The 57,267-nt window shown below is 52.3% G+C and carries 55 protein-coding genes and 4 pseudogenes (1 of these 59 running past the window's edge); 32 read left to right on the top strand and 27 right to left on the bottom strand.

What is annotated here, in order from left to right:
• The 7 genes and pseudogenes from AO064_RS11335 to AO064_RS11305 all read left to right on the top strand — a co-directional run.
• Positions 1-560, top strand: partial view of a site-specific integrase gene (locus AO064_RS11335; protein WP_064053331.1) — the final stretch only. It extends 1,411 nt beyond the left edge of the window; the window shows 560 of its 1,971 coding nt (coding positions 1,412-1,971); its start codon lies off the left edge, out of view; it ends in the stop codon at positions 558-560.
• A complete protein-coding gene (locus AO064_RS11330; protein WP_064053330.1) occupies positions 557-1,132 on the top strand; it encodes a hypothetical protein in 576 nt (191 codons plus the stop codon). The genes AO064_RS11335 and AO064_RS11330 overlap by 4 nt, the downstream gene beginning before the upstream one ends.
• A gap of 435 nt (positions 1,133-1,567) precedes the next feature.
• On the top strand, positions 1,568-2,200 hold the full coding sequence (locus AO064_RS11325; protein ID WP_064053329.1) for a hypothetical protein: 633 nt from the start codon (positions 1,568-1,570) through the stop codon (positions 2,198-2,200).
• A 339-nt stretch (positions 2,201-2,539) separates the two neighbouring features.
• On the top strand, positions 2,540-3,505 hold the full coding sequence (locus tag AO064_RS11320) for an endonuclease (RefSeq protein WP_064053328.1): 966 nt from the start codon (positions 2,540-2,542) through the stop codon (positions 3,503-3,505).
• 13 nt (positions 3,506-3,518) lie between these two features.
• Positions 3,519-3,952 (top strand): annotated as a pseudogene (locus AO064_RS11315) (thiol-disulfide oxidoreductase DCC family protein).
• Positions 3,953-4,464: 512 nt separating this feature from the next.
• Complete coding sequence (locus tag AO064_RS11310; protein ID WP_064053327.1) at positions 4,465-5,067, top strand: hypothetical protein; 603 nt, start codon at positions 4,465-4,467, stop codon at positions 5,065-5,067.
• Positions 5,068-5,648: 581 nt separating this feature from the next.
• On the top strand, positions 5,649-6,044 hold the full coding sequence (locus AO064_RS11305) for a hypothetical protein (protein WP_064053326.1): 396 nt from the start codon (positions 5,649-5,651) through the stop codon (positions 6,042-6,044).
• A 584-nt stretch (positions 6,045-6,628) separates the two neighbouring features.
• On the opposite strand, the gene AO064_RS30205 is transcribed toward AO064_RS11305, so the two are convergent.
• Together AO064_RS30205 and AO064_RS11290 are read right to left on the bottom strand one after the other, a co-directional pair.
• The gene (locus tag AO064_RS30205; RefSeq protein WP_082893919.1) at positions 6,629-7,471 is read right to left on the bottom strand and encodes a hypothetical protein; all 843 of its coding nucleotides are present in this window, start codon (positions 7,469-7,471) and stop codon (positions 6,629-6,631) included.
• Positions 7,465-8,970: an AAA family ATPase gene (locus AO064_RS11290; protein WP_244159512.1), complete on the bottom strand. Its 1,506-nt coding sequence runs from the start codon at positions 8,968-8,970 to the stop codon at positions 7,465-7,467. The genes AO064_RS30205 and AO064_RS11290 overlap by 7 nt, the downstream gene beginning before the upstream one ends.
• A gap of 850 nt (positions 8,971-9,820) precedes the next feature.
• Here AO064_RS11290 and AO064_RS11285 point away from each other — a divergent pair.
• The 4 genes from AO064_RS11285 (at position 9,821) to AO064_RS11270 (ending at position 14,189) form a co-directional block, all read left to right on the top strand.
• On the top strand, positions 9,821-11,014 hold the full coding sequence (locus AO064_RS11285) for an ABC-three component system protein (protein ID WP_064053323.1): 1,194 nt from the start codon (positions 9,821-9,823) through the stop codon (positions 11,012-11,014).
• Positions 11,011-11,517 carry a three component ABC system middle component gene (locus AO064_RS11280; protein WP_064053322.1) on the top strand — a complete coding sequence of 169 codons (507 nt, stop codon included), beginning with the start codon at positions 11,011-11,013 and terminating at the stop codon, positions 11,515-11,517. Before AO064_RS11285 ends, AO064_RS11280 begins: the two co-directional genes overlap by 4 nt.
• Positions 11,501-13,483, top strand: a complete 1,983-nt coding sequence (locus AO064_RS11275; RefSeq protein WP_064053321.1) for a DUF3732 domain-containing protein — start codon at positions 11,501-11,503, stop codon at positions 13,481-13,483. Before AO064_RS11280 ends, AO064_RS11275 begins: the two co-directional genes overlap by 17 nt.
• Before the next feature lie 220 nt (positions 13,484-13,703).
• Entirely contained in the window at positions 13,704-14,189 is a 486-nt protein-coding gene (locus AO064_RS11270) for a hypothetical protein (protein ID WP_064053320.1), read from the top strand.
• A gap of 36 nt (positions 14,190-14,225) precedes the next feature.
• On the opposite strand, the gene AO064_RS31225 is transcribed toward AO064_RS11270, so the two are convergent.
• Together AO064_RS31225 and AO064_RS11260 are read right to left on the bottom strand one after the other, a co-directional pair.
• Positions 14,226-14,441, bottom strand: a complete 216-nt coding sequence (locus AO064_RS31225; RefSeq protein ID WP_064053368.1) for a hypothetical protein — start codon at positions 14,439-14,441, stop codon at positions 14,226-14,228.
• A gap of 13 nt (positions 14,442-14,454) precedes the next feature.
• Complete coding sequence (locus AO064_RS11260; protein ID WP_064053319.1) at positions 14,455-14,871, bottom strand: hypothetical protein; 417 nt, start codon at positions 14,869-14,871, stop codon at positions 14,455-14,457.
• A 279-nt stretch (positions 14,872-15,150) separates the two neighbouring features.
• Here AO064_RS11260 and AO064_RS11255 point away from each other — a divergent pair, with 279 nt between their 5' ends.
• Together AO064_RS11255 and AO064_RS31220 are read left to right on the top strand one after the other, a co-directional pair.
• Positions 15,151-15,375, top strand: coding sequence for a hypothetical protein (locus AO064_RS11255; RefSeq protein ID WP_064053318.1), 225 nt, complete (start codon positions 15,151-15,153; stop codon positions 15,373-15,375).
• 222 nt (positions 15,376-15,597) lie between these two features.
• A complete protein-coding gene (locus tag AO064_RS31220; RefSeq protein WP_064053317.1) occupies positions 15,598-15,816 on the top strand; it encodes a hypothetical protein in 219 nt (72 codons plus the stop codon).
• A 31-nt stretch (positions 15,817-15,847) separates the two neighbouring features.
• On the opposite strand, the gene AO064_RS11245 is transcribed toward AO064_RS31220, so the two are convergent.
• Entirely contained in the window at positions 15,848-16,765 is a 918-nt protein-coding gene (locus AO064_RS11245; protein WP_064053316.1) for a LysR family transcriptional regulator, read from the bottom strand.
• Between the two features lie 238 nt (positions 16,766-17,003).
• Here AO064_RS11245 and AO064_RS11240 point away from each other — a divergent pair, with 238 nt between their 5' ends.
• From AO064_RS11240 to AO064_RS11225, 4 genes are all read left to right on the top strand, one after another.
• Positions 17,004-17,843, top strand: a complete 840-nt coding sequence (locus AO064_RS11240) for a pirin family protein (protein ID WP_064053315.1) — start codon at positions 17,004-17,006, stop codon at positions 17,841-17,843.
• A 72-nt stretch (positions 17,844-17,915) separates the two neighbouring features.
• Positions 17,916-18,995, top strand: a complete 1,080-nt coding sequence (locus AO064_RS11235; protein WP_007913156.1) for an alkene reductase — start codon at positions 17,916-17,918, stop codon at positions 18,993-18,995.
• 244 nt (positions 18,996-19,239) lie between these two features.
• Positions 19,240-20,028, top strand: a complete 789-nt coding sequence (locus AO064_RS11230; protein ID WP_064053314.1) for an SDR family oxidoreductase — start codon at positions 19,240-19,242, stop codon at positions 20,026-20,028.
• 198 nt (positions 20,029-20,226) lie between these two features.
• Entirely contained in the window at positions 20,227-20,919 is a 693-nt protein-coding gene (locus tag AO064_RS11225; RefSeq protein ID WP_224789372.1) for a GntR family transcriptional regulator, read from the top strand.
• Between the two features lie 65 nt (positions 20,920-20,984).
• Here AO064_RS11225 and AO064_RS11220 read toward each other — a convergent pair whose 3' ends face one another.
• From AO064_RS11220 to AO064_RS11185, 8 genes are all read right to left on the bottom strand, one after another.
• Positions 20,985-22,511: a UxaA family hydrolase gene (locus AO064_RS11220; protein WP_064053313.1), complete on the bottom strand. Its 1,527-nt coding sequence runs from the start codon at positions 22,509-22,511 to the stop codon at positions 20,985-20,987.
• The gene (locus AO064_RS11215; RefSeq protein WP_064053312.1) at positions 22,508-23,878 is read right to left on the bottom strand and encodes an MFS transporter; all 1,371 of its coding nucleotides are present in this window, start codon (positions 23,876-23,878) and stop codon (positions 22,508-22,510) included. Before AO064_RS11215 ends, AO064_RS11220 begins: the two co-directional genes overlap by 4 nt.
• Before the next feature lie 111 nt (positions 23,879-23,989).
• Positions 23,990-24,916 carry a 3,5-dioxohexanoate:acetyl-CoA acetone transferase gene (kce, locus tag AO064_RS11210; RefSeq protein WP_064053311.1) on the bottom strand — a complete coding sequence of 309 codons (927 nt, stop codon included), beginning with the start codon at positions 24,914-24,916 and terminating at the stop codon, positions 23,990-23,992.
• 50 nt (positions 24,917-24,966) lie between these two features.
• Positions 24,967-25,929 carry a 3-hydroxyacyl-CoA dehydrogenase gene (locus tag AO064_RS11205; protein WP_064053310.1) on the bottom strand — a complete coding sequence of 321 codons (963 nt, stop codon included), beginning with the start codon at positions 25,927-25,929 and terminating at the stop codon, positions 24,967-24,969.
• A gap of 322 nt (positions 25,930-26,251) precedes the next feature.
• Positions 26,252-27,472, bottom strand: a complete 1,221-nt coding sequence (locus tag AO064_RS11200) for an alpha/beta fold hydrolase (protein WP_064053309.1) — start codon at positions 27,470-27,472, stop codon at positions 26,252-26,254.
• A 65-nt stretch (positions 27,473-27,537) separates the two neighbouring features.
• A complete protein-coding gene (locus tag AO064_RS11195) occupies positions 27,538-28,926 on the bottom strand; it encodes an MFS transporter (RefSeq protein ID WP_007913177.1) in 1,389 nt (462 codons plus the stop codon).
• Between the two features lie 391 nt (positions 28,927-29,317).
• On the bottom strand, positions 29,318-30,244 hold the full coding sequence (locus AO064_RS11190; RefSeq protein WP_064053308.1) for a LysR family transcriptional regulator: 927 nt from the start codon (positions 30,242-30,244) through the stop codon (positions 29,318-29,320).
• 84 nt (positions 30,245-30,328) lie between these two features.
• The gene (locus tag AO064_RS11185; RefSeq protein WP_007913179.1) at positions 30,329-30,865 is read right to left on the bottom strand and encodes a 2,4'-dihydroxyacetophenone dioxygenase family protein; all 537 of its coding nucleotides are present in this window, start codon (positions 30,863-30,865) and stop codon (positions 30,329-30,331) included.
• Positions 30,866-31,217: 352 nt separating this feature from the next.
• Between AO064_RS11185 and AO064_RS11180 the strand changes: the two genes are divergently transcribed.
• Positions 31,218-32,222 carry an LLM class oxidoreductase gene (locus tag AO064_RS11180; RefSeq protein WP_064053307.1) on the top strand — a complete coding sequence of 335 codons (1,005 nt, stop codon included), beginning with the start codon at positions 31,218-31,220 and terminating at the stop codon, positions 32,220-32,222.
• Entirely contained in the window at positions 32,219-33,166 is a 948-nt protein-coding gene (locus tag AO064_RS11175) for a nuclear transport factor 2 family protein (protein ID WP_064053306.1), read from the top strand. The genes AO064_RS11180 and AO064_RS11175 overlap by 4 nt, the downstream gene beginning before the upstream one ends.
• An 18-nt stretch (positions 33,167-33,184) precedes the next feature.
• Here the strand turns inward: AO064_RS11175 and AO064_RS11170 are convergent, their stop codons facing one another.
• From AO064_RS11170 to AO064_RS11150, 5 genes are all read right to left on the bottom strand, one after another.
• Positions 33,185-34,201: a LacI family DNA-binding transcriptional regulator gene (locus AO064_RS11170; RefSeq protein WP_007913182.1), complete on the bottom strand. Its 1,017-nt coding sequence runs from the start codon at positions 34,199-34,201 to the stop codon at positions 33,185-33,187.
• A gap of 161 nt (positions 34,202-34,362) precedes the next feature.
• On the bottom strand, positions 34,363-35,325 hold the full coding sequence (locus tag AO064_RS11165) for a cyclase family protein (RefSeq protein ID WP_027620510.1): 963 nt from the start codon (positions 35,323-35,325) through the stop codon (positions 34,363-34,365).
• 47 nt (positions 35,326-35,372) lie between these two features.
• Positions 35,373-36,476 (bottom strand): glycerol dehydrogenase, encoded by a 1,104-nt coding sequence (locus tag AO064_RS11160; RefSeq protein WP_064053305.1) that lies wholly within the window; start codon positions 36,474-36,476, stop codon positions 35,373-35,375.
• 63 nt (positions 36,477-36,539) lie between these two features.
• Positions 36,540-37,310: an SDR family oxidoreductase gene (locus AO064_RS11155; protein WP_038364669.1), complete on the bottom strand. Its 771-nt coding sequence runs from the start codon at positions 37,308-37,310 to the stop codon at positions 36,540-36,542.
• Between the two features lie 655 nt (positions 37,311-37,965).
• Complete coding sequence (locus tag AO064_RS11150; RefSeq protein WP_064053304.1) at positions 37,966-38,904, bottom strand: LysR family transcriptional regulator; 939 nt, start codon at positions 38,902-38,904, stop codon at positions 37,966-37,968.
• A 121-nt stretch (positions 38,905-39,025) separates the two neighbouring features.
• On the opposite strand from AO064_RS11150, the gene AO064_RS11145 reads away from it, so the two are divergent.
• Together AO064_RS11145 and AO064_RS11140 are read left to right on the top strand one after the other, a co-directional pair.
• The gene (locus AO064_RS11145; RefSeq protein WP_064053303.1) at positions 39,026-39,952 is read left to right on the top strand and encodes an alpha/beta hydrolase; all 927 of its coding nucleotides are present in this window, start codon (positions 39,026-39,028) and stop codon (positions 39,950-39,952) included.
• 179 nt (positions 39,953-40,131) lie between these two features.
• Positions 40,132-41,304 (top strand): MFS transporter, encoded by a 1,173-nt coding sequence (locus tag AO064_RS11140; RefSeq protein WP_064053302.1) that lies wholly within the window; start codon positions 40,132-40,134, stop codon positions 41,302-41,304.
• A gap of 173 nt (positions 41,305-41,477) precedes the next feature.
• Here the strand turns inward: AO064_RS11140 and AO064_RS11135 are convergent, their stop codons facing one another.
• The 3 genes and pseudogenes from AO064_RS11135 to AO064_RS31750 form a co-directional block, all read right to left on the bottom strand.
• Complete coding sequence (locus tag AO064_RS11135) at positions 41,478-41,843, bottom strand: histone-like nucleoid-structuring protein, MvaT/MvaU family (RefSeq protein WP_064053301.1); 366 nt, start codon at positions 41,841-41,843, stop codon at positions 41,478-41,480.
• A 171-nt stretch (positions 41,844-42,014) separates the two neighbouring features.
• Positions 42,015-42,380, bottom strand: a pseudogene (locus tag AO064_RS11130) (methyl-accepting chemotaxis protein); the annotation flags it as partial.
• Positions 42,362-42,437 (bottom strand): annotated as a pseudogene (locus tag AO064_RS31750) (methyl-accepting chemotaxis protein); the annotation flags it as partial. The pseudogenes AO064_RS31750 and AO064_RS11130, both read right to left, overlap by 19 nt.
• A gap of 4 nt (positions 42,438-42,441) precedes the next feature.
• Between AO064_RS31750 and AO064_RS30195 the strand changes: the two are divergent.
• The 5 genes and pseudogenes from AO064_RS30195 to AO064_RS11110 form a co-directional block, all read left to right on the top strand.
• Positions 42,442-42,588: pseudogene (locus AO064_RS30195) on the top strand (potassium transporter TrkH); the annotation flags it as partial.
• A 134-nt stretch (positions 42,589-42,722) separates the two neighbouring features.
• Positions 42,723-44,045 carry a chloride channel protein gene (locus tag AO064_RS11125; protein WP_064053299.1) on the top strand — a complete coding sequence of 441 codons (1,323 nt, stop codon included), beginning with the start codon at positions 42,723-42,725 and terminating at the stop codon, positions 44,043-44,045.
• 421 nt (positions 44,046-44,466) lie between these two features.
• Positions 44,467-45,303, top strand: coding sequence for an isocitrate lyase/PEP mutase family protein (locus AO064_RS11120; protein WP_064053298.1), 837 nt, complete (start codon positions 44,467-44,469; stop codon positions 45,301-45,303).
• Positions 45,304-45,387: 84 nt separating this feature from the next.
• Complete coding sequence (locus AO064_RS11115; protein ID WP_012723700.1) at positions 45,388-46,479, top strand: bifunctional transcriptional activator/DNA repair enzyme AdaA; 1,092 nt, start codon at positions 45,388-45,390, stop codon at positions 46,477-46,479.
• Between the two features lie 253 nt (positions 46,480-46,732).
• Complete coding sequence (locus tag AO064_RS11110; RefSeq protein ID WP_064053297.1) at positions 46,733-47,872, top strand: hypothetical protein; 1,140 nt, start codon at positions 46,733-46,735, stop codon at positions 47,870-47,872.
• 365 nt (positions 47,873-48,237) lie between these two features.
• Here the strand turns inward: AO064_RS11110 and AO064_RS11105 are convergent, their stop codons facing one another.
• Both AO064_RS11105 and AO064_RS11100 read right to left on the bottom strand, forming a co-directional pair.
• Positions 48,238-49,455, bottom strand: a complete 1,218-nt coding sequence (locus tag AO064_RS11105) for a DUF1444 family protein (protein WP_056859365.1) — start codon at positions 49,453-49,455, stop codon at positions 48,238-48,240.
• 262 nt (positions 49,456-49,717) lie between these two features.
• Positions 49,718-50,500, bottom strand: a complete 783-nt coding sequence (locus AO064_RS11100) for a DUF4253 domain-containing protein (protein WP_064053296.1) — start codon at positions 50,498-50,500, stop codon at positions 49,718-49,720.
• A gap of 213 nt (positions 50,501-50,713) precedes the next feature.
• On the opposite strand from AO064_RS11100, the gene AO064_RS11095 reads away from it, so the two are divergent.
• Both AO064_RS11095 and AO064_RS11090 read left to right on the top strand, forming a co-directional pair.
• Entirely contained in the window at positions 50,714-50,950 is a 237-nt protein-coding gene (locus AO064_RS11095; protein ID WP_056789372.1) for a hypothetical protein, read from the top strand.
• Positions 50,951-51,091: 141 nt separating this feature from the next.
• A complete protein-coding gene (locus tag AO064_RS11090) occupies positions 51,092-51,496 on the top strand; it encodes a hypothetical protein (RefSeq protein ID WP_241089489.1) in 405 nt (134 codons plus the stop codon).
• Between the two features lie 103 nt (positions 51,497-51,599).
• On the opposite strand, the gene AO064_RS11085 is transcribed toward AO064_RS11090, so the two are convergent.
• Positions 51,600-51,896, bottom strand: coding sequence for a hypothetical protein (locus AO064_RS11085; protein WP_064053294.1), 297 nt, complete (start codon positions 51,894-51,896; stop codon positions 51,600-51,602).
• 552 nt (positions 51,897-52,448) lie between these two features.
• Between AO064_RS11085 and AO064_RS11080 the strand changes: the two genes are divergently transcribed.
• Together AO064_RS11080 and AO064_RS11075 are read left to right on the top strand one after the other, a co-directional pair.
• Positions 52,449-52,763, top strand: coding sequence for a hypothetical protein (locus AO064_RS11080; protein ID WP_017530066.1), 315 nt, complete (start codon positions 52,449-52,451; stop codon positions 52,761-52,763).
• Positions 52,764-53,026: 263 nt separating this feature from the next.
• Positions 53,027-53,569 carry a demethoxyubiquinone hydroxylase family protein gene (locus AO064_RS11075; RefSeq protein WP_240035020.1) on the top strand — a complete coding sequence of 181 codons (543 nt, stop codon included), beginning with the start codon at positions 53,027-53,029 and terminating at the stop codon, positions 53,567-53,569.
• A 177-nt stretch (positions 53,570-53,746) separates the two neighbouring features.
• Here AO064_RS11075 and AO064_RS11070 read toward each other — a convergent pair whose 3' ends face one another.
• Complete coding sequence (locus tag AO064_RS11070) at positions 53,747-54,007, bottom strand: DUF3630 family protein (RefSeq protein WP_064053293.1); 261 nt, start codon at positions 54,005-54,007, stop codon at positions 53,747-53,749.
• A gap of 181 nt (positions 54,008-54,188) precedes the next feature.
• On the opposite strand from AO064_RS11070, the gene AO064_RS11065 reads away from it, so the two are divergent.
• Positions 54,189-54,578, top strand: a complete 390-nt coding sequence (locus tag AO064_RS11065; protein ID WP_032900658.1) for a hypothetical protein — start codon at positions 54,189-54,191, stop codon at positions 54,576-54,578.
• 131 nt (positions 54,579-54,709) lie between these two features.
• Positions 54,710-55,024, top strand: a complete 315-nt coding sequence (locus tag AO064_RS30665) for a hypothetical protein (RefSeq protein ID WP_147469624.1) — start codon at positions 54,710-54,712, stop codon at positions 55,022-55,024.
• A gap of 121 nt (positions 55,025-55,145) precedes the next feature.
• On the opposite strand, the gene AO064_RS30660 is transcribed toward AO064_RS30665, so the two are convergent.
• Together AO064_RS30660 and AO064_RS11055 are read right to left on the bottom strand one after the other, a co-directional pair.
• Positions 55,146-55,586, bottom strand: coding sequence for a hypothetical protein (locus tag AO064_RS30660; RefSeq protein WP_147469625.1), 441 nt, complete (start codon positions 55,584-55,586; stop codon positions 55,146-55,148).
• 1,165 nt (positions 55,587-56,751) lie between these two features.
• Positions 56,752-57,267: GNAT family N-acetyltransferase (locus AO064_RS11055; RefSeq protein ID WP_244159511.1), on the bottom strand; the 516-nt coding region annotated here is incomplete at its 5' end.

The following is a 57,267-nucleotide window of genomic DNA, read 5'->3' as shown; positions in this document are numbered from 1 at the left end:
TGGAAAAGATTCGTGAGCATTTTCGTCATTCTTACGGCTCATTTCATACCCGACGCTATACCCGGGATAAGCTCAGTGAATCCGTTCGGATCAGTATGGAACGCGATTATGCCAAAGAGATAATGGGGCGGATTGCTAATGGCAAGCTGGACGACCGCTTCTATGGGCCGGCAGCAAAACGCATTGATAAGGAAATGGCGGAGATTTCGGTACTCACGGGTGCGGAATTCGATGATCGTTTGAATGAATTGGCGAATGACTTTGTGCGGTTCACCGCGTTTGAGTGGGGCTACTGCGCTTTACGTGGTAACGAACAACATATTGCCAAATGCCACGACGCAAAAACCGGCACCCCTAACGTCGACCAACGCAGCGCGCCAGAAGTCTGTGCGGGCTGCCCACATAGCATGAACAACAACCTGCAGAAGCAGGAGCTTGAGCGTACGGCAATCTCGCATCAGTTCATTGCAGAAAATCACCCCCTCAAGGCAATCGGGAATATGAGCGGTGAAGTCGTTCGTAAAATCGAGCGCAGGCTGGAAGAAAAGGTACTGGTATGAAATTCAGTCTTAGCCAGTATTCCAACGTTGCAGCAGCGCCCGAAGAACCTGAATGGGTTAACTCGACAACGAAGCGAAACCTTTTCCAGCAGGTGTGCAAGGCATTTGAACATATCAAGACATTGATGGAAGCCGGCGACAATCTCGGAATCAAAGACCGAAGGATTGTGGCTCGTAACATTGCCAAGGACAGCGGCGTTCATGACAGCTTGCTGAACAAACGCCGGCAGCCTGAAATCCACGACCTGATTGTACAAAAGAACGCGGAGCTCGAAGAACTGTGGAGCAGTCTCTCAGCGGCCAGATACACCTCAGGAAGAAAGCGTACAAAGAAGGCAATACAGAGTGAGCTTCGCTCTCAAACAGCCGAGATTGAGCGCCTTACCAACCTTCGGCTTGCTGAGGCTCTCACGGGGGCCATATCCAACCAGATGGTTGATAGCCACCGAAGCCTCATAACCACCATCGAATATCTGAAAGCTGAGAATGCCGAGCTTCAGATCCGCAATGGCGAACTAAGCAAGCAGCTTCGTCAGATGATGAAGACGCTCAACAATTTCAAAAGCCAATAGTGATGATTCCGTAGCACCAAGATACCCGAAATAGCTCTATGGTTGTTTACAAGCCTATAGAGCATATAAACATATCAATACAGCTGGAGGGTCTGCATAGCAGCGTCTTGCTCAAAGTGGCCTCCATCGCATCGGAATAACTTCAGGGATGATTGGCGTTTAGGTAATAACGTATAAGCACAACCACGCCCATCAGTCGCAACTGATCGATTTCTGCTCGATAATATGAATGGCGTGACCACATGAAACGCCGACGATCTTGAGCAAGAACTCGCCCCGAAACGTTTTTTCGTCATATCAATATATATCAATCGGCCAGTCCGGATCAAACATACGACTCGTATAGGTAAGCCCTAGGCGCGTTATCCCAACCTTCAATACAGCTGATAATTCAATGCGGATAATCGACTCCGCATAGACGACAGGAGAATAGACATGCGCGTTCCTATCTATCCCGTAGATCTTAATCCCGGCAGCGGGTTTACTAGGATTGCAGAATCGTTAAAGCGCGATTGGCCAGGTGAAAAGGCTATCGAGATCTCCGAGGCGCAGAATCTGCTCGCCAAGTGCTTAGGGTATTCTGATTACCGTCAGGTCAGATCAACAACGCCAGCTGAAGGCGCGGCCTATCCGTCCCTAGCAACCGTGGTAGCCCGCTGCATGAAGACCCTTTCTTCTGAATTGATTGGTGGTGGTCGGGCTAAATTTTTCGACCTCGGTCGACTTCAGGCGCAGGTTACCGATTGGCCATTCTTGCAATTAAGCGTCTACCGTGACCATTACGGCCACTCTGATAATCATGTGGTCAGCCAGGCAGTAAATGCCGAACTAATTGAGGCGTTCTTGTCCGCTCAGAAGACTAGGCCTACCCAAGGCACCACCGAACTCTCCATTGAGAAACTTCAGTCAATGACTGGGCATAAGCCGGCGAACTTGACCTTGGTGTACGCGGAAACTTCGATGGGCGCATGTCTCGATGAATCGTTTGATAGTGACATTCATGATTCAGCTTTCCCTAATGGAGAATCGGTTGAGTGCGGGACATCAACCCATCGGACGCTCCACTGAGCATTTAAAAATCTTTGACTGAGTGCAAAATCGCCCGTTCGCATCTCTGCCCGGGCGACTTCGCATGATGCGCGCAGGGCAAACGCAGCCGTTGCTTACTGATTTGCGCATCGCTCCGTCCCCCAATAGGTACGCAAACAGGTTCAAAACAATTATTCAAAGCTACGGTGGGAATGCCTGGAATTGTATGAGTGTCGACTTCAAACCCGCCGCGTCCCTCCCCTGAATATAAAATTGACGACTTCAAGCCCATGTGTGGGCTTGCACGGACGACAGGCAGCGTAATTTGAAAGCTTGGGGGTATACAATATGCGGCCCTGATTTGTAGTTCGATCAATAATGAAAAAGCTGCTTTACGTATTAGCCCTGTCCTTCACCACCATCAATCCTGCCCTTTCTAATCCCCCCTCCACCTTCTCCGAAGCCAAAGTCATAGCCAAGCAGAAGGTTTATCTAGATCAGGCAAATAGCACTGAAGGCGACCTGTACTGCGGCTGCAAATGGACTTGGGTCGGGAAGTCTGGTGGTCGCATTGACGCTGACTCCTGTGGACTTCAAGCCCGTAAGCAAGAAACCCGCGCGGAGCGTACTGAGTGGGAACACATTGTTCCAGCATGGACTTTTGGCCATCAGCGACAATGCTGGCAGAGCGGTGGACGCGAATACTGCGTCAGCTATGACCCTGTTTTTAAGGCAATGGAAGCCGATCTGTTCAACCTCTACCCTGCGGTTGGAGAGGTCAATGGCGACCGCAGCAATTTCAATTATGGAATGGCTACCCAGGTCGCACCACAGTATGGACAGTGCAAAACCAAAGTCGATTTCGAGCAGCGGACGGCTGAACCCCGAGACGAAGTGAAGGGTTTGGTAGCAAGGACAACCTTCTACATGTTCGACCGGTACAACCTTAATATGTCTCGCCAGCAGCAACAGCTATTAATGGCATGGGACAAGCAATTCCCAGTTACCTCCTGGGAACAGGAGCGAAATAAACGTATCACCGCGATCATGGGGCATCCCAACCCTTTTGTGACTCAAGAACGCAGTTGGACTCAGGGCTATAAGACTGTGGGCGACGGAGTAGCCATCGGCCTTACGGCAAAGTCGGTGCAATCACAAAAACCGACATCGGTTTCCCGCTCCACATCAGTTGGTAGCATCATCGGCAATAGTAAAAGCCATGTTTACCATCTACCTGAAGGTTGCCCAAGCTACGACAAGGTGTCCTCGAAGAACCAAGTAACCTTCGACTCAGAATCCGCTGCTAAATCTGCGGGCTACCGAAAGGCAGGGAACTGTAAATGAAACAGCAGACTGAATGACCACGACAAACGAATACACTGCCCCGTTCCTACAATCCGGCGACACGGCAGTTCTCTTCGACGGCACATGCAAGCTCTGCAACGGGTGGGCTAGGTTCATCATCCAATATGACAAGGCTCACCGAATTCAGCTCGCTGCGGTTCAGTCGCCTGAGGGCCAAGAGCTTTTGAGGTGGGCCGGACTGCCGCAGGACAAATTCAACACCATTGTTCTCATCTCAAACAACAAGGTGTCCATACGTTCTGAGGCGATGTTCGAGATTTTAGGTCGCCTAAATGCCCCGTGGCGCTGGCTCACGGCTGCACGTGTTGTACCAGCAGCCATGCGAGATTGTATGTACGACAAAATCGCGGTAAATNCTCCACCCACCTTCCAGCGGCAGATCACGATAAGCGCTTTTTGAAAGCAAACGTCGCAGTGGTTCACTAGACCTCAGATTCAGGCGTCAGGGTCGGTGATATATGATCGAACGCATGATCTTTTCGTTTTCCGCTTTACACATATCGCGAATACCTTCTATTGCTGAAGGGGGCATTCGCGTCTCTGCAGCATCTGCACAAAAATCCTCCATCCAGCTCAAGTTTCGCCAAAACACACCGTTTTCAATTGTATGTACACGGTGAGAAACCAGCCTTGACCAAATCAAAGCCTGCATCCATTCAGATTCTGCGGGGAGCGATATCGTTTCCCGAGACGATCCTGGGCAACCGTCAGCGGAGAACCTGGGAACGACTGATTAGTTACATTGAGTCATCCGACTCACCTTCCGCATTCGATAAGGCAGCATCCCACGTCGAAGGCTATGTGCACGCGCTTGTCGATAGCGACCAGATCCACGTTTCTATCGAACGAGATCTGTTGATCATCGAAACGGTCGACGCCTGGCGATGCGCCCGTACTTACACGAATACTTCGACCAACCTGAGCTACCCAGGAAAACCATGACTTCCTTTTTTAAACGCTACGCCGACGGCGGAACATCAGACCGGCACATCCATATGCCACAGCGTCTTCTGCCCACGACCGTCAGTCATTGTCCCCTCGAGGTCTTAGTGGGCAACTGGGAAAACTATCTGGTAGACCCCTCCTCCGCTCGTGAGCATTTTCCATGGGCTGCGCGATTCGTTATGGGCATGCCCGTTACAACCTGGGCGCGCGGACTGGAGTGGAACCTCGGTCAGAAGTCTCGCTTCATCTCCGCAGTTTGGTCAGGCGGGGATCTGGGGAGCTACCTCACGAATGACTGGTACGAGCCAGTGATCGGTAGCAGGGCGTTAGCCGAAAACAGTGAAATTTTGATTGATGGCCAGCAACGCCTTCACAGCCTGGAAGAGTATTTCCTCGACCGCCTTGCAGTCCCAGATGCACAAGGTCAACCAAGGATTTGGTCGGAGCTCGACAACGGCGAAAGGAGACGCTTTCTGTCGACGATCTTTACCCATGCGAGGGTGTCTTCGAGTGACGAGGTGGCATTGCGCAGAACATACGATCTTTGCGCGCAGGGAGTTGTGTCCCGATCATTTGATCAGCGCACCATTCGGTAGTCATCGACGCTGCGGTTGTCGTGGCATGCCCTTACAGGGACGGCTGTCGTTAACCAAGCCCTGTCTACGACAGGTCTTGGCCCTGCGGGCCTCCATCCTCACGCCCTCCGACCCTCCTGGTCTGCGCGCTCCGCTTGCATGGCAACGTGAGTCACTCCCTATCAGCAGCGTTAGCCACGCAGGGGGAAGACGGCCTTTATAGTGATCAGATCCCTCCTAACAAAGGTAGCCTCCGCTTAAGGGTATGCTCGTAACATACTGATTTTTAGTCGGAAATATCAGAAAACCCGCCATTCTTCCTTGACCACTGCAGCCCCGTAGGTTTCATTCACACCACAACCTCGGAGAGATGCAGTTTGAAATCCAGGATGCTGAGCTCGCATGTAGATCTGTCTTTTGCGTGCCCTACCGGGCCGGCTGTCGTGAACCAGGCCCGGCGATGCTCGCCGTTGTCCCGGCCCTGCCGGGCTTCCATCCTTACGTCTGCGCGCTCCGCTTGCCTCAAAGAAACGCCGTAGTCGCTTGCTGCAAAATAAGAGGTCTCTCCAAGCTAGGAGACCTTGCTAAGGGAGAACTCTGAGATGCATCAGTCACCATACGAACAACACCGCGACATCCTTTTGAACGGTATGTACGGAACGGCATATCGGTTGCAAGAGTTCGTCCTCTATCAGCTTGACCCTTCTAGGTACACTTTCGACATCGATGAGCATCGCGGCGGGTTCGACAGTGTCCATCTTCAGATCTATCAGGATATGAAGCAGTGGTACTGGGACAACGGCCCATCAAGCGCTGGCTTCAAAGACGTCGCCGAGGCACTTCAAGATAGGTACACCAGGCAAGCCCAGGAGAATCTAGAGGAGTTGTATCTCCTCCGAGCGATGCAGCCAAGCGTTTTTTCTGCTGAGCCTGGCGAGATACCTGCCGACTCTCATAGGCATGCAGTTGAGCGAGCCGAGAATCTTCACAGGGAGTAGGTCGGCAAAGAATTCATCGACGAGTAGACGTTGCCTACAGTTCCCCTCCACCCAACCAGATATGGGACAAACCCGATGGCATGGCTATTTTGGCAAGACAACCGTCCCGCGTGGGTTCAGGCGGAAGAACGGGAATTCATCAAGGCTGCGAACCGCCTAAAGACGCTTCAGGTGACGCCTCGCGGTGGCATGCGCATTGACCCCGAGGAGATCAAGGATCAGATCCTGGAGTCACGAGAACGATACAAAGATCTGGTGAAGAGGTAGCGATGCGAAGTGTCAACTGGTTGGGTGCCTGACACAGCTGTTCACGCAGGGGGCGGATTGGTGAGTGCCCCCTGTGGGGAATAGCTGTCGCGAACCGGGCCTCAGCAAAGCTAGGATCTCGGCCCTGCGGGACTCCATCCCGCACGCAGCGCGCTCCGCTTAGCATGCCCACATAACTGAGTGATCACCGAACTCCGGTTCGTGTAGCTCATCCATTTAAGTCTAGGCGCGGAGCAGTTAAATATCCGCCCCGAGGACAGGCATACTCTAGCTGTCGAATTATGTACCTCAGCGGATGCAATCTAAGATTTTCACTATTATATTTGAGCGGGAAGAACCCCTATGGTTAGGTATTCAAGCATATCAGGATTATCCAGCACAGCCCTATAATATAAATGTTGCCAGCTGTTCAAGGTTGGTTCTTCGTATAATGAACGGAATAGCTCAAGCGACTGCTCTATTGTCTGGTTCCCATTCCTAATCTTCGCCGCATGCTTAAGTATTCGAATACTTTCGTCCTTGAAAAATCCCGCAAACCTCCGCTCAATGGCCAACTCTCGAATATGAGCCTGCACCACCAATCGTTGTTCGTCCGAAAGCCAATCCAGCAATTCTATAGAGAAGGTCGGGGTATCATAAGGTGGATGGATAACAACACGTATGATCTGTCGTTCCAAAAACACGTCAAAATACGGATGTAAGAAGAGCCTAGGTTCTATCGCCGTATGTGTTTTTTCCAGCTTTTCTTTCTGACAACTGTCGCACATCGGAAAGAGATTCACTGGCGTGATGCTGAAGTGAGGGTACTTTCCTTTCGGCAGGTAGTGATCTAGTGTATTGGGCTTACCAAACTCCCCGCATGCAGGACATAGGTTGAGTTCGTGATCATTTAAATCATCTAGAACGATGCCTTGGGCACTCCCAAGCGCCGGGTGGGTATAAAGATATTTTAAGCTTTTCTTTTTCTCATCAGGGATAGCTGCCCACAATGGCACATACTCCGGAGAACCGTTATTATCTAAATATATCTGAGTTCGTGCTTTCCACTCTGTTTCGATTCCTGTGAAGTACAGGGCATTTACCCCACCCTGCCTTTCTCGCACCACGTCTTCTACAAGAGTAACGCTACAATGCGGCGGTTTTGGCAAGCGCATTACCATTTACCAGCCTCCATTGCGTGAATCTGGATGATCAACTCCTCATTAATGTGCCCCTTCAATGATTCTATTAGTTCATCGGCATCCATGTTTTCTAAGCGCTCGCTAATCCACTGCTCGAATGGCTTGGAGACCGATTTATCTGCGAAAACATATGAGGAGATTCGTTGTACGTCGCCTCCGAATGTTTGAAAAGGCGGACTCTTGATTACTAGCTGATCTTCCGTCCGCTCCAAAACATGGACACAGTCAGAGGGTGTCTCACGCACAATCGATACCGAGTGGGTTGCGAGAATAGCTCTCGAATTAAACTTATCCAAAATCTGTTTGAGCATGTCAATCAGCTGTACCTCCAAGGATGGATGCAAGAATAATTCCGGCTCATCGATCAGGATCAAGCTGTTTCGTTTTATAGCTCCCAGCAGATTAATTACCAGATATGCAAAGAGACGCTGACCTGAACTTAGTGCTCGAATTTTTTCCCCCTTTACAAATACGAGCCCAAAATCTTTATCGATACTTTTAGCCAGAGCGCCACACTCCCAAACTTGCGTGGTACTGGATGATATAAGCGCGAATATCACCTCTTTTTTATTGATCGCCAATTTCTTAAATGGTGCTTCAACATCACCTTCACTGACAAGTTCATCAGTATCAACACGAGTTTTAACCTTGAAAGCTATTGCGTCAAAATCGATTGCGGCTTGAAGGACGCGTGTTGCGGTTTTGACTTTTTGCCCCCATCCCTTGATATGACGATAGCGCTGATCGTCTGCGATGCAATCAAGCATTGAGTTAATGGTATCTTTTCTTGGAATCTCTCTAGACAGGGATACGGTGGAACTTGCTTTCTGCTTTGAATCGCCCACAGATCGCGATGCAAATCTTCCCCTAAGGCCAAAATATTTATATGCATCTCGATCTTTAGCTTCCGACCCCCCCATATCTACCGGGAACAACTCGAATGGACTGTATGACACTACAATCAAGCGGCTAATACTTTCTGGCATCTGACCATAACGCTGCCGAGCCTTCCTACCGTCCGCAAGCCAAGCGTCTACCATCTGATGCAAAAATTGTGATTTACCTGAACCGTTAGCACCAATCAGTACGTTGATTTCGCGCGGCAGACCCGTTCTGTCCTTGCTAAATTTCAAGCTCAACGATGATTGGTTGTCAAAAACATCATTGAATTTGAAATCGATATCCATTGCGGTAATAGAGGATTGGTCTAGCACCTTCCAGCCGTCGCTGTACGACTCGATGCTGCCGCGCTCTCGCTGCAGTGAATCTTTGAAACCCTCTGACTTTACTAACTCTTGTGCTTCAATCGAATCTTTTATGTGTATGAGATAACTTGCGTCACGGAGCAAATCAGCAATTTCCAGTGCCGTTTTTTTAGAAAGTGCTCCTTGCAGTTGCTCGTAGAACGCGACTTCGCCGGGGATGGAGATATAACTTGCGTCCGGGATCGGAAAGTCACCATCCCAGTTATCGTTCAACAATTTGTCCAGGTGTCGCCTGGTGTTTTTTACGCCATCTACAAGTATGCGAACAGGTGCTAATTCAATACGCTCCCCAGCGATTCTACAGGAAACTATGAATGTGGTTTCGTACCCGAAGTCATTCCAATTATTAGATAGAAGTTCTAGAACATCCTCTGAACCATCGGGCATTGAATTCGTACGTTTGCTAGCCCGCCCCTTGTATATAACCTTCAAAACTACTCTCCTTAGTGATAGCGTTGGCATGCCTTATTGCGTCGATCTAGATATCGAATTCATCAGCACTGTACCTTAGGTAGTGGCTCTTGGATATCAACGCTTCGCTTGTCAGTAAGTCGTTTGGCCAGGGTTAGGTGTGTGAGCCAAGGTCACCCCCCTCATTTCACGCGCTACGTTTTAGAGAACACGATCTACTAGCAGTGCGTCTTATTATCCGGACGGATCCAATGGTTTGACCTACCTAGCGCATAGCCTACAAGTGTCGATACTGCCGTAGTCAAAGATAGGGGATTACTGGATCGTGCTTTTATCCCTATCAATTTTTTGGTTTTGGGCAGCCGAACGGAAGGGAAAATCGCTCCGCATACGATCAGGAAGCTCCGAATACAGAATAGATGCTGAGGCAGCTTTGAATCTTATTGTCTACTGCGACCGAGCTCTAACCTCTCCACGCACACCCCAATACTACTGTACAAAAACACAGCTAATCCGTTTTTTTGTCTACAACTCACAAAGCTAGCATGGCCCACTGCCATTATTCGCTGTAAATTCGAATATCAACGCGGCCTGAGCTTCGTCTATCCGGCGCGACATGGACGCCCAGTGCGATTATCCGAGAGAAGGACACATGGACAACACAGAAGCCAGTGCAAGCATTACTGGGTACGGCTACCAGTTCGAGCGTGCGCTTTATAGAATCTTTCACAGTTCACATAGGGATGCGCTCTTCGGAATAGAAACAACGGATGACGTCGAGGAAGTGATTCCTACAGCAGCTGGAACCCGTTCAATCCAAGAGCAAGACAAACTCACGCTCTCTGGGAAAAATCCGCTGCAGGACAGCAGCAAAAATCTGTGGAACACATTCAAAAACTGGCTTGAGAAGCTCGAGCAGTCCCAGGCAACTCATGAGCAGATCAACTTTATTCTAGTGACCAATGGAGTGGTCGCCAGCAATAGCCTCGTACATCTGTTGTCAGCAGCGTCATCCCCAAAAGACGTAGCGGACGCTATTAAGACCCTTCGTACTCACGCACTCACTATGGATGGTGCGACCGCTGAAATTGCAGCAAAAGTTACGGCGTTTGATGATGAATCAATCGCCTATGTTGTTGGTCGTTTCGAGCTGATTCACAAGCATGAATCTGCGTCGATAACCGATGCGATGTACGCTGCACTCCAGCTACCAGAGGGTCTGGACGAGCATAAGAAAGTAATATTGGATAGTCTCACCGGCCACCTTTTCAACATGGCGCGTGATACATGGAGACGCAGGGAGCCCTTCTGGACTACCTCCCTCCCACTCTTCAACCGCAAGCAACTCCTTTTCGAAAAATTCCTCAACGAAGCTTGGACTGCGCGAAGTCAAGACGAAACCGGATATCGCGAGCTGATAGCGCTCAACCAAGAATTGAATCTGCCTTTCATTTTCCAGCTCAAAGAATTGGGGCTAATGGAACGAACCATCGAAAAGGAGCTTGGACATTACTGGGCTGGGTATGCCGAGCGGTCGAGACTTTTACTCAAAGGTAAGATACTTCCGGAGCACTTTAATGACCTTGAAAACACACTTCATGGGAGGTGGGACAGTCTTCGCGAAGCATATTCAAACCTGAAAGGCATCCCTTTCGAAGATTTCTCCAATGACGATCACAAGCAGATCTACATCAGTACGACCACTCCAGAAAAATTCACCATCGAAATTGGCCGCCTGAAGTCAGACCATCGTTACCTTTACCTGGGCACATATCACCATCAAGCAAATGATGACGGTACAGACCACCCGATTCTCTGGCATCAGGTCAAAGGTGAAAGTAAGTGAGCGGGCCATATTTGGATACCCATGTAGTCCACAACACCGCGCTGGCCTGCTTCTTATTGACGGTATTCGTACAGCAATACGAACTGGAAGCTTCCGAGCACCCGCTGGATATGTTGAAACTCGAACTCGTTTTACCGTTTGTCTGGGATGAGGCTTCCCGGGAAGCCTTGTGTTCAAGGAATGCTAAAACCAGGCTAGACAAGGTTTTTAGAGAGGCACCAGGTCTTAAGGTTGACTTGGAGCAACGCGTCGCATCTCGGGCGCCAGTAGCTCTGCAGGGATTGAACCTCGCAGTTTCGACCAATCTGTTGGCAGTGGCTCATCGCAAAGATGAACTACCGGTCTTCAGCAACAAAATTGATCGCTGGCCGCGTGGAACAAAGTCTGCTCTGCCCAAAGAGATGGTGATGACAGTCAACCGTCTGGCCAATTGGTATGCAAGTGTTGATACCCCTACCCTCCTGAAGCTTCTATTCGGTATTCCTAATGAAATTCCAAATTGACTCAATTATTCTCTGGCCAAAAAATCAGAACAACGAGATTCAAGAGATCCAATTCAAGCCAGGAAAAATAAATATTATTCACGGACTGAGTCGAACAGGTAAGTCATCCGTTCTTCATATCATCGATTACGCAATGGGGGCAACCAAGTGCCAGATCCCCATCGGCACGATTCGAGACAAGGTCATGTGGTTTGGGGTGAAGGTAACTTTGCGAGGGGAAAGCTGGTTAATCGCCCGCAAAGGCCCAATAGACAGTACCCCTTCGAACGACTACTACTTTGAAACGTTCTCTGGCTGGATCCCAGAGATTGTGCCTACCAAAACCAACAGGTCGACTTTCAAGGATAAGTTCAACAACTTGATAGGCGTGAGCGACCTTCCGCATTCTGATGCAGAAAAACCAAGCAAGCTTGATGCCCGAACTTCTTTCAGGGACTTGGCCGCGTTCAACTTTTTGCCACAACACATCGTGGCCAATCCAAACACGCTATTTTTCAAAGCAGACACCTGGATCCACCGTCAAAAGCTGACTAGGGCAATGCCTTACGCTCTAGGCATTGTAGATGCGCAATACGTTATAAATGAACGCAGAAGAGACGACGCGCAAAAAGAGCTGGATGGTCTCGAAAAAGAACTCAAGGTTGTCGAGAAGGCAAAGCTTCACTGGCGTCATGAGGTAAACCGGATGATCGACAGATGCATCGAAATCGGTCTACTCGAAGCCGACATACCTGACGATCTAGACATGAAAGTCGCGAAGCTAGAATCGGTCATGGATGCATACCGAAACAAGCGGCTGGAACAAACGCTGATTGCGCCAAAGCGCCTACATATCAACGAACGATTTGATGCTGCTGTCGCCAAGGAAACTGCACAGCAGCGACTGGTAGACGAGCTAGGGGTGGAGATCAGTGGCTACAGCAGCTTGGCCCAGAGTAGCCAGCAGTTCGTCAAAGCGGTAAATGAAGAAAAGAGCCATGTCGTCGGCTTGGATTGGCTGAAAAAAAGTCTTCGGGATGAGGGCCAATGCGTTGCCTGCGGATCCACATCGGACACGATGAGCACGGTGATCACCAACCTTGAAACGAAGGTCAACAAAATCACGCGCGTGGCTGAGATATTGGAACAGAATCCTGCTTTTGATAGCAGGATATCCAACCTTAAACGAAATCTGGCAAAGGAGGAGAAGACGCTTCATACCTATCGCGCTGACAAAAACGCAATTTTGGCGGAGGACGAAAGGCTACGTAGCGTAATTGGTGATATCTATTATGTTGCTGGAAAAATTTCTGAGGTACTCAAGAAGATCGGCCATACATCAGCAGACGAGGCGATTGCCCAACGCATGAAGGCCGAAAGCAAAAAGATCAGCGATTTCAACAGACTGATGGCCGGCGGTAACCGCGCTGCTAGAGAACGCGAGGTAGATGCCAAGCTTACCGAACTCATTGAGCATTACGCAGATCAGTTTGGCGCCCTCGAAGGTGCGGCTAACTCAGTTCTCAGGTTGGATCAGAAAGAATTGACCATCCGATTCGACAAGGAATTCGATCAGTTTGACTACCTTTGGGAAGTCGGTAGCGGGGCTAACTGGATGGGATATCACGTGGCTGCGTTTCTCGGCATCCATGAGTTTTTGCTTCAGAAAGAAAATCTACATCTGCCCACCTTGAGCTTTCTGGTAATAGACCAGCCTAGCCAAGTGTATTTCCCGAGCAGCGATCTTGGGGGCAACGCACTGGACTTGGACATGGCCGTGTTGCGTAGGCACAGAATCGAAGACCTGCAGGCCACACGACGAATTTTCGAGGTACTCGGAGAGGCAATCTCTCGGACGAATGCCAACCTCCAAATTATCGTACTTGAGCATGCAGGGGAGGAAATCTGGGGTGACATAGAGCACACACACTCAGTAGCCGCTTGGAGTACAAAAGGCGACGGCCTTATCCCAGCAACGTGGGATTAAGCTCACGCCGTGAGTACAGCCATGTGGGAAAAGCCACCGTTATCAAGGTGGCTTTTCTGAACCTCCAGCGATTGCGTTATGCTTGTTTATATAGCCCCCCCCTTCTGTAACAATATCCAAGCGAGAAGTGCGGGCATGCTCTGGCAGTTTTGTAGGAAAAAGCCTCCATGGTGGCTCCCAGCGACATCAAGTGGGAGTACGCGAGACGAGGAAGGACTACATGCCCCAACCACTGTTCGACTTTGACCTCAAACGCGTCTCCCGAAAAAACTACATAACAGGGAAAGCCGCCATCAACTTCCCTCATCCTGGAAGCACCACCGGTGGATGGCATTTCCTTTCCTATTTTGATCGGGAATCCGGCATGGCTAAGGTGTCATTAGCAGGCATTCATTACCCTGACACCACAGCCTACTTTGGTGACCTTGGCATCATCGACGTGACCGATGAGCTAGCAAAGCGTGGATGGTCTGTTGAAGGACGGCGGCTGTACATGGCGGATCACTACAGAGCCGCTGCGGACATGGTCGTGAGATGGGCACTGAGCGAGTCCATCCACTGCAGCGTCGAGATTGATGATTGGTTTCCCTCTCGTGCGGAGAGACAGCGACTGCTTGAGATTCTAGATACAGGAAGGTCAAAACTTTCCGAGGTTGGCCGATGGCTAAAAGTGGAAACTTGGCTGCGTACGCAAACCTTCAGCTAGGGTCGTCGCTAGACTGGATGGGGCATGGTGCCGGTGCTAAGTGGTGCGTCGGCCCCAAGGGCCCCAGGTCGGTGGATTTTCGACGATATCAATAGATGTGCTGAGCTCGTCTTGCATGCGTTCGAAGACTTTATCGAGACAGGGGTGAGCATTCGATTCTCGCAGTGCATTCACTAACTCCAAAAGCTCTCGACCCTCGGCTAGCGGCATCTGGATATCGCAGTACACCGTGTCATCGTCGTCTTGTCCCATTGCCGTCATCCGTTCAGTCTGTTCCAGGTTTGTATCTGGCAGCCCTATGCTGCTCCAAGTGCCGCATCTCTACATCCCAGCCAATCAAGAATTTATCCCAGTCGCAGGCGTAAAACCCATCTATCAACCTGGTCGACCCTACGCTTGCTTGCAGGAAGCGTTCTCTCCACGGCTGAGGGATATCGAGTTCCAAGACAATATCGATGCCGGAGTTATGACGCGTCACCGAGACGACGTCACGCACCTCACTCGATTCAAGTGCCTTATCCGTGGAAGGTCTGCTTTCTCGCTCTAGGGCATCGAGGTTATCGAGGTTATCGAGGACGATAAGGAGTTCAGATGCGTTGGGATCACCAGGGTCGAGGTTGGCTAGAGCCCAAAAAGCTTTTCGCCTATTCCTTTCAAGTTCGCGCAGTTGATCGCCGGTCATTTCAGCTTCCTGCAGATAGGTTGGAGCTGGTTGATGATTAGGGCGTGACGCCGGAGGCGCAGGGCTGTCGTAAACCAAGCCATGGCAGGCCATGTCTTGGCCCTTCGGGCGGACATCCGGCACGCCTGCGCGCTCCGCTTGCCGAAGCGCTCCAGGCTTGAATTTTCAGAATCCAGGATAGCTTCACTCCGCTATTTCCGATATGTGATTCCTTTTCTGCTCATAGCCAAAGTGTATCCTCGGGGAAGGGAAAGCGTACGAGCGCCTAAGGAACCATTAATGACTGAAATTCCACGTGTACCAGGAAGAGCCTACCAAGTGAATCGTGATCCTGAACGCTTGCTCATCGAAAAGCGAGCCGAGGCTCTCTCACTATTAGGCTATCCACTGGTACTGGACGACGATCCGGCGATACATGCTGAGCAAAGACTCAAAGAGGCCAAGGAGGCAGCTCGTTCGACGCAGGTTGGTGGCATTTACGAACATACTTCAACTGAGAAATGATGCGCGAGGCACTTAAGTAGGGATCTCGTTCGAGGTAGCCTGAAAAAAATCTATAACCAGAATGTAATCAGAATGGCAGTAGTCGACATGGCCTCAGACCTTTGCTGATCTCCAGCAACTTTCCCCACTCATAGGCCATCCCATTACGCGTAGATTCAGAAAGAAATCGGCAGGCGAGAGATCAGCTACGATCTACGCACCAGATCATCAAGGAAGATACCGATGCCAAATAGCTCTGAAGCGAACATAGCCACCGCAGACGCTCTCACACTGCTACTGCATAACCAGCATGCAATCTGCGCAGCCATTGAAGAGGTAACTAAGTGGCTCCTTGATAACGGAGCGGAGAATGTAGCCGCTAACGCAATCGGGGCGATGGAGACGCTGGACAAGAATGCTCAAGGCATCACAGATGCCATCATGCGCCTGCGTCATTCTTAGGCATATCCCATGCTCTTTACGGATGCATGGATCAGGAGAGAGCCGTTGCAGGAAATTCTTGTCCCTCCAGTTTCTCCATCACCAACCCAATGAATGCAGACACAGCTAAGGGCAAATGTTGCCGGCTGGGGTAAAGCACATGCAGGCCGTATCCGGTTCTATGGTACTGCGGCAGCACAGACACAAGGCGCCCCGTCTGAAGATCAGACTTAGTCATGGCGGGCGGCAGCAAGGCAATTCCTAGCCCAGCCAACGTCGCCTTGCGCAAAGCTTGGGCGGTGTTTCCATTGAAACGGCTAGTGACCCGCACCTCTTCCGCCGCATCGTTTGGCCCATGAAGAACCCAGGTGGTGAAGCCGCTAGGATGGCCAAAGCTCACGCAATCGTGTTTGACCAGATCTCCAAGCTCAGTAGGAACGCCTCTTTTTTTAAGGTAATTCGGGCTGGCCACCAAACCTTCGTTACCAGCTCCAAGGAGCTGGCGACCGACGTATCCTGAGTCCTGCAACGCCCCACCTCGAAACGCAATGTCGATACGATCAGCGATCAAATCGGCGCGTGCATCACTCAGCACAAAGTCGACGTGTACCCGTGGATGCGCCTCGAGAAAATCGGCTACCCACTCCATAGGAAAGAAGTCGAAAAAATCAGCCATTGCCGCAATGCGCACGGTGCCACTCGGCTCTTGGTTTCCTGTCATCAGCTGCTCACCAGCGTCAATCAGTCCATCCACGGCTCCACAGCATCGCTCGTGAAAAGCCTCGCCAGACTGGGTGAGTGTGAGCTTGCGCGTGGAGCGCTGCAGCAGCCTCGTACCGAGTTGAGCCTCAAGCTTTTGAACCCGCCGGCTTAAGGTGTTTGAGGGCAATCCAAGCTGCCGTGCTGCCTCAGCGAAACTACCGCTGCGCACCACTTTTACAAACAATGCGACGTCATTCAGATCGATCATCTTGCTGCCACCCACTCCAAAAATGGATCAGTTCAATCCAATTATGCCATCTAATAAAGCAATCAGTAGACGCATATCCTTCAGTCATTGCTGCAGCTGACCTTCAGTTGCCGGAATCTCCTACGGGCTGACCGTCAAGGCTTTTCGGCATCACTGAGTTAATCCACATCCAGTCCAGGCAGCCGGAACTCCGCTCGACGATATCGTCTGTTGGCAAGGGAGAACAAAGAGAAAACATATGACCGCCACCGTAGTAGTTCGACCACGCGCCATTGTCCATCGTACTGAAGGAACCACACATGGCCCCATAACGAGGCTTATGAGTCCAGGTGATCTAGGAGAGCTGTTGAAACCGTTTATTTTCCTGGACATTTTCAGCCTGAACGCCAGTGGTAGTAAGTCGAGTTTCGGCATGCATCCGCACTCAGGAATCGCAACGGTTACCTTCATGACAAAAGGGGATGTCTCTTATGAGGACACCACTGGGGCGACCGGTTTACTGCTCGCGGGTGGTGTTGAGTGGATGCAGGCCGGCAATGGGGTGTGGCACGACGCTACGCTAGCAAGTGAGTCCGCAATACAGGGATTCCAGCTCTGGGTGGCATTGCCGCCGTCGCTTGAAAACGCTCCCGCGATGAGTACCTACCTTGATCCGTCGCAAGTTCCACAAGTGGGCCCAGCACGGGTACTACTGGGACGTTATGGGGCAGCCCCAAGCCTGATCGAAGTACCGAGTGAAATGAACTATCTCGCCGTGAGTTTAAAAGACGGTGAGCACTGGCGTTACACCCCACCGTCCGGTCACAACATTGCCTGGTTCGCGGTTAGTTCAGGGAGTCTGGATGCAGGAGGGTTGGTCAATGTCGGCGAATTAGCTGTGTTCGAAGAGTCAGAGCACCACATCAACTTCATCGCGAAAGGCGATTGCTCTTTCGTGATGGGCTCGGCGGTAAAGCATCCGTACGACCTGGTAACAGGTAACTACTCGGTTCACACGAGCAAGGCGGCTCTGGCGCAGGGCGAAACGGAAATACAGCGGATTGGCACACGGCTGCGGCAGCAAGGACGGCTCAACTAGCGCCGCTCAACCCGGCGTGAAAATCATCTCGACGATAACTATCCAACACCCCAAATCATACTGAGGCACGTCATGACAGCGAGCAATCTCAACCTTCTTTTGTCCCCCGCTCAAATCGCCAACCTACCCTTGAAAAATCATATGGTGATGGCGCCTCTGACGCGAAGCCGGGCTGGCCAAGGCGATGTTCCAACTTCCACAGTAGTCGAGTATTACCGTCAACGTGCAAGCGCCGGCCTCATCATTACTGAGGGTTCCCAGGTCTCGGCTCAAGGCAAAGGCTACATGAGAACACCGGGCATCTTCACCAGCGAGCAAATCGCCGGCTGGAAACACGTGACCGACGCCGTGCATGCAGAGGGCGGACGGATATTTCTCCAGCTCTGGCACGTTGGGCGCCTGTCACACTCCCTAGTACAGCTCGATAATCAGCTGCCGGTAGCCCCCTCAGCGATCAAGGCTGATGGCGAGATCTACACGCCTGAAGGACTGAAGCCTTACGAGTCGCCACGGGCTCTGAGTCTGGATGAAATTCCTGGTGTGATTGCGGATTTTCGCCAAGGTGCTGAAAACGCGAAGCGTGCAGGTTTTGACGGTGTGGAAATACATGGCGCGAACGGCTACTTGATCGATCAGTTCCTGCGCGATGGCACCAACACCCGAACCGATTCATACGGCGGCTCTGCAGAAAATCGCGCTCGGTTTCTTAAGGAGGTTGTGGAGTCGGTCATCGAGGTATTCGGGGCTAGCCGCGTGGGTGTTCGCCTGTCGCCAATCTTTAATTACTTCTCCATGAGCGACAGCGATCCGCGAGCGACATTCAACTATGCAGCGAAAATGCTCAGTCGCTACGGGCTAGCCTACATTCACGTAGTAGAAATCGGTGCGGGTGCATTCGACTTCAAAGAACTAAAGCGTCATTTCGCAGGCACCTACATTGCCAATGGCGGCTATGACGCGGAACGCGCAGAAACGTCGCTCAGAGAAGGAAATGCTGATCTGGTGTCCTTTGGCACAGCCTTCTTGGCCAATCCGGATCTGGTAGAGCGATTCGAACAGGGTGTCGCACTGAATGACGCTGACCCGACCACCTTCTATCAGGGTGAGGAGCGCGGTTACACGGATTACCCGACCATGGCCCAGATTCGATAATGATGAAGTGCTGCGGTAAGCGCAGTGCCGCCAGCTGACTCTCGCAGATTAATCGGGCCGCAGGTAGCAATGCTGAACCGGAGTAGGAGTCTGCGCCCTCCCCGGTAATTCACCTGCAAATCTGCGGCAAGCCTGTCTTGACAAACAAACTGTGATCACATATCACTTGATGAGGTTTTCTTGTCTACGCAAGCCGTAGCCAAGAAAGAACTCATGAACAAAAACAAGACAGGACGCATTGGCTATGAACGTGATGAAGCGGCTGACACCCTATGCCGGGTTGAGAGTTTTGATTTCCGGTGGGGCAGCAGGTATTGGCGAATCGATCGCGGCTGCATTTCTTGAAATTGGGGCAAGAGTCCATGTGTGTGATGTAAGTGAGCAGGCGATCGCACAATTTCGTGATCGCTATCCAGAGGCTTTGGCCACATTGGCTGACGTCTCCGACTCTGCTCAAATTAAGCGAGTCTTCGAGATACAACAGGAGTGGGTGGATGGGCTCGATGTACTGATCAACAATGCAGGCATCGCAGGGCCAACGGGCGGAATCGACAAGATTACCGATGCCGAATGGGGCCAGACTGTAGAAATCAACCTTAATGCGCAGTATCGCTTCGCTCATCATGCTGTCCCCCTCCTAACGAAGTCAGAACACGCACACATCATTCATATTTCATCGGTCGCGGGGCGCTTAGGCTACGCTTGGCGGACTCCATACGCCGCGACCAAGTGGGCCATCGTTGGTCTTATGAAGTCATTGGCAGCCGAGTTGGGCGAAAAAGACATTCGAGTCAATGCACTGCTGCCAGGCATCGTCGAGGGCCCGCGCCAGGATCGCGTCATCAGTGATCGCGCCAAACAATTAGGCATTTCAGAGCCGGAGATGCGCCAACAAACATTGAAGAAAATCTCATTGCGCCGGATGACTCCACCCGAAGACGTGGCAGCAATGGCCTTATTTCTATGCTCTCCTGCTGCTAACAATGTGACAGGACAAGCGATCAGCATCGATGGCAATGTCGAGTATCTTTGATTAGTCAGACCTACACGTCTCGCCACCGACCTTGGTAGCGAGACGCTTGTTGTGCGTGTGCTAGAGAACTCATTTCTCCCCAATTCCGTCACTTTCAATACCGGCACATCCGTGATCACAGATGTCTCATTTTCCTATCCCGGCTGATCGAACCTGCCTATAATTCTCGCCATGAACCTATCCACACTCGTAACCCCCATGATCCGCCAGACTCTCAGTGCGGACGTTTATGCCCAGCTGCGTGATCTGCTGATAAGCGGACGCGTTATGCCTGGGGAAAAGCTCTCGCTCAGATCTATAGCGGACGCTCTTGGTGTTAGCGTCATGCCAGTGCGAGAGGCTGTTCACAGGTTGGTCGCTGAGCAAGCGCTTGAAATGGCGGCTAATCGATATATTCGCGTTCCTGTACTGACAGTCAGCCAATTCCGGGAAATCACCAGTATCCGGTTGAATCTGGAGGGGCAAGCGGCAGCTCGTGCTGCGGAGCTTGTTGATTCGCAGGCGCTGGCTGAGATTGAAAAGATACACGAGGCATTTTGCGCAGAGTTTGCAAAAGGCGCTCCCGATGAGTCACGGCTGATTACGCTGAACAAAGAATTGCATTTCGCAATTTATAATCAGGCGGACATGCCCATCCTGCTCCAGATAGTTGAGTCCCTGTGGCTGAGAATAGGGCCTATCATCAACTATGACCTACGATCTGGCACTGAGCGTGTGGTTCAGCGAGTGCAAGCCAGTCATCACGCAGCGATGGTTGATGCTTTAAAGAAGGGTGACTCCGTTGCCGCCTGTGAATCACTGCAAGATGACATCAAAAGTGCTGCCGAGTTTATCCTGAATACAGGGGCGCTGATCGTTGCCGATGCGCACAAGCCTGTCGAAGCTGATTAACTCCACCAACATGTTTCAAAAAGAGGCGCCTGGTATCAGGGCGCCTCTTTTTTTTCGCTCGCTTATTACATTTGAGCGCCGATCATCCAAGGCACTGTTTCTTCATTGCCGACGCCCAACGCCTCGCTCTTAGATTTTTCTCCAGAAGCCACTCGTATGAGCATGTCGAAAATCTCTTTACCCTTCGATTCAAGGGTGGCATCGCCATCCATGACATCCCCGCAGTTGATGTCCATATCATCTTTCATGCGAGTGTACATTTTGGTATTCGTCGCAAGCTTGATCGAAGGAGCAGGTTTGGCGCCAAAGCACGAGCCGCGTCCGGTGGTGAACGCAACGAGGTTTGCGCCGCTGGCGATTTGGCCAGTGGCTCCCATCGGGTCGTAGCCAGGCGCATCCATGAACACCAAGCCTCGGACTGTAATGGGCTCGGCGTAACGATAAACGCCCATGAGTGCTGAGGAGCCACTTTTGGCAACTGCGCCTAAAGACTTTTCAAGAATGGTCGTCAGGCCGCCGGCCTTGTTACCAGGCGTGGGGTTGTTATCGATGCTGCCTTTTTCGCGGTCTGCGTAGCTTTCCCACCATTTGATAAGGTCGACGATACCTTGGCCAACCTCACGTGTTGCCGCGCGGCGAGTCAGGAGGTGTTCAGCGCCGTAGATTTCGGGCGTTTCGCTTAGGATGGCCGTTCCGCCCTGCGCTACGAGCATATCGACAGCCACGCCGAGGGCGGGGTTGGCCGTGATGCCTGAATACCCGTCTGAACCGCCGCACTGGAGCGCCACCGTGAGGTGCTTGGCCGAGACCGGCTCGCGTCGGCACTCGTTGGCAACCGGCAGCATCGATTCCACGGCGGCAATGGCGGCATCCGCCGCGTTACGGGTTCCGCCAACGTCTTGGATGACCACGGGAGCGATAAGCTTGCCGGTCTCAATGCCCTGGGCCATGAACAGCGCACCCATCTGATTTGCTTCACAGCCAAGGCCGATGACAACCACGCCAGCGAAGTTGGCGTGCTTGATGAACCCGCCTAGCGTGCGCCGCAGTTGGTTCACCCCCTCGCCATTGTGCTCTATACAGCAACCGAAGCTGTGGGTGATCGGCACCACACCGTCCACGTTTGGGTAAGCATCCAGCACACCGTTTCGCGAGAAGTGTTCAACCACCATTTTGGTAACAGTGGAGGAGCAGTTCACAGTGCTCACTACACCAATGTAGTTTCGAGTTGCTACTCGCCCGTCAGCGCGGACGAAACCTTGGAATGTCACAGGAGAGGCTGCAGGCGACGCGACTTTGGCATCCTCGCCGAACGCGTAGTCTCGCTCGAACGTAGCCATCTCCAGATTGTGCGTATGCACGTAATCGCCTGGCTCAATGGGTTTAGTAGCAAAGCCAATGATCTGGCCATAACGCAGAACAGGATCACCTGGGTTTACGTGTGCAAGGGCGATTTTGTGCGCTGCGGGCACATCGGCGAGCACCACGATATTACCGAACTCCGCAACCACGGTTCCTTGAGGTATCGAAGCGCGTGCGATTGCAACATTATCGTCGGGATGTAGTTTAAGTGCCAGGGATGTACTCTTCATTTTGTCCTCGCATTATCAGTAATACACGGCGCAGCCTGGGGCAATACAATGTTGTCCCGCGTTTTTGTAGTAATCGTTTCTTGTGCCTGACGTAGTTTCAGACTCAGGAATGCCGCGAGCGTTAAAAGAGCCGCTACAATAATGAGCCCATTCTTCGTGCTCCCAGTAGTTTGTTCAACGAAGCCCAGAAGTGAAGGGCCGAAGAAACCACCAGTAATACCAAAGGTATTCACTAACGCCAGACCCGCCGCCATACCTGCTCCCGCCAGTCTTGAACTGGCAAAGAGGAATATCACAGGCTGAACAACGAAAAACATTGATGCCGTAAGAGTGAATCCTATTAGAGCTATCAGTGGAGTGGTAAAGGCCGCGAGGGTCAATCCAGCCGACATCAGGAGCAGCCCACCGAACATTATTTTGCGTGAAATTTTCGGAGTAGTTGCATACTTTGGAAGAAACGCTGCCCCGAGTGCTGCTGCGATCCATGGGATTGAGTTTAACAATCCTATTTGTAACGATGACAAGCCTCCGTACGTGCCAATGATGCCCGGCAAGAAGAAAATTACCGAATACACACTAACTTGGTGGAGGAAGTACACCGCGATCGCAAGCCAAATCTGAGGGATTTTAAGAACGCCCTTAAAAGAATGACCTACATTGCCGGAGGCGATTTCTTCATCATGTTCTTTCTTCAGAACTTGCTCTACTTCAGTGACTTGTTCCTTTGATAGCCAACTTGCCGTAGATGGCCCATCCGGAAGCTTTCGCCAAATCACGATGGAGAATAGAACAGCTGGAATTCCCTCCAAGAAGAACAGCCACTGCCAGCCGTGCCAACCCCAGATTCCATCCATCTCTAACAGCAGCCCGCCAACCGGCCCGCTAATGATATTCGCGAGACAGACCCCGATTAGAAAATAGCCACTGGCTCGTGCCCTTTGCTCACGACCAAACCAGTAGGTTAAATAGAGCATTACACCTGGGAACAATCCGGCTTCAGCTGCGCCCAGTAGCGCGCGGGCAATGTAAAACGTAGTCTCATCGGTAATGAAGGCCATACCGGCAGACAACAACCCCCAGGTGATCATGATCCTGGTGATCCAGAGTCGGGCACCTACCCGGTGCATGATCAGGTTACTGGGTACCTCCATGAGTGCATAGGTAAGGAAGAAGAGCCCTGCACCAAAACCGTAGGCGGCAGCGGAAATACCCAAGTCTACTGCCATGTGTGTTTTGGCAAGTGAAATGTTAGTTCTGTCTAGAAAGCTTATAACGTAAGCAAAGATTAACATCGGCATTAGTTTGCGAAACATTAAAGCGTTCAGCGACTGTCCCTTTTGTGTTTTTGTATGGGTCGTAGCTAACATGTTTAATTTTCTCCTCATGAGGATAAGTTGCTAAGGCGCGGGTTTTGTGCCGCGACCTTTAATTATCAAAATATCCTCTAGATAGACTTTACGGGGGGTGAGTGCCCGCGCTTAGAAATTGACGTTATCGCCACCTTTGAGCTTCAGGACTTCCCTCGCGTCAGCAGGTGTCGCCACTTCAAGTGAAAGCCCTTCGAGAATTTTGCGCATGCGCGAAACTTGATCGGCATTGCTTTTTGCCAATTGACCCGGCCCGTCCCAAAGCGAGTCTTCAAGACCCACACGCACGTGTCCTCCAAGCGTGGCTGATTGAGCACCAATGCTCATCTGCTGCTTTCCTGCAGGAAGAACCGACCACTGATAGTCATCTCCGAAGAGACGATCAGCTGTGCGCCGCATATGCAGGACATCCTCAGGGTGACCGCCGATACCGCCCAAAATGCCGAAAACCGATTGGATCAAAAACGGAGGTTTGATGAGGCCACGATCAATGAAATGTGCAGCGGTGTAGAGATGCCCAATGTCATAGCATTCGATTTCAAAACGGGTACCGTTCTCACTGCATGACTCGAGGATGTGGGCTATGTCGGTAAATGTATTTTTGAAAATGCGGTCATGGCTGCCGGCGAGGTATGGTTCCTCCCAAGCGTGTTTGAACTCCTTAAACCGATTGAGCATTGGGTAAAGACCCATGTTCATCGTGCCCATGTTCAGTGAGGCCACTTCCGGTTTGAACTGATGTGCTGGACGAAGTCGATCTTCAAGCGACATTGTCGGTGCGCCACCTGTAGTCAGGTTGATCACCACATCGCTAGCCTCTTTGATAGCCGGCAGAAACTGCTTAAACAGTTCCGGATCCTGAGAGGGGCTGCCATCAATTGGGTTACGAGCATGTAGGTGAACAATTGAGGCGCCAGCCTCAGCGGCACCAATCGCCGCTTCGGCAATTTGACCTGGTGTTACCGGCAGGTAACGGGACATGGAAGGTGTATGAATTGCGCCGGTGACCGCGCAAGTGATGATGACTTTACGAGCCATGGTGACCTCCTGGTTACTTTTATTTTGATGTTCAGGATGAGGTGATGCCGTCAGGAATTTGGTGCTTGACGCTTGTGCGCAGCGAGAGCCATAAGGCGGCGGTCACGCCAAGCGGATCGCAATGCAATGCCTTCAAGTTCAAGTTTTTGGCGGCGCTCGTCATGTACTCGGGCGACTGCTGATTCCGACCAGTCAAAAGCATTTTCGGAATTGATCGTTTCGCGATTTTGCTGACCGTAGCGTTTGGCATAGTCAGATACGCCGGCAGGGGCGTTGAGATCGATGGTTTCGAAGGGGCCCATAAATGACCAGCGGAGGGCGAGTCCATCTTTGAGTACCCGATCAATATCCTCAGAGCTAGCAAAGCCTTCCTCATGCAATTTGAAGCATTCGTTGAGGACTGCTGCTTGGACTCGGTTCAACAAGAAGCCGTGGATCTCTCGGGATAAAACGACAGGGCTCTGCCCTGCTGCGGTGTAGATCTCATGCGCTCGAATCATCACTTCAGATTCTGTCCACGGCGCAGGGCAAAGCTCCACAAGAGGAACTAAGTAAGGTGGGTTGGTAGGGTGTGCAACTACGCAGCGCCCCCGACCTGGTAGATCTTTAGTGAACTCGGAGGCCGGTAACCATGAAGTTGAACTGGCAAGAATCGCGTCCTTGGGCGCCAACACATCCATTCGACTGAAAATGTCGATTTTCGCCTCCACCGTTTCCCGAACGTTTTCCTGTACGAGCACCACATCACGTAGCGCATCAGCCAAGTCGGGAACGCAAGTAATGCGTGCCAGCACGGTGAGGGGGGCGTCATTGAGAAGATCAAACTCTGCGAGCTCGTTAAGTCTCGCTTCGATGTAGGCATGGCTGTCCTGCATTGTCTGCAGATCCATGTCGTGTAAACGCACCGGATGTCCCGCCCGAGCAAAAACAATCGCCCAAGCTCTCCCAATCAGGCCTGCGCCAACGATTGCAATGGGGCCACGCTCGGTCGCAGATGGAGTTGTACTTCGCATGATGTTCTCCAAATTTTGTATTTATGTTTAGGAGTAATCGTTTGAGCGGTTGGTGAACAATGCTGACGCTCAGATGTTCGCTCTGAGACAGATGCTATCCACTGTGATCACAGATCACAAGAAAATAATTTTGATTGTCTGACGATCGGCTATGGAAGGGATTCGAGGGTCGAGATAGCTCCCGCAACGGCCTGAGCCTCAGTGGGTCGGCGCGCATTAGGTTTTTGTGCGGGAATAGAAAAGGCTTTTTTCGGGATTGAACCTTCGCGTTCAATAAACGCAGAAAAGCCCGCCTGACGAGCGGGCTCCTCAATCAGATCTTTCAGCCTGCGTGGCCGTGACCCGCTTCACGAAGGAAAGCGCGTACCGTGTCACAGAACTCCAATGGGTTCTCAGTCATTGGATAGTGGCCAGTACCTGCGAGCACGGCGATCTTACTGCCGGGAATGCGAGATGCTGTCTCCTCAACCTTCTCTTGGTACACCAACCAATCCGCGTCACCGCGCAGAAGTAAAACAGGCGCTTTGATCTTTCCAACTTGTTGCCGCTGATCAAAGTTCGCATAGCCTGTGAGGTCACCCTTCATCACCTGCGGCGTGGTTCGCGAGATCTGCCACACCACCTCCCTCGCACGATCTGGTGGAGTGCGATTGCCCGTCATCGAACGAGACCAGGCACCGATGATCTCTGGCCCATTCATGAGCAACATATCGAGGAAGAACTCGGAAACCGTCGGGGTAAAATCTGCCCCTTCAGCTGAAATGATCGCGCTGTACGCATCGGGCCGACGTGCCCCCAATTCCAGCACCAGATTGCCACCCATCGAGCATCCCATGATGGCGGGTTTCTCAAGTCCCAAGGCCTCCATAAGGTGCTCATTGAACTCCGCATGGCGAGTGAGGCTGTGGAATGGGCCTGATTCGGGTAGCTCTGATTTGCTGTGCCCGGGGGCGTCAATTGCGATGACGCGGAACTCATCTGAGAGACCGTCCAGGACGTGCCTATACATCAGAGAATCTTGTGATGCTGCGTGGAAGCAAACGAGTGGACGCCCCTCCCCTGATTCTTCGTAGTAAACGCGAATTCCATCAACAGTAATGTACCGTCCTACCGTCTCTTTCTCCGACGGCTTAGGCCCGGGAGAGTACGAGACTGGTGGGTTATTATTGGCTTTCCCTACACGCTTCATTGCGTCGAACGCGCGGGCCATCACATCTACGTACTGCCATGCAGCGACCACGTTGCCCTCAAGCTCAAGTTTTCCCAATCCAGGGGACAACGCTTCAAACCAGTCGATCTTTCCGTCAAGAACGCGCTGCCACTCATCATCAGCACCAGACACGATGATGTCAGCGCCCAACGGGCTTCCTTCCGGGTAAACCGCAACGACTTTACCGGCGAGAACCGCAAGCGTTGAGAAACCTGTGCTGTGCTTGAATTGAATGCGCCCATCAAAATAGCGAGCAGCGGCAGTCCAATCAGCATCACCGTTTAACTCGTCGGCGAATTGGCTCAACCATTTGGCATCTTTAATAAGGGTCATGACTTTCTCCTAGCTTTATCAATCCCCAAGGGGATTTTCTTGTAAGTGCAGGTACGATCGGTTCGTTACAAACCCATGTTGCAAGAGGACTTCGATACCAGCGCCTTGTCGTACTTAAGGAACCAGCCGGTAGTTTCTCGGGTGAAGAAAATGGTGATGATGGCCGCCAGTACCATGAGACCGGAGATAAAGTAGAGCGCGTAGTTGTAGCCCGCAGCCTGCTCAAAGCCACCACCTGCGCCGATGAACATCCCGATCACGAATGGCCCAAAGCCACCGGCGTAAATACCGACGTTGACGATTGAGCCCGCCAGGCCAGTCGTGCCTTGCTTCGCAGAGTCAAACGCAATGGCATACAGCAACGTGTAGGGCGCGTTCATCGCGAACCCAGCAAACAACTGAATCGCGATAAGCCAAGTCAGACTGACGGATGAGTATTTGAAGAGGTACATGCCCACCGCAAGCCACGCGAAAACAAGCACCAGGCATAGTTTTCGGCCTGCACGGTCTGAAATCCATCCCCAAACGATCTGGCCGATACCACCGGTGATCGTGAAGAGCACCGAGTAAGCAGCTGCCTCTGCGAAGTTGTAATGGGCAACAAAGGCCAGGTACTGAGGTAGCCAGAAGCTGATGCCGAAGTAGCCAACGATTGCAAACATCGAGATTAGAGCGATAGCGGAGATGTTCGGATTTTTCATTGCCGACTTGAACGCGCCTTTGGGCACCTCCACCACACCTTGTACCGCTTCCATTGATGGAGGGGTCTCACCCACGGCTTGAGCGTGTTCAACAAAAGACTCGTAACGCTTCTTCGTACTGAACCACCAGTAGACCGAAAAGATGATGATCATCGGTACAGGGAAAAGCAGGAATGCCAAGCGCCAATTTTCCGGGCCATAAGCGTGGAGTAGAGCACTGATCGCCAAGCCACCGATCAATGTGCCCCAAGGGTATCCGGTGTGATGAAGTCCTAGGGCGAAACCACGGCGTTCCTTCGACCACCACTCAGACAAGGAGGTGACTTCGATGGCTTCGCCAGCACCGCCAAATGCGTGAGACATCACTTGCAGCGCGACAAGCACTCCAAGCGAGCCAGTCAAGAAATTGAGGCCGGTCAGAAAGGTGAATAGCGTGTAAGCAATCACGATTGGCAGATGGCGGTATTTTCGCATCCATCCCTGACCGCCTTTATCAGCCCAAATCATGCAAGGCACGGCTATCAAAGATGTAGCGATCGTGATGAACGCGGCAAGCAGTCCAGTCAGCTCAGCGCTTGTCTTGAACTCGCTGGTGATGGAGGGCAATACCATAAAGAACATCTGGCGGGAGTTGGCATCCATGGCATACACGAGCCACAAAAGAGCCATCGCACCCCAGGAGGCTGCACCTGCACCTTTTGGCACACGATTGACCGCAGGTAATGCTTCGATTTTGTCTTGAGCAAATCCCATGGGGATATCTCCGGGTATTTATTTTTATTCTCCGGCTGAGGATCGGTGTTTTGCACACATACGCCTCAACATCCGAGGTGATCCAGCACTTGTCGTACTGCTCACCATGGACAGAGGTTATGGCTCAATTTCAGGGCTGAATATAGCTGGCAAAGCACACCTGCTGTGACCGCCAGGAACAGGTCAGTGGCACAAAATGAGAGAGGTGCCAGCGAAGCATTTGGCTAAGTAATTACTGGGGAACAGGTCTCAAATTTTTGAGATCTCTGTTGGGCACAGAGCAAGAGGGAAAATTTTCAGAGTGGTGGAGTATTGGCTCCCTTGTGCTGGAGCCAAAGTTGCACGCTTGCGCGGAGGTAGAGTGAAAGTAAGCGCCGAGCCGTAGTGGCTATCAAACCGCTTCGGGCAGTCCTCTCACGATTTTCCATGGATGAGCAATCCATTTTTCCTGAAAAAACTCGATGAACACCCGGATGCGAGGACTCAAATGCTTACGGTCTGAATAAAGCAGGTAAATAGGCTCCAGGATCTCCGCTTTGTACTCGTCAAGCAGGAGCACCAGCGATCCGTCCTGAATGTCTTTTCCAATGTGGAAATCCGCAAGGCGGACTATACCCGCACCTGATTTGGCCATATCTCTCAGCAGCTCACCCTGGGTAAACGATCCTCGAGGTTTCACAGGGGTCGTCACACCTAGGCCATCTTGGATAAAGGCCCATTTGTTCCAAGGGCTGGCAAAACTGAAATTAAAGCATCGATGATTCATCAGGTCTTTTGGCTGCTGCGGTGTTCCATACTTTTCCAAGTAGTCAGGTGAGGCACACAGCAACCATTCACACTCGCCGATTTTCTTCGCGATTCTGGAAGAGCTCGGAAGAATCCCGCTATGGATGGCTATGTCCAATCCCTGCTCGAACTGGTCAACGAACTGAGCGCCTAACTGAATCTCGACATCAAGACCGGGATATGTGTCGAGGAATTCCGGCAACCAAGGCACGATCTGCTGCTTCGCAAAAGAGGTCATCGTGTGGATGCGAAGCGTGCCACTGACCCTTGAAGGAAGTCCTTCTGCCAGGGAGTCAGCTTCACTCATCGCCTCAACCACAGCTTTCGCACTGCGCAGGTAAGCAGCCCCCTCCTCCGTTAGAGTGAGGACTCGGGAACCCCTCTGGAAAAGCCGAACCCGAAGCCGATCCTCTAGCCGCGCTATCAATTTGCTGATGGCCGACGGAGTCATCTCGTGCGCCCTGGCGGCGGCAGAAAAACTTCCGCACTCTGTTGACCAGATGAAGGCTAGCATTTGAGAGTATTGATCCATTTCGGTACGCTCCTTACGCGACTGAATCCACCTGTTTATCTACACAAAAAAACGCGCCGTAGCGCGTTCTTTTTTGTACCAAAATCAGCGAATGAACTGCTCGATATAATCGTCCGGCAAGCCCAAATTTTTGTAATGGCTGCGGGCAGCTTCCAGCTTGGTGAAAACGTCTTCATAGCCAACCGCGACACCCTGTGGGTCGACGTAAGTGTAGCCACCCTGAACGTGGAACCAAGTAATCATTTCTTCGACATCTTCAGGGACGAACAGAGTGTGAGTCTCCCCTGGCGGCTCGAATGCAAAGGAGCCTTCATCAGCAACCCAATCGTGTTCGAGGTAGTACCAACGCCCCTTCAACACGATCGCATGTACTGCACCTGAGTGGCGGTGACGAGACAAAACCCCGCTCTGCCGCACTCGGAGCAAGTTGATGTAGTACCCACCGCTAACGCTCAGCAGCAGTGGTTTGAAAGATACTGACTTGGTGACAGGCACCCAGAGATTATCGTCTTCGAGCCAAGTGGTCATAACGCCTGGATGCACCATGTCTGGAGACATGAAAGGCACCTGCGGCAAAGCATAAGGAATGGCAAGTTCATCAGGTTTAACGGGCGTATTCATTATAATTTCTCTCAACGTGTGACTGGCGAGCGAGCCAGGATTTCAATCGCTGAGTGAGAGTAGGTGATGCTCTCGCACAGGAGAATACTCAGAAATTCACACCATCTGTGACCACTCGTCACAGCGCGTAAGACTCATCCCGTTGAAGGCCGCGACTAATGTAAGGCACCTACTGCGGACGAGTTCAAGCGATTGACCCAGCAGATTTTTCATTGAGTGGATAGCGGCCACCAGTGGATCGCGCCCCATCAGAGGGGACACATTTTCCCCAATACCTTCACTACCATGCAGACCTGTTCATCTGAAAGCCGCTTACACAGTAGTAATCGGCTTGAAATAATGAGGTTTAGCAATGACTTCTCTCAGCCCTTCCCTTGAGCTCAGTCCCGAGCTTGCAGCTCATCCGGCCTATTCGCGAGTGTTCCAGCCCGAAGGCCTCACCTTCGGATACATCATGCCCTTGGAGGGCTACCCAAACTCACCCTTTCCAACTTTGCAGGATCATCAGCGCCTTGCTCGCATCGCGGACGAGGCTGGATTCGCAAGTCTGTGGATGAGAGATGTGCCCTTCTATGACCCGAGCTTTGGTGATACTGGTCAAATGATCGACCCGTTTGTATATCTGGGATATCTGGCTGCCGTTACCAAAAACATTGCCTTGGGCACAACGGGCATCGTTCTTCCGTTACGTGAACCACTGATCGTCGCTAAGCAGTCCGTTTCGGTCGACCAGCTAACCGGCGGTCGTTTCTTGCTAGGGCTATCCAGCGGAGATCGCCCGATTGAATATCCAGCATTCGGGATTGATTTCGAAGCGAGAGAAGAACGATACCGGGAAGGCTTCGAGCTGATTAAGACAGTCACTGAAAACAGCTTCCCAAGCGTCTCAACCAAACTTTTCGGCCAGCTGGAAGGCTTGCTAGACATGGTACCCAAGCCAGTTGGCCCTCGACTCCCCATGATTGTCGTAGGCCGGGCCCGTCAGACGCTTGAGTGGATAGCCAATAATGCCGATGCCTGGATTTGGCATCTGAGCGACTTCAATCGTTTGCCCGGTCTCATCCGCGAGTTCCGTTCTGCCAGCCAGACCGGCAATGCAAAACCATACGGCTACGCGACATTTTTCGATCTGGCGAGGGATCCGAACACACCGCTGGAACGCGGCTACAACGGAATAAGGATCGGGCGTAATGCTCTCGTGGAGCTCTGGAAACGGCAACAGGATGAAGGTGTTTCACACGTCGCACTGAATATCAAACCTCTGCAGCGACCAGCCGCTGATGTCCTGGAGGAGATGGCTGAGTATGTCCTGCCACACTTTCCCATAGGCCAACCTGCCTCGCAGGTGACCCAGTGACCGGCTCAAGTGATCGCACCGACATTAAGGGCGTTATAGCCACCTTTCTGGAAGCCTGGGAGAGCGGTAATTGGGAATCTGCTGGGGATATATTCACTGACAATTGCCAGTTGGTGACAAGCCACATGTCCGCTCATGAGGGTGAACGCAAGATTGTCAGAGCTTTCCAGCAAGACCGTGCCAAGGCTGATGGCTTTTCAGTGAAGGCAACCAATCACTATGTGGGAGGTGGAGAAACCGACGCCACTTTCAGTTTCTACGCCTATGGCCATATCAGCAAAGCCACAAAGTCGGCCACGCTCGGATTTGGTATGACTGTCACAGGCTCTCTGAAAAAGACAGCAGGCACCTGGCGCCTCGACAGCGTGCTGATTGCCTTGAATTGGGTAACCGGGGACTACTCGCTTGCAACTCACTGGCAGCTTCCACCAGGTGACGACGGATGGAGGATTGGTGATCCCGCTCCGACCATCGTGAGCGAACTGAACGCGCCATGGCTTGCGTTCCCAAGCTCAACGCCTTCTGTACCCAGCGAGGAGTGTATTGCTGAAACCTACGCTCGTTACTCATGGGCGCTGGATCAGGCTGACATGCAGCTACTTGCCCATTGCTTTGCCAACGACGCCGCTGGTGATTTCCAACCGATGGGCCTTATTGAAGGGCGCCACGCGATCATCGGCTCCTTCAAAGAGTTTCGCAGGCCCTGGCCGTGGATGCAGCATTTCGCGGACGTGCTGGAGATCAAGTCCGACGAGGAAAAGGGTGTAGCGGAAATGATTGTCGGCAGAGTCATTCCTGGAAACTCACACACGCAAGATGGCACGCCTCTCTATGGCGCGCATTACCGGATGCGGCTTCGTCGCAAGCATGAGGGCTTCTGGCAACTGACCTGGAGCGAGTACCGCCCAGGCTGGTTCAATGCCAATGAAGCACCAAGAGTTTAGTCCCTGCCTGGAAACGCTCTAGGGCCGTGGCGCCGTACTATCTCGGACGACGAGTTCGATTTGTATGCGCTCGCGGCGTGCAAGTGGGCGCCCCTCGATCAGCGCAACGATGTTGTTGGCGCTGCTGATACCAATTTTCGAAGTCGGCACCCTGACGGTCGTCAGGGCTGGCACGTAGGCAGCCGCGAACTCGATATCATCGAACCCGCTGACTGATAGTTCTTTGGGGACGTCGATCCCATTGGAGCGCGCTTCCGCCAACGCTCCGATACAGGTGAGGTCAGTGCTGCAGACAATGGCTGTAGGCTTGGGGTTAAGCTCCATAGCAATCCGCAGCCCGGCGCGCCCTCCCTCAATCGTGAATGGCTGCTCAATAATCCGTTCACTTGAAAGCTCTATCCCTGACTCGAGTAGCTGAGCGGTGATTCCTTTCAGACGGTATTTTGCCCGTTCGTTGTTAGAAACAACTCCACTGATCATGGCGATACTTTGATGACCAAGGCTAAGCAAGTGCTTGGCTATCAATCGACCACCCTCCTCATTGCTGAACCCCACGCAGTGATGGTCGTGAGCACCATCTAGCGACCACATGAGAATGAATGGGCATTGGGCGGCAGTTAGTGCTTCATAAATTTCAGGACTATGTTCAGTACCCACTAACAGTAGGCCTTCGACGCCCCGCTCAATCATGTTCCTTACGTTTACCAGTTCTTGCGCCTGGTCGTATTCATGGGAAGAAATGATTAGGTGATACCCAAGCTCCGTTAGCCTTAACTGGAGGGCCTGGACAGCTTCAGCGAACGCAGGGTTGTTAAAAGTAGGAAAAACGGCTCCGATGCTGTGCGTGCGCCTGGATGCCAAAGCACGCGCGGCCCCGTCTCGCACGTACCCGAGCTCTTGAACAGCTGCTTGTACTTTGGCCAGCGTTGCAGGTTTCACTAAGTGCGGGACAGCCAATGCTCTTGAAGCACTCCCCATCGAGACGCCCGCCAATTCAGCCACATCCTTGAGCTTCGGTTTCTCGATTTTTTTCATTGGAGATTCAGCATCCTCGATCGTAGCGCGGAGACAGGACGATCAGGAGAACGCCCTCGATTTGCGCAGAGGATGATAAGCCAACGGCCTCCCGTTCGGGAGCCGTTAATTGGAGGGAAAAACCTGAGAACAGCGTTTCTGCTGCCCCCAGGCAAAGACACTTATTTAATGACGATCGGATTCACAGGAGCTCCGGTTCCGCCAACGACCTTTAGAGGGGCTGCGGTGTAGAGAAACGTCCACTGACCGTCCTCAGCGCAGTCCTCAGCGAGAGGATCAAGCTGAGCGATCTCAGTGAGAGTGATGCCCAAGTTCCTCATGAGTGCGTTGTGCAACGGCAACGCAACCCCTGACACGGGATCGACGGTGACTTCGTTAGCAATGGTGTCAGTGACAATGTTCGGAATTTCCATCTCCTGAAACCACTTCACCAGCTCAGGGCTGTAGGTCAGGCCTGGCTCGATAAAGTCTTTGTAGAACTCTTCCGGGTCGCGTTTATAAAACGAACCAATCCATCCAGTGCGGATGATGAGAATGTCGCGCTTGTTGATAGAGACGCCTTGAGCCCGGGCCGCAGCCATTAGATCCTCATGGTTGAAAGTTTCACCTGCATCCAGCACGTCTTTACCACGGTGGCGCGCTATGTCGATCAGAATGCCTCGGCCAACGATGCCTTTTTCACCCAATGGAGCAACGCTCGCCTTGGCCAGGGAGCCGATAGTGGTATCGGCACTGTAGCCATTCCAAATCTGATCGTCGTACCAGACATGCCCAAGGGCGTCGTACTGAGTTGATCCTTGAAGATGAAAAAACATCACGTCGTCGGCGAACTCGTAAGAGCCAGGAAAATGTGGGCCTTTGCCACAGTTGTAGTGACCACGATCCATGATATTCATGCGTTTTGACTGGGAGCGACCAGGCCAGACCGGGTCACCAGCAGGATCTGCCATCCGCACCTGCAAAGTAAATGTCTTGCCTTGCTTGACCTCTTTGACCCCTTGAAGAACTTCGATACCTGTAAGGTAGTTGAGTGAGCCTACCTCATCATCCGGGCCCCACTTACCCCAGTTCTTAGGGGAGTCTTTGAGCAAGTCATGAATATGCGGAACGGTCTTGTCTGTCATTTTCTGAGCCTCTTTTATTCTTGGATTAGCTGTGCTGCATTTAGCGGTTAGTTGAAACGTTCAAATCGTTGTCCCAGCTCGTCGGCACGAGCGAGTCCTCGGATGAGTCGTTCAGCCGTAAGGGCTGGCGCCATATTTTTCGCGTACACCGCACCCAGTGTTGCCTGGACGACAATGTCCAATTCCTCAGAGGTAAACGGAGACGTCTGGCCAAGGCCGTCGAGGGTGACGGGAAGATTCACATCATTCAGAAGCTGAGCGACCTCTAGGATCTCTGAGTCTGGGCGCTCTTCGACGGACATCTGCACCAGCGTCCCGAATGCGACAAGCTCACCATGCAGCATGGAAGTAATCGCAGGAATTGCCGTAAGACCTCGCACAAGCGCATGAGCTAGCGACAAGCCGCCACTCTCGAACCCAACGCCACTGATAAGGACGGTTCCTTCAACAACCCGCTCGACATCATCATTAACCTCGTGCCGGCCTACTGCTTGGTAAGCGCTGTACCCGTAGGTCATAAGCGTCTTAAACACTGCCTCTGTTAGCAGCAATGCAGTGTTCAACGCTGGAGTACCAAATGAGTTATTGCCTCCGGCAGATTGACATTGTTGCGCCTCAAACTTTTTACTGATGGCGTCGCCGATGCCTGCGGCGAAAAACCTTGCAGGCGCACGGACAAGCACTTCGGTGTCCACGACTACTGCAGAGGGGTTCATGTTCAGGTACTCGACACCAACGACCTTGTGCGCTTCGTCGTAAAGCACAATCAAACGGCTGGTTGGGGCGTCGCTGGAAGCAATGGTCGGGCATACGACAATGGGGACGTTAAGCTGAGCAGCCATCCCTTTAGCCGTGTCAATTGTCTTACCCCCGCCCAAAGCGATGATGGTGTCTGGCCTGTAATCTGCTGATCGCTCACAGAGAGACGCAATTGCAGCTTTAGTGCATTCACCAGGAAAAACGATACTGTTCGCCTCGAAGCCATACTCTGACAATGCATTCCCTACCTCAGGCCACAGATGCCCCGAGACGAACTCGTCGCACAAGACCAAAGGGCGCGATTGCCCCATATCGGAAAGGATTCTGCCAAGCTGCTTTAGCGCGCCTGGCCCTTGCTCGTATCGGCCAGGAAAACCCATTGTTCGAACCATGCCACCACCCGCTGCTGAAAAACTGTGAGATAAATCGTTACGTTGAATACGAGCCCGGATGGATCAGCGCATCAACCAGCCACCCGCCACATCCACAATTTGGCCCGTGATGAAGTCGCTGTCGTTTGAAGTCAAAAAGCATGCTGCTTTAGCTACCTCAAGTGGCGTTCCAAGACGGCCCAACGGAGTCTCATCAACGACTGCCTGGTTCGCTTGCGCAGAAACGGTTTTTAGAAGCGGCGTTTCGATGCGTCCCGGAGCCAGTGCGTTTGCCGTAATGCCATAGGGCCCGAGTTCACCTGCCAGGTGACGGGTAAAACCGATAACTGCGGCTTTCGTGGCGCTGTAATGCGCCGCGACGATAGGGAGGTAAGCGCTGCCAGCAACGGAAGACATATTCACTATTCTTCCAAAACGGCGTTCGACCATCGCTGGTGCGAGAGCTCTGACCAAGTTGAATGAGCCTGTCAGGTTGATGCCAACGACGCGATCCCATTCCTGAGGATCCATTTCCCAAATCGGCGCTGGTGCGCCCTCGTGTTTGGGTGAAATACCTGCATTGTTAATCAAGGTGTCGATCGGGCCGAGCTGCTCACTAAGCTCAAGACAGGCTCGATTGCATTGAGCGAAATCTGATACGTCAGCTTTAGCCCAAGCCACCAAATGTCCGGCAGCACTAAGTTGCCGGGAAAGCTCGGAAACTGACTGTTCGTCGAAATCTACCAAGGCAACCCGCGCGCCCTCCTCGCAGTACAGCCGGGCAATTGAGGCACCGATGCCCCCTCCTGCCCCAGTAATGAGAACTGTGCGTCCTGAATGTCGAAGATTCGTCATGCCAAATTCCCCGCGCTGAAAAAACAGAAACAAGACGCGGTGATGCTCACACGCGTCCAATGCCGCACTGGCTGACCGAAAATTTCGGACTCATGTAGGCGGGTGGTTTTAGGAGATTTGCGTGGCGAAGCCAGTGCCCCCGTGCCGGAGCGGTCGGTGACTTTAGATAAGAGAGTGGCGAGGGCAGCCGGCGTGGTTGACCGAGCGAGGGCTAATGATGCAGTGATCATTATGATCTCCAGACTTGCCTAGGAAAACGGCAAATATGAATCGTTTCATTCACACAGCCTGCGGGCCTAAGCCAACAAAATCTGTGTTCTTTTCACGACTCTATTTTTTGTATTTATTCTCGAAAGAGATATTTATGAAGCGCTTCATTTTTATTCGGATATTTCACCGCTGTCAAGCGGTCTGCATGGTCACTTCCCCAGCAAGGAGCGCCAGTGGTTCCTACGAAACGCAGTCATGAGCATCTGCGCCAATCACATTGAGGATGTGGAAAACACCGGCGCACTAAGCCTCTGAGGCACTGGCTCCTTTGGCAAATGCACGGAATACAGGCGCAGTGCCCACGCCTGGAAGTCGATGCTCAAGTGAAATGAATACGCGATGCATATGATAGGTATCGACTAGCCGCGCGGGCTTCGCTCACGGGTCAGGCAGAGTGAATGCCTTCCGCAGAATGCTGCTCCCATGGTGGGCATGGTGACCAAGCCTCCACGAGCTTATCGATGAAGAGTCGAATTTTTGGAGAGAGGTGCCGCTTGCTAGGGTAGATCACCCGAATAGGCTCTGCGGCCTCTGCATACCCAGCGAGCAATTGAACAAGCTTGCCGCTCCTCAAATCGTCGTTCACCACGTAGGAAGGAAGAGTCGCGATGCCCAGGCCAGCTACAGCTGACTGGTGTAATGACTCAGCACTGTCCATCTGTAGCCTTCCACCATGAGTAACGGACACAGAGCTACTATTCACGCGAAAATTCCAAGGAAGCAATCTCCCACCACTCACGAAATGCAGGCACTGGTGCTCGGATAAATCCTGCGGCGTTTTAGGCTCGGCATGCTCAGCCAAATATTTGGAGGAAGCGCAGGTAATCATTTGTTGGTAGGCCACAGTGCGCGTTAACAACCGAGAATCTTCCTTCGGTGGCCCGATGCGCATGGCCAAATCAAATCCCTCATCGATCAGATCGACCAGCCTGTCAGAAAAGGTGATATCCACGCTCAGGGAGGGCCAATCCTTAAGGCAGCACTCAATGTGCTGAAGAACATGAAGTCTACCCAGCGCAACCGGCAGACTCATCCGCAGTCGCCCGCTGGGTGTCGAACGACGAAACGCAAGAGCATCCTCCACGTCGTCCAGATCCTGAAGTACACCCACACAGCGCTCATAAAGAACCTGGCCGTCATCCGTCATACTCAAGCTACGCGTAGTGCGATTCAGTAGACGCACCTGTAAACGAGTCTCGAGCCTAACTATCGACTTCCCCACTGCAGAGCGCGTAAGGCCAAGCTGCTTTGCCGCCGCAGTGAAGCTTCCAGCATTTACCGAGCTCACAAACGCGGCAATATCATTCAGGTTATGGAGTTCCATACGGCCTCGGTGGTCTCAACGTTCGGGCGGCTTAGCACCTGTTATGGGGAACCCTATTCCCCAATACTAAGCATAGTATCTCAATTAGCTAATCCACTCCCAACGATCAATTGAGGTCATTATGAACACTAAAGTCCAAGCAGCCGTCCAAACCTGGGCCAACAGCCTTAGCGATCTGGTACCCGTTCTTAAGGGAATCGATACCACCACAAAAATGAGCGACATCCGCGACTCTTACGCAAAAATGCTCGCGCAAAATCCAGCGCCAGTTGGCGTTAAATTCGAAGCAGTCGACATGGGTGGTGTACCCGGCACACTGGTTACTCCGGACGAGATCAAAACCGACGCGGTCGTGATGTACATCCACGGCGGCGCCTACATTGTAGGACGTCCAGACGGCTACCACGGTATCGGCGGCAACTACGCGAAAATGCTCGGTGCTCGTGTGTACATGCCGGACTACCGCCTCGCTCCTGAGCACAAGTTCCCAGCATCAATTGACGACACATTGCGCGCTTACGAATGGTTGCTTGAGCAGAAAATCCCGGCTAACAAAATTGCGTTCTCTGGCGAGTCGGCTGGTGGCGCAATGGTCGTCAGCGTCATGGTCGCGGCTAAATCGAAAGGGCTTCCATTGCCTGCGGTTGGCTCCTCCATCTCACCATGGGCGAACCTTGAACACACCGGTGCTTCCATGAGCAACCGTGAAGGCCTGGATCCTCTGAACTCCAAGCCTGTCTTGGACATCCTCGCCAGAGCATTCCTAGGCGACACATTGGCTAATCATCCTCTGGCCTCACCTGTGTTCGCGGACGTTACCGGTCTTCCACCAATCTTGGTGCAGATCGGCGAGAACGAGCTGATGTTGAGTGATGCAATGCGCCTTGCAACTCACCTGGCTGATAACCGAGTTCGCGTGAACCTGGAAGTTTGGCCAGCAATGTTCCACGCCTGGCACTTCTACGCCACCATGCTGCCAGAAGGTCAGCAGGCGATGGAGAGCTCCGTGCGCTTCATTGAGGTTGGCCTGGCCGACGCTAACCGCTAAAACGCAGACCAACCGCGACAGCTTTACCGGCTGTCGCGGTTTGATGATGCTGCGTCTACCAAGCTCTTCAGGTTATTCAAAACCTGAGCAACCGCCCTGCCCCCTCCAAAAAAATGCCACTTTTACGCCCCCCCCTCTCGGCAGGTTATGTCCACTGAATTCAGAGGATAGATTTTCCAATGACTCAAAACCGCAGCACGATTAACCCCAGGGTCTATGCGTTGACCTTCACTGCATTTGTAATGCTCTCATCTGAATTTATCGTCGCAGGCCTACTGCCTCAAATTGCTACATCGCTTGCCATCACCATCGGTGCAGCGAGTGGGCTCGTGACAGCTTTTGCCTTAGGCATGGGTATCAGCGCGCCCATTATTGGAGTGTTAGCGCACCGCGCCTCCAAACGATCCCTTCTCATATACGCGTGTGTGGCACTGGTTCTCGGGAACGGGATTTCCGCAGCGTTTAACGATTACTACATCATCCTCGCCGGTCGTGTACTCGGAGGTATCGGTGTCGCTGTTTTCTGGACAAACGCCGCTCTGGCCGCGAAGTCACTGTCGCAAGGCCGCAATGAAAGCCTGGCGATTGGTAGAGTTCTGGTCGGGATCTCGATCGCGTCGGTTGTTGGCGTCCCGGTCGGCAAACTCATCGCAGACGCTACCAACTGGCGCATGGCAATGTGGATGATGACAGCGCTGAGCAGTGTGGCTTTGCTAACCGTGTGGATTTGGGTGAGGCCTACTGAAGAATCGCGGCAGAAAGAAAACCTGCGCGACACAGTCCGTGTCGCCTTGAGATCCGACGTCACCATGACCTTGATCAGTTCATGCCTAATGTTTGCGGGCGTAGCCTCGGTATTCAATTTCCTGGCTACGTTCATGGAAAAGGAAACGGGCTTCGGCGAAATGAGCGTGACGCTATTCCTGTGCCTGTACGGCATCGCTGACATCGCGAGCAATCTCATTTTATCCAAACGCGTGAAGGACGATCTTGAGCCCTTGTTCAGGCGGGTCTTGATGACGATGGCAGCCGGCATGTGCGCCCTGTCAGTGTTTGGCAATCTCACATGGGCTGTACCACTCGCCATCATCATCGTTGCCAGCAGCCACGCTGGTGTCAGCCTGCTTATCGGAATAGACGTGCTAAAAAGGGCTGGGAACGCTGGTCAGTTGATCAACGCCATAAACGTATCAATGATAAATCTAGGCATCGGCATTGGTGCAGTCATCACTGGGTTGCTGGTAGATCGCGTGGGCGTTAGCAGCATAGGCTGGGTGGGCGCATGCTTCATTGCTCTGGCGCTGTGTACCCGATGGAAAATCGAACGCAGCCACCAACCGCATAATGGCTGAGCCGTAGACGGATGCTTAAAAGTGCCTGAGCTTTAAGGAAGCGCCGGCCAATGCGGGACATGTCGCGTCGGTACACAAGCTTCACAGGGTCAGCGAGCTGACTGCTGGAACTAACACTCTGGTAACGCACAAATAAAAAGGGCCCCAGGGGCCCTTTTGCACTCAAACTAAAGTTACTTGGTCAGCCAGGACTCAACTGTCGCGGCGCCGTGCTTCGATTTCCAATCTTTAAGCGTTTTGTGGTTACCACCCTTGGTTTCGACGACTTCACCAGTGTGAGGGTTTTTATAAACCTTCAACTGGCGAGGCTTGCGACTGCCCACTTTGGACTCGGCTACTGGAGCGCGACGGCCTGCTTGTGGATCTAGCAGGTTGATCACGTCCTTGAGGCTGTAGCCGTATTTTGCGAGCAAATCGCGCAGCTTCGTTTCGAATTCGATTTCTTTCTTGAGCCCAGCATCGCCCTTCAAGGCTTCGAGCGCTTGGAGCTGCTCGGCAAGATGTTTTTCGAGTTGGCGGAATTCGGCAAGTTTGGACATGGGAGTTTCCTGAGTAATTAGTATTGTCACGTTACGAGAGAATAGACACTCGCAGGAAGGAGAAGACTCAACTCTTAGACCCCTATAAAATGCTGGGTGTTAACGCGCTATCGGTAGGAGCGTAAGCAAAAGCTGGAGGGAGGCAACAAGTTGAGCTCCCCTTCTGTCGCGTTACAGCTTGAAACGCGAAACGACAGTACGCAGTTGCCCAGCCAGCAGCGAGAGTTCTTCCGCAGTCACAGCGTTGTCCTCTATCCCCTCCATCAATGCAAGGCTACCGTTACGAATCTCGGTCACATTGCGATTTATATCCTCCGAGACGGCGTGCTGCTGAACCGCCGCGCTGGCTATCTGGGTGTTCATTCCTACGATTTGCTCAACGCCGTCATTGATTGCACCCAGGCTGGTAGAGGCCTGATCAGCGGATTCGATGCACTCCTGCGCGCGCAGTTTTCCCGCTTTCATTTGCTCGACGGCGTCGCCTGTTGCCAGTTGCAGCTCTTGGATAATCCGGCGGCTCTCTTCAGTGGAGTTTTGTGTGCGCGAGGCCAGAGTTCTGACCTCGTCGGCGACCACCGCGAATCCTCGACCCTGCTTAGGCTTAGGCACAATCATCGGGCCTGCTGGTAACTTCTCGTCATTACCTGACGCTGCAAAATGGTTGCTTACCATTGGCATGCTGCTGGGACGGCTGGAGATACTCACCGTCCTGGTACTCGTAACACCGGTTTTTTGGAGGTATTAGTCCTATCAATGAATAGGTGAATACCCATGGGCGTAAAAAAAGCCTGTCGAGCGGCTCCGCCAAAGCTGTTTGGAACGAGCTGCTTATTTGGTTAGTCTTGCGGTCAATATGGCGACTTCAAGGAAGCCCTTCGGGTGATCAAACCGATAATGCTGTTACGCCGAGGCTTCGCGTCAATGCGCTGGCGCACCAGGGTCACGTTATGGATTGCGGCAACCATTGCCGGCCTACTGGTGGTGGCTTTCGCAAGGCTGGCAGACATGGCACTGGCGCAGTTTGCTCAACAGACCGCTGAGCGAGCGTGGCTACCTTTTATTTACACCCCACTGATCGGCATGCTCGTAGTCTGGCTGACAACGCGCTTTTTCGTGGGCGCCCAAGGCAGCGGAATTCCTCAGGTAATCGCAGCAACACGACTTGCACGTCAAGGTAAGCCCATTAACAGACTGGTTTCACTGCGCATTGCTTTTGCCAAGATAAGCCTTGGAACTCTAGCACTGACCGGCGGTTTTTCGGCGGGGCGTGAGGGGCCCTCAGTTCAGGTTGCGGCATCCATCATGCACTTCTTTCACCGTTTCTTGCCCAATGCGCGAATCGTACGCAGAGAGGATCTTATTCTGGCGGGAGGTGCAGCGGGTATTGCGGCAGCATTCAATACGCCCCTGGCAGGGATAGCATTCGCGGTAGAAGAGCTGGGACGCAAGCTGGAAACCCGTACCAGCGGCGTTCTTCTTAGTACCATCATCCTATCTGGGATGGTTGCCATTGCCTTGCAGGGAAACTACAACTATTTCGGTCACTTCGGCATTCAGGACATCAACCTCGACATAGTCGTCCCGGCATTAGTCATAGGGATTGGATGTGGGCTATTGGGTGGTTTGTTCAGCCGAATGTTGTTATGGCCGCAGCGGCATCCACACCTCATGATCTGGCAATGGCGGCGCCTGCACCCGGTGTGGTTTGCCGGCATCTGTGGATTGGTCGTCGCTATATTGGGGTGGCTGAGTGGTGGAATGTCGTTCGGTAGTGGCTACGGCATTACCTCTCAGGTCATCGCATCCGATTTAGTCCTGCCATGGCACGCGCCCACTACTCGCTTCCTGGCGACCGTAGTGACCTATTTCTCTGGTATTCCAGGCGGAATTTTCGCCCCTTCGCTCGCTGTAGGGGCTGCAGTCGGCGCCAATACCGCAGAGCTATTTCACTTGGCCGCTCCGCCCACCATTGCTCTCTGCATGGTTGGTTTTCTGGCTGCCGTTACTCAATCGCCAATAACCTCCGCAATCATTGTGATGGAGATGATTAATAGCCACAGCATGGTGATCAGTCTCATGGCGGTAGCCCTGATCGCCAAGGCTGTCAGTTCAAGAATGGGCCCTGAGTTGTATCAGCAGTTGGCGCGAGGCTTTCTCGAGAGTGCAGAACCTGCCACTAAGCCAAAGATTCCTACTCGATAAGCCTACCGCGTGGTCGTTCTAGCCAGTGAGCTCAGTTTATCCTTCTCATGCTGCAGCGCTAACGTGTCCTCTGCACGAGTGATAAGAAGATCCACGTGCCTGCCGCATGCATCCTTAAAGATCGCTGGGTTTATTCCAGCGAGACTGATGCACCTGCATCGCTTTGCCTTTCAGTGCAGCGTTGGCAATGGAAGAAGATCGTAAGCGTCCGGGGAAGTCATCTATCCGATCCCTGCAATGACTGGATGTGTATGGCAACGTCTTTCAGCAGGCTTTTGAGTAGGTATTCACCCATTCCTAGCCCGCAGAAACTATATTCGCTAGCTCTTAAATCACTGTCGATTTCTCGGTGGAGACGTCGGTGTAGTCAGCTTACGATAGCGCGATCTGCATCAGTCTTCTCTCTCCGGGGCACCACTGAATGACGCCACTAAGTGCGGTTTTCCGCAACCTTCACCAAGATAATTTGTTGGTACTCGCCAACGTGAGCGATGCTGGCAGCGCACGTATTGTCGAGAGCGTAGGGAGTAAGGCAGTCGCGACCAGCAGCGCCGCCGTTGCTTGGGCGCATGGATACCAAGATGGCAATCAACTTCCCCTAAAACTGCTGACTACTACAGTTGAGTCAATGGTTCGAGTGCTTACAGTCCCCCTCACGGTCGATGTCGAAGGGGGCTATTCCGACGACCTTGAGTCGGTTGCTAAAGTTATTGAATGCGTAGTTAGGGCTGGAGCCGTTGGAATCAACATTGAGGACGGAACAGGCAGCACTGATCTGATTTTGCGAAAAATCGAAGTGGCAAATAAGGTAGCAAACAAGCATGGAATAGACTTGTTCGTGAACGTACGAACTGACGTTTATCTGAGATGTTTGGTAGAGCCAGCGCGACAATTGCCAGAGACCCTATTCCGCGCATCGCTGTTCGAGCAAGCAGGTGCAGACGGCATTTTTGCGGCTGGAATGGTTGAGGAAAACGACATTGCTACACTGTGCGAGGCAACGCGGCTACCCGTCAACCTGCTTGCCTGGAACGGCCAACCCGGCATGGATGAATTAACGAGTCTAGGCGTCAAACGGCTAAGCGCTGGTTCCAGCATTGCTGAATTCTTATGCGGCGCCAACAAGGCGCTCGCCAAGAGCTTCTTGCGAACGGGAAAGCTTTTCGAGTATCCATTGGACGCATATACCTACAGCGACCTGAATAACCTTATGGCAGCAAAAAAACACCTAAGCGAAAAGTTATCTTCGCCCTATTAATCTGTGATCCGCATGAAAATCGCCGCTGTTTTCCGCACCTCGAAAGCGATTTTCACACCCATTCGAGGACGAGGCTACGCTCTAATGAGATCTTACAATCACGCTCTTCCGCCCAGAAGCGAGATGGTAAATGCGATGCTATGCAGCGACACCGCCTATGAGGGCGTTTTTTTCACTGCTGTCAAAACTACAGGTATTTTTTGCCGCCCTACATGTGGTGCACGTAAGCCAAAGCCCGAGAATGTAGAGTTCTTTTCGCAGGCCAACGAAGCGATGGCTGCAGGTTATCGGCCTTGCTTACGATGCAAGCCATTAGATCTCGCGGCTTCCGCGCCAGATTGGGTCAAGGGGCTACTGGCCTCTGTATCTGCATCACCTGACGCTCGCTGGAGTGATGCTGAACTAACTACGCGTGGTATCGATCCGTTACGCTTACGCAGGTGGTTCAAACAGAATTTTGGCATGACTTTTCATGCATGGATGCGCTCTAGAAGGCTCGGTGTCGCCCTAGGCCGGATTTCTTCGGGCGAAACCCTGGATAACACAGCATTTGACTTAGGATACGAGTCATTGAGTGGCTTTAGGGATGCTTTCAAAAAAACATTTCAAATGCCCCCCGGTAAGGCAACTGAAACGTCCCTCCTGCTTTATCGCCATCTGACTACACCGTTGGGCCCAATGATTGCCATGGCAGAGGAACGAGGTTTGGTACTCCTCGAATTTCTTGACCGTCCGGCGCTAACCGCTGAATTAAACGAACTGCGTGGGCGTCATGGGTATTCCATTGCGCCTGGCGAGCATCTCCACATCAAGCAAATCGAAGTGCAACTAAAACTTTATTTTGAGGGAAAGCTAAAGAAATTTTCAGTACCGCTCCATATGCCAGGCAGTTCTTTTGACAGGCTTGTGTGGGCAGAGCTTTTAAAAATCGACTATGGAACCATTTCAACCTACGGTGCCATCGCTGGGGCCATCGGTAAGCCAGGTGCAAGCCAAGCAGTGGGCAATGCAAATGGACACAATCGCTTATCCATTATCGTTCCCTGTCACCGTGTCATAGCGACGAATGGAGCACTCGCCGGATATGGCGGAGGACAGCCCCGAAAAGAATTTTTACTGCGTTTGGAGAAGACTGCTTTGCAGATAACTCAACAGGACGAATTCCTGTTGGATTAGCTGCTAATCGGAACATATGCAGACACAACTAAAGAGTTCCGGAAATAGACCCTCCGAACTCCAGAACTAATGGCGTAAGTCCCCACGTGTCAGCAGGTTAATTCCACATCACCTATTTCCCAACGGTGCTGGATTGAGTGATACGCGATGAGACATCCCGGGCTAACCACAAGACGTATTGGACAGAACCTTACGATCAGCTATTGTCGCACCAGTTTAAGCTTGGCTTCTAACGTATCAGCGAGCGTTCTAAATGCAATCAATACTACGCTTCAGGACTATCACGTTTGGTCTGATGCTTTTTGCAAGCCAACCCCGTGCAGACTCACTGGTAAGCGAAGAACAACTCTTACTGCCCATCCATGTTGACTCACATATTGAGAAAATCGAAGCATTAATCGTTCGTCCCGTAAAGGAGGGTAAGTACCCCATTGCACTGATTGTTAACGGCTCGGCGGCAACCTCTCCGTCCGCCGCACATGCCGATTGGCTTGCTCATATCGCTCACGACTTTGCGCACCGTGGCTGGCTTGCCGCATCTATTGTATGGCCCGGCTATGGTCGTTCGACCGGAAACTTCATGAATGAAGGGGGAACTTGCACCAATCCCAACGTGGCACGATTTCTCGATGCGCATGGCAGAGAGCTTGGCGCCGCATTGGCGGCTGTGCGTGAGCGTCCAGATGTAGATCCATCCTTGGCAGTAGGTGTTGGTATCTCTATCGGCGGAGCGTCAATGCTAGACCTCGCGGCTCAACCAAGTCACCCATTGACGGCGGTAGTTAACATCTCTGGCGGCGTTTACCACTACACAAATGTGGGCTCTGCGGACTCTAATTGCTCGTTATATCAAACTGATCTTGTGCGAAACCTCACGAAATTTGGCAAAGGCAACCCAACGCCAACGCTCTGGATTTACGCCGAGAATGATCCGTTTTTCAGCCCAGATCTCGTAGGTCGGATGATCGCGGGCTACCGCTCGGCGGGAGGTAATGCTGAACTGGCGTTGCTACCCCCATTCGGTAGGGATGGGCACTCGCTCTACAAACAAGAGGCCAATACCCTTTTAAAGCCTCATATCGAAGATTTTCTCAGGAGCAACCGGCTTCCTGCCATGGACGACAGCGCATTAATGCTGCTGCTTTCGAAGCTGGCGCCCGAAGACCGTGCGAGCGCTGAGGCTTATCTTCAGAGCGTTACCGAGAAAGCCATGGCCATGTCCAAGGAAAGTAGCAGCATTTACTGGTACTACGGCGCGCGCTCACTCAAGACAGCACGAAAGCAGGCGCTTAGCAATTGTCGCAAGGCAACTGGCAAGCCCTGCCAGCTCGTTGCGCAAAATATGGAATTGATTGATGGCTGGCAAGATGTGGTTTCCCCATCGGAGAAATGACGAGCTGCTTGGCGTATCGACCATATCGCACTGAGTAACCAACGCAAGCGGAGCGCGCAGGCTGGCACAGCCGAAGGCGTGAAGGATGGACGCCCGCAGGGCCGAGATACGGCGGGACGCGGGAGCTCGGTTCGCCACAGCCTGCCCGCGCACAGCGGCTCGCCAACTGAAGTAAGTCAGTCAGATCTTGCGGCCCGACTCAGTAGCGCTAGAGAAGCCACCAACCCCACATCGGTAAACTCCCAAATTTTCCCACCAGGATAAGCAATCAAAATGGGGAGTGTATCGTAATGATAAATTGCGACTGCTGCTTTGCCAGCTCAGCGATACCTCCATTGCCGTGCGCCAGAGTAGTAGAGCACTGATCACAAGGTAGTCAGGCGATTAAGCTGCTCAACCGAAGGAAATCCCAGTGTCCGATAACGACGTGGATAGCCCGCTTCTGTAGCCAGCAGATCGCCAAGCTCGGATTCAAGTTCACTCCAGGAGACGGTTTTGACTGTCGCTTCCCCACCCTCAACAGGTTCAACCAACGCGACGCGATCTGTCTTGGGCAACAGCGTCAGCACACCTTTTGTCCAGGCGCTCATCGATACCGTCTGGTTTGGTTGGTCAGCCATTTGGAAGAGGTTGTAGGAGGCGACGAAGATGTCGATGCCCTTTTCCAGATTGAGCTTGTCGAGCAACTCTTTCTGATTGGCATAATTACTCTGCAGCAGCAAATGCTCCAGTGTAACCAACCGACTGCTGACCCCTTCATCATCACAGTTAAACGGTATGATATCGCGACCTTCGTAGGTGTAAATATCGGTAGAGACAGCACGCCCCCTTTCAAGAGCCTGGAAAGCAAGCTCTACCATCTGACGAATTCCCTGTTCGTCCTTGTCTCCAGTGACCATCAGGACGTCTCGACTGGGCACCATGAACACTGGCCGACCTTTAACTGGCACGCGCTGAAGGACATCTGGCAACAACACCCTGCTGGTGTCGTACCCATCCGCCCACTCCCCAGCGTATAGGCCTGGAATAATCTCCCCGAAGGCTTCGTTTGTCGTATCACGCAGGTTCTCGATGGAGATCTTTACCGCCTCTTCCATCGTCACACCCCAATGTGCTTCGGGGCCATTGGTAAGGGTGGCAGTGGACTCGGGCGAATCGACAGCAAGCAGAATAACGCAGTCTCGGCCCAAAGGCTGTGAAACATAATCGTACTGCTTGTCGCCATTTTTACGGGCGTGTTCCAGTCGAATTTCTTCAAGCATGGCAAGGTTGCGAATCACCGGACGCAGCTGTGCTTTGACATTATCAAACACAGTCTCGGTTTTTCTACCCGCCTCTAACAGCGTCGATACGTATCCGGTCAGAACGGCGGATTTCTGTGCTTTGTCTGCATTTTGATAGTCGCGAAAGGCATTATGGAGATTGAAGTACGATCCATCCCCATGGCGGATGCGGAACTCGTTCTTCTCAAAATTCAGATTCTCGCTGAAGCCAGCTTTACGAGTCGAATCCATAAATTTTTTGGCAAATGCTTCATCAGTTAGCGGTCGATTGAAGAATTTGTCGAGCAGGGAAAAAAGCATGTACAGAATCCTTTTTGTCAGCAGGCAATTGTAAACAGCGGGAATTGGGCAGGCTTAAACTTGTTCAGAGCTTGGGACGGCTGCTCTCCATATCGACAGCTATCAGACGAAATTGACGTTACGTAGCGGAAAACGAGCAGCGCCAATCATGTGCCTGATTGTAGTGGATGTGTGGATACTGCCATCCTACGAGGCGGCAAAAAGCTCCAGACCTCTCACAAGCTTTGTTAACTATTCAGCCGGACTTTGGATGCGACGAAGCTCACTCCACGTAACGGAGCCAAAGATGCGTCCGACCGGAGATCGCCTGCGCAACTTTGGAAACACGTCCCTGTAGGTTTTCATCGCTAGTGTTATAGAGCGCACAGAAGTCTTTGGCTACGACGTTAGCAAGTGATGTATCAGGCGGTTCAGCACAAATGAAGCCGATGTAAGAAGCACCTACGCCCATCAACTCATAGCCATGCGCTTCTGAAAAATGACGCGCAACGGCAAAGTTTTTCGCGGGATCCAGATCCGAAGTGAAATAGCCATTCGGAAAAGCCGCGAGTGCCTGGCAGGACTGCTGAACGGGTACCAGGAGCGCTGAAAGAGGCTGCTCTAGAAGAGAGATAGGGTTGTTCTGGTAACCGATCCACTCCTGGAGGGCCTGCTGATCTAGCGTCAAACCATGAGTACAAGCATCCTCGAAAGACGAGGCTGCAACCATGGTCATGAAATTGCGAAGACAGATTGCGAACTCCTCTTTCGTAGTCGGATAGCCTATGTATTCACCATTCTCAAAGCACTCTGGAGGCAAGCCCGCTATGTCCTGCTCCGATGCATCGTCCATCCCTAAATTATTGCGCACATGTCCCGAGGTGTAGCGGGCTTGGTGCAGATCATCGAGCGAGAACAGAGGTTTAAAGCCTGGATGCGCGTCAGCAATCTTACGACGAGCTTCGGTCAGATCGTCAAAGCTGGTAATCCCGCTCACGCCGTACTCATCGCATGTACCTACAGACGGATTATCACGCTTGCCGTTACCGCGAAATTCGATATCCATAAACCGTGGCCTGCTCCATTTTGGTACTGAATTGAGTGAGTAATCCTAAGCGTTTCAGGATCATCATTGAAGGTCTGCCGCCAAGCGACAATAAGTCTTCCTGCCACCACATAGCAGCGCGCTACGCTAACTTTGACGTTCGCACTTCGAGGTAATGTTGATGTCCGAAACTGGCCTACCATGCAATTTCTAATCGACTCAGGGAAGAAACTGATGACTACAGATCCGTTATGTCTAGTCTTTGTGCCGGCTCTGGCGGCAGTGCTGCAAGCCGCCGAGGATAAAAAGGGCCAGCCGCTTACCGAGATTGAGGTGTGTGAAATCCGAGACAGATCCACCTGCATCGCTTTGCCTTTTAGCGCAGCCTTGGCAATGGAAGAAGATCGTGGTTATCCAGACCTCATCGCTGAGGACTGCTGGAATGAATGGCAACGTCTACGCTCCCAGTGATTTGCGCCTGTACCAAAACAATGCAGCCCTTCTGAGATCAGACAATCATCCGACGGTAAGCAACCGTTGCTCCCTGTCGGCCACGAGACGCTGGTAGCACACCGAGTACCTCCCTATCTGCCAAAAGTGAGTCATCCCCTCATGAACGAAGGTTGGCAAAACGACGACTATTTCATCATCTTCACGGAGGATGAGAGCTTAGCTGCCATGAAGGCCTACAGATTTGATCATCATCTGCCGGGGTACACGCTATTAGGTCTAAGAGGATGGGATGACTTTATCGTCATCAACTCTTCCGGAGTAATATTTACCATTCCGACGCTGCCACTCGATGCGTCCTATGCCGCGCCGTTTGCCCTTCCCCATCAGATTTCCCTTGAACCGGACGAGCGTTTCGCTGGCAAGATCAAGTGGTATACGAAGCCCTTAGTCTTTGGGGGCGACCCGGCGGACAAAACAAATTTCGCATGGATCACTCACGAGCAACATGCTGAACTTGTCATCTGGTGGAACGAACAGTACAGGAGCGCCAAAGCACAGAGCTAGTGCAATTTGCCCATAAAGCGGAAATCGCAACACATGCTCAAATGGCGTACTGAGGCACTCACGACTAGCCGAGACCCTATTTTTTTACCAGAGCTGCTGGGTGCTATCGATGAGTGTCCGTCTCCTCAGCCGGATAAAACTCGCCTTCCTTCCCCATCTTTTCCAGCCGTTCGCGCACCATCAACTCAACGTTGGCCACAGCAGCGTGATCGCCAAGGTTGACCACCTTCACGCAAAGACGTCTGACGTTCTGATCNGTGCCCTCGCTCATCATCTCGTGGGTGAAGACCTGTTCGCCACGCCATAGGCATAGCTGGGTATGAGTCCCGCCGAGCCATATCTCGTTGATTGATCTCAGGTCAGTGGTCGCCAGTTGATCGACGGTGATTGTCTTATCCATTGCACTGTACCTTACCCGTGAGTAGGCACAGGTAGACATACAGGCATAGCGGGTCGTTCCAAGCGTCTGCAGCTCAACCGCGCCAATGGTGGAAAGTACGCCCCGGATCAACGTCGGACAATTGAAGGCGCAAGTACGAACAGACAAGGGGAATCCCATGACTGACCCGCCTGGTTTTACATGCAGATGGCCGCGCTTGGATAAACCTTAACCCACCCTCCCCTGTCCAATACTGCCAGCTCAATAATCAGCACAGCACGGAAGAAAAGCACTGGCTTCAGACGCATTCCGGCACAGTTCACGACGGCGTGCTGCCTATGGAACGACTGACAGCTATCGGCCAAAAGCGGTCAGTCGTCCCTACGAAATTTTGGACGATTCAGCGTGCTACCTGAGGGCAGTAGCTTGTTAAAGGAGTTGGGTAACATCTTCATCGGTGTCACGACTATGCACAGCTGTTATGAAAGTGATACACGAGCCTGTGCAAGATTATTAGCCGGAAGGCGAGCCCGCGCTGATGCCCGTCAGCACCAGAAAATAAGGAGATTGATCATGTGGCTCAAAAATGTGGCATTTGCGCTGTTGATTTGCCCCCTCGTCACCGCATGTTTCAGCGAGCCTTTTCAGCCCCCTACGGCTGATGCTGACTTATGGGAGAAGCCGGGAGCGAGCAGGAATGATGTCTTGGCGTCCATGCTAGCTTGCGGTGAGAAAAATGGCTCCGGCATCGATCCTAATGCCAGCTTCCAAGAGATGGCCCAGCGATTTGTATGTATGAAGCGTGCGGGCTATACCCGGCGTGACGGTTTCGACATCTGTGCATTGCACCCGAAGGAGCCGTTGAAGGCCTGTGAGTCGGCGCAATGAAGCCATAAAGGCGTCGCACGGTATTGAGGGAGTCGGCATTGAACTCTTTAGGGTGAATTGGCCCAAGTATTTATAGGTACATGCGACTGACTGCTTCCGCCCCAAAGCGGTCTGTCAGCTGCTTAAAGATCGGCCAAATCGACGATGGTGAGGGGGCGCCCTGTGAAGTCCCACTTGCTTATCTGCTTGGCGTTACAGCACGATGCCGGCTCAAGAGCAAGGATAGGCCCGATGACCAAGCCCCTCGAACAAGAAATCTCAATGTGAACTCACCAGACTACACGGCTAAGGGCGAAGACCTCGGCAACCGCATGATGAAGGTCGACCATGCGGGCGAGCATGGTGCGATCTGTATCTACAGTGGACAGTTGTTTATGGCCCGGCTTTTCGTCCCGGGCATGGTGAACGAACTCAAGGAGTTCCTCTCCCACGAGCGCCGCCATCGGACGGTTTTTCTGGAGGAGCTGCAACGTCGCAATTATCCCCGCTGCCGTAGCTATTGGTTGTGTGGCATCGGCGGTCTGGCGTTGGGTCTGGTTACTGGCATCTGTGGCCGCAAAGCCATTGTCGCTACTACCGTCGCGGTTGAAAGTGTGGTGCTCAAGCACCTGGCTCATCAACTTGATGTGCTGGCTGTTATCGATCTCCACGCGGTGGCTGCCATTACGTCGATTGTGGAGGAGGAGCAGCAACATCATGACCACTCAGCAGCGCAGATTGATGTGCGCGATCCCTGGTTCAGGGTACTGACACCGATGGTGACTGCATGGACTGAAGCGGTAATCTGGATGGGTATGCGTTCTTAGAAAACAGGTGTAATTATCCCAGTTTCACTGCCGCAATTTGGACAAATGACTGACCGCTTCTGGCCGATAGCTGCCCGTCACGAACGGCAGTAATCGGCCAAAAGCTGACGGTGGCTACAGGCAGAAATCGACCCACTGCAGCCGTCTAGATCAGATGTGATCTTTGTTGGAGCGGGCTTACCCGCAAAGAGGCTGCTTGAGCAACGCACATACTCTTCGAGCGATGTCATCTGCGCCATCGGGAATGTCCACTGAAATGCCTAAATAGTGTTCAAGGTGTAGGGTGAGCGTGTGTTCATCTACCAACAGATCCCAGTAGCGCTGGTCTTGGCCATTGAGCCTCTCTTTCCAGCAACCTCCCAGCCCTTGCTCAAGCACCCGGGCCACGTCCTCGAAAAGCGTCCAGTCGGCTTCTTCTGATACTTCAATCCTCACCATGCGTCACCTCACCACCAGAAGTCCCCCGATTCTGGTGGCTCCTGCGAATGGTCGCAATGGGTCGATATCTGCCGGTGACTACCGGCCAATAGCAGACAAGAGGAGTAAAAATAAGCTGCCCGTTATTCCTATGCATACGACAGAATGTGACCTTCCCTTATGTTTTTAGGCCTTGGACACCATGGACGACTCTCGTTTCACACCCGAGCAGGTGGCGTTGCGATCTGGTAATGCTCAGGTGGATAAGGATGTGAGGCAATGGTTAGTGGGCCTTCCAATCGCTGAGAGACTCGATTTTTTAAAGCAACTGTGGCCACTGAACTTTCGGTACTCACTCAGACTACTCCAAGCGGCACAGCTACCTAGGCAGAAAAACGAATACATGTTCAGGCACTGGCTGCGTGCTGGCCATCACAATACGGCGCAAGAACTCATCAAGCGGTTTGAGCCGGTTCTCGGGGAAAGAAAATTCTGGCAGATTGCTTCGCAAGAGACACTTTCACCGACTATGCGCGAATTCATGAATTACTACGGCCTTGGACGCCTGGACTCACAAACCCAAGGAAAATAAACCTTGAGCCTTCTAGAAAATCTGTTTTTGGCGCACCCGGATACTGACGCCATTGGTGCTGACTGTTCTCCGCTGGGTTGATTCCTCCTCTTAGTGCTAGGGCAAAAAACGACCATTAATCGGGGGAGAAGATGAACGAAGAATTGAGCTATGTCTGGCTATTACCGTTGCTTGAGAAACCTTTCGAAACGGCTGCACTCGATTTGCCAGATGCGGCAAGTGCTCTTAGCAAAAAATATACGCTACCTGCCGACATTGCGTTGCACCCGCTGGTGATCACAGCCTTGACGTCGCATTCCGAATATTGGTCGGGACTGGCGCTTAAATGGTTGGAGGATGGTTTTCCTGTAGACATTGCGCTGACCGGGCTCTTGGCTCATTGCGCCGAGGACAAAACGCGGTCTCAGTCTTGCCGTCATAGAGCACGCAGGATTGTTGGCAGGTAAAATCATGGGGCTAAATCCTATGTCTGGCTGTTATCGGCCAGAACCGGTCGACTCGCTCTGGCTTTTTTGCCGCTTTCAAGCACTGGTGTAAGTCAGATTAGGGTAGCTATTGTCCTCACCTTTAACCTATCGAAAGGCAAGAAATCTGGTCATTGCTGTCTAAGTAATACATCCCATCTAGGAAGCCAACCATCGGCGTAAGCCCGAGCAATGGTTCAGACTTAAATGTGATAGGGAAAGAAATCCGTTTCGCTTCATTTGAGGCTTCATCCCAGGAGGGTTTAACAATTCCTCCCCAGAACGAGACAGCTGTGCCGTCATTGAGGAACAGAGTGGGTTGTCGATGGCCAATATGTTCAACCAGACTCCAGTGCACGTACCCCAGATAGCGAGTGCCATCGGCATCGCAAAATTCGGCTCGCACGATCATCGCCAAGCCTACTTCCTCAACACAAGGTCGGACTGTGCATTCATCTTCAACGGACTCGTCCATCGGAAAGCACCATACCCCAACATCGTGCAGATCGTTTTCTGTCAGTTCCCAAATCTGCTTGTCGCGCACCTCACGCCTCCTCGTACGTTGATTAAGATCCTGCAAAGTGCAGGTGCCAGCTTTGTCCTTCAACAAGCTAAAGAGGTCAGGGCTGTTGTTTTAGTCTAAGCGTTCGGCTTGAAGCGGGCGCTAGGGCTACAACTGATTGTGCCGTTTTGACCGTACGTACTTAGCCGAAAGGTTGCTGAACGTCCGCCATGGGTCGAAAGTCGTCAATCGCGAAGCGCAGCTATTGGCCGGGAGCTGCGGTACGCAACTGAAAGCTTCCGGCCCAAAAAAGCGGCTCCGAATCGCCGAATGAAGGCTAAGAAACCTGATCACCTATCACTATGATGGGTGCTCCGAAGGTTACATCAGATAGCCGAGTAGCCTCAGCTAATGCCCGTAAAGGGGCAGGCAAATCGAAAAGTGTCAGTGGATTCAGTGGGCGGCATTGCAGCTCATACCTCCTCAAGGCCTGGCGTGAATCGCGATGAACGTCTGACCAGTCGTACGCGAAGAACCCACGTTTGGCAAATTCAACGAAAGCGTTTACGCCAGCCCTGGCAGTGACCCGATCTACATCGGACACCTCCGGCAATGAAAGGACAAATTCTTCGGAGTTTTCGACGGAGGGCATTGCGGAATTAGGAACCGGCCCCGGCCCCCCGTAGTGAAGAGCGCAACCTGCCCGACGGCGTCGGTGGCGACCCATCCAACATCAAAGTCCTGGAGAACGAAGGGAGCCACCATTTGCACCTACTTTATAAAAAGGGACGAGTTGATTTCCTAACTCTACTTGCCAGCCCAGAGTGTGTAAGAGCGCGTCGGCAAACTCTTAAAGCGGGAAGAAATTCGACGAGTTCATTGCCCCAGCTTTAAACATCCGGTTCTGGCCGATTACTGCCCGCTACGACAGGCAGAAATCGGCCAAAAGCAGCCGATAGGATTAGACTACATCTAAGTCCTGTCAGAGATTATTTGTATGCTGATTGAGTGCCAAAGGTGCAGCCAAGGTTACGTTCGAGCAATGNCGCAGTTGTTTATGGTCAGAATTGGAGCCACAGTGAAAAATTCGTTACCGCTTACATTTCTGTCAAATGTCCGCTTTGGGTCGCTTGCTGCTCCTCACGACAGGCAGCAATCGGCCAGCAGTAGCTCTACATGACAGCCTGCAATCGGCCAAGAGCAGACTTCAGCTATCTACCAGGCGATATAGCGCTTGAGCGTGGGATGTCGCTAGCCCTGTACGCTGCAAATTTCGGCGACTTTGCGAGCTGGGAAGCGCGGTTGCGGCGATCATAAGACTGCCGTGTTTTTTTGCTTGCTCTATCCGATGAGATATCAGGGCTCCATGGTAGCCCTGGCCTCGTGCATTTTTTCGGGTGGCAGCCGTCCCAAGGTAGCCAACTCCATTGCAGGCCAGGTACATCAACGCTCCTGCCACGACCTTTCCATCAGCTTTAAGGACGTACATTTTCAGACGTTCATTTGACATCAGTCCTGCGAACGAAGCCTGGCTCAACTGAAGATACTCTGGCTTGGTATGAAATCCACTCGCATGCACGGCTGCGAACTCAAGAAGCGTTTGTGAGGTGGCTTCTTCGATTTCGAATGAGTGGTGATTCAAGACCACATTTTCGATGGTGCACGCGAGTTGCAGATGCGTCCACCCCCTCAGACGCTCCAGCCGCTTCTCACCCACCAAAGT

It is taken from the genome of Pseudomonas marginalis, from assembly GCF_001645105.1.
Lineage (GTDB): Bacteria > Pseudomonadota > Gammaproteobacteria > Pseudomonadales > Pseudomonadaceae > Aquipseudomonas > Aquipseudomonas petroselini.
Note: the sequence above shows the minus strand (reverse complement) of the source record. Positions and strands in the feature narration are given on the sequence as shown.

What these genes read in the sequence shown, in the direction of transcription:
- AO064_RS31225 (WP_064053368.1), bottom strand. Translation starts at nt 14,441, where the DNA reads ATGGGACAAGACGACGATGACACGGTGTACTGCGATATCCAGATGCCG.
- AO064_RS11100 (WP_064053296.1), bottom strand. Translation starts at nt 50,500, where the DNA reads ATGGATATCGAATTTCGCGGTAACGGCAAGCGTGATAATCCGTCTGTA.
- AO064_RS11145 (WP_064053303.1), top strand. Translation starts at nt 39,026, where the DNA reads ATGAACACTAAAGTCCAAGCAGCCGTCCAAACCTGGGCCAACAGCCTT.
- AO064_RS31220 (WP_064053317.1), top strand. Translation starts at nt 15,598, where the DNA reads ATGCCAAATAGCTCTGAAGCGAACATAGCCACCGCAGACGCTCTCACA.
- AO064_RS11240 (WP_064053315.1), top strand. Translation starts at nt 17,004, where the DNA reads ATGACCGCCACCGTAGTAGTTCGACCACGCGCCATTGTCCATCGTACT.
- AO064_RS11150 (WP_064053304.1), bottom strand. Translation starts at nt 38,904, where the DNA reads ATGGAACTCCATAACCTGAATGATATTGCCGCGTTTGTGAGCTCGGTA.
- AO064_RS11270 (WP_064053320.1), top strand. Translation starts at nt 13,704, where the DNA reads ATGCCCCAACCACTGTTCGACTTTGACCTCAAACGCGTCTCCCGAAAA.
- AO064_RS30205 (WP_082893919.1), bottom strand. Translation starts at nt 7,471, where the DNA reads ATGGTAATGCGCTTGCCAAAACCGCCGCATTGTAGCGTTACTCTTGTA.
- AO064_RS11245 (WP_064053316.1), bottom strand. Translation starts at nt 16,765, where the DNA reads ATGATCGATCTGAATGACGTCGCATTGTTTGTAAAAGTGGTGCGCAGC.
- AO064_RS11260 (WP_064053319.1), bottom strand. Translation starts at nt 14,871, where the DNA reads ATGACCGGCGATCAACTGCGCGAACTTGAAAGGAATAGGCGAAAAGCT.
- AO064_RS11305 (WP_064053326.1), top strand. Translation starts at nt 5,649, where the DNA reads ATGCATCAGTCACCATACGAACAACACCGCGACATCCTTTTGAACGGT.
- AO064_RS11160 (WP_064053305.1), bottom strand. Translation starts at nt 36,476, where the DNA reads ATGGTTCGAACAATGGGTTTTCCTGGCCGATACGAGCAAGGGCCAGGC.
- AO064_RS11255 (WP_064053318.1), top strand. Translation starts at nt 15,151, where the DNA reads ATGACTGAAATTCCACGTGTACCAGGAAGAGCCTACCAAGTGAATCGT.
- AO064_RS11080 (WP_017530066.1), top strand. Translation starts at nt 52,449, where the DNA reads ATGTGGCTCAAAAATGTGGCATTTGCGCTGTTGATTTGCCCCCTCGTC.
- AO064_RS11065 (WP_032900658.1), top strand. Translation starts at nt 54,189, where the DNA reads ATGGACGACTCTCGTTTCACACCCGAGCAGGTGGCGTTGCGATCTGGT.
- kce (WP_064053311.1), bottom strand. Translation starts at nt 24,916, where the DNA reads ATGGCTCGTAAAGTCATCATCACTTGCGCGGTCACCGGCGCAATTCAT.
- AO064_RS11135 (WP_064053301.1), bottom strand. Translation starts at nt 41,843, where the DNA reads ATGTCCAAACTTGCCGAATTCCGCCAACTCGAAAAACATCTTGCCGAG.
- AO064_RS11115 (WP_012723700.1), top strand. Translation starts at nt 45,388, where the DNA reads ATGAGATCTTACAATCACGCTCTTCCGCCCAGAAGCGAGATGGTAAAT.
- AO064_RS30665 (WP_147469624.1), top strand. Translation starts at nt 54,710, where the DNA reads ATGAACGAAGAATTGAGCTATGTCTGGCTATTACCGTTGCTTGAGAAA.
- AO064_RS11170 (WP_007913182.1), bottom strand. Translation starts at nt 34,201, where the DNA reads ATGAAAAAAATCGAGAAACCGAAGCTCAAGGATGTGGCTGAATTGGCG.
- AO064_RS11225 (WP_224789372.1), top strand. Translation starts at nt 20,227, where the DNA reads ATGATCCGCCAGACTCTCAGTGCGGACGTTTATGCCCAGCTGCGTGAT.
- AO064_RS11320 (WP_064053328.1), top strand. Translation starts at nt 2,540, where the DNA reads ATGAAAAAGCTGCTTTACGTATTAGCCCTGTCCTTCACCACCATCAAT.
- AO064_RS11105 (WP_056859365.1), bottom strand. Translation starts at nt 49,455, where the DNA reads ATGCTTTTTTCCCTGCTCGACAAATTCTTCAATCGACCGCTAACTGAT.
- AO064_RS11235 (WP_007913156.1), top strand. Translation starts at nt 17,916, where the DNA reads ATGACAGCGAGCAATCTCAACCTTCTTTTGTCCCCCGCTCAAATCGCC.
- AO064_RS11090 (WP_241089489.1), top strand. Translation starts at nt 51,092, where the DNA reads ATGAACGAAGGTTGGCAAAACGACGACTATTTCATCATCTTCACGGAG.
- AO064_RS11310 (WP_064053327.1), top strand. Translation starts at nt 4,465, where the DNA reads ATGACTTCCTTTTTTAAACGCTACGCCGACGGCGGAACATCAGACCGG.
- AO064_RS11200 (WP_064053309.1), bottom strand. Translation starts at nt 27,472, where the DNA reads ATGACCCTTATTAAAGATGCCAAATGGTTGAGCCAATTCGCCGACGAG.
- AO064_RS11215 (WP_064053312.1), bottom strand. Translation starts at nt 23,878, where the DNA reads ATGTTAGCTACGACCCATACAAAAACACAAAAGGGACAGTCGCTGAAC.
- AO064_RS11190 (WP_064053308.1), bottom strand. Translation starts at nt 30,244, where the DNA reads ATGGATCAATACTCTCAAATGCTAGCCTTCATCTGGTCAACAGAGTGC.
- AO064_RS11095 (WP_056789372.1), top strand. Translation starts at nt 50,714, where the DNA reads ATGACTACAGATCCGTTATGTCTAGTCTTTGTGCCGGCTCTGGCGGCA.
- AO064_RS11285 (WP_064053323.1), top strand. Translation starts at nt 9,821, where the DNA reads ATGGACAACACAGAAGCCAGTGCAAGCATTACTGGGTACGGCTACCAG.
- AO064_RS11120 (WP_064053298.1), top strand. Translation starts at nt 44,467, where the DNA reads ATGACGCCACTAAGTGCGGTTTTCCGCAACCTTCACCAAGATAATTTG.
- AO064_RS11110 (WP_064053297.1), top strand. Translation starts at nt 46,733, where the DNA reads ATGCAATCAATACTACGCTTCAGGACTATCACGTTTGGTCTGATGCTT.
- AO064_RS11140 (WP_064053302.1), top strand. Translation starts at nt 40,132, where the DNA reads ATGACTCAAAACCGCAGCACGATTAACCCCAGGGTCTATGCGTTGACC.
- AO064_RS11180 (WP_064053307.1), top strand. Translation starts at nt 31,218, where the DNA reads ATGACTTCTCTCAGCCCTTCCCTTGAGCTCAGTCCCGAGCTTGCAGCT.
- AO064_RS11325 (WP_064053329.1), top strand. Translation starts at nt 1,568, where the DNA reads ATGCGCGTTCCTATCTATCCCGTAGATCTTAATCCCGGCAGCGGGTTT.
- AO064_RS11205 (WP_064053310.1), bottom strand. Translation starts at nt 25,929, where the DNA reads ATGCGAAGTACAACTCCATCTGCGACCGAGCGTGGCCCCATTGCAATC.
- AO064_RS11195 (WP_007913177.1), bottom strand. Translation starts at nt 28,926, where the DNA reads ATGGGATTTGCTCAAGACAAAATCGAAGCATTACCTGCGGTCAATCGT.
- AO064_RS11070 (WP_064053293.1), bottom strand. Translation starts at nt 54,007, where the DNA reads ATGGTGAGGATTGAAGTATCAGAAGAAGCCGACTGGACGCTTTTCGAG.
- AO064_RS11165 (WP_027620510.1), bottom strand. Translation starts at nt 35,325, where the DNA reads ATGACAGACAAGACCGTTCCGCATATTCATGACTTGCTCAAAGACTCC.
- AO064_RS11330 (WP_064053330.1), top strand. Translation starts at nt 557, where the DNA reads ATGAAATTCAGTCTTAGCCAGTATTCCAACGTTGCAGCAGCGCCCGAA.
- AO064_RS11220 (WP_064053313.1), bottom strand. Translation starts at nt 22,511, where the DNA reads ATGAAGAGTACATCCCTGGCACTTAAACTACATCCCGACGATAATGTT.
- AO064_RS11185 (WP_007913179.1), bottom strand. Translation starts at nt 30,865, where the DNA reads ATGAATACGCCCGTTAAACCTGATGAACTTGCCATTCCTTATGCTTTG.
- AO064_RS11230 (WP_064053314.1), top strand. Translation starts at nt 19,240, where the DNA reads ATGAACGTGATGAAGCGGCTGACACCCTATGCCGGGTTGAGAGTTTTG.
- AO064_RS11275 (WP_064053321.1), top strand. Translation starts at nt 11,501, where the DNA reads ATGAAATTCCAAATTGACTCAATTATTCTCTGGCCAAAAAATCAGAAC.
- AO064_RS11155 (WP_038364669.1), bottom strand. Translation starts at nt 37,310, where the DNA reads ATGACGAATCTTCGACATTCAGGACGCACAGTTCTCATTACTGGGGCA.